General features: G+C 66.9%; 53 protein-coding genes and 1 other RNA gene (2 of these 54 only partly in view). 14 read left to right on the top strand and 40 right to left on the bottom strand.

Features of this window, described 5'->3' with window-relative positions; translation table 11 throughout:
- From KIT53_RS04790 to KIT53_RS04780, 3 genes are all read left to right on the top strand, one after another.
- Nucleotides 1–842: the 3' portion of a phosphatidate cytidylyltransferase gene (locus KIT53_RS04790; RefSeq protein WP_297748453.1), read on the top strand. Its footprint begins 148 nt before the window's first position; only the last 842 of its 990 coding nucleotides appear in the window; its start codon lies off the left edge, out of view; its stop codon occupies nt 840–842.
- Nucleotides 839–1387 carry a crossover junction endodeoxyribonuclease RuvC gene (gene ruvC / locus KIT53_RS04785; RefSeq protein ID WP_297748451.1) on the top strand — a complete coding sequence of 183 codons (549 nt, stop codon included), beginning with the start codon at nt 839–841 and terminating at the stop codon, nt 1385–1387. The genes KIT53_RS04790 and ruvC overlap by 4 nt, the downstream gene beginning before the upstream one ends.
- 73 nt (nt 1388–1460) lie before the next feature.
- Complete coding sequence (locus tag KIT53_RS04780) at nt 1461–2729, top strand: MFS transporter (RefSeq protein ID WP_297748448.1); 1269 nt, start codon at nt 1461–1463, stop codon at nt 2727–2729.
- 15 nt (nt 2730–2744) lie between these two features.
- Here the strand turns inward: KIT53_RS04780 and KIT53_RS04775 are convergent, their stop codons facing one another.
- From KIT53_RS04775 to KIT53_RS04760, 4 genes are read right to left on the bottom strand one after another with little or no spacing between them, the layout of a single operon-like run.
- The gene (locus tag KIT53_RS04775) at nt 2745–3065 is read right to left on the bottom strand and encodes an NIPSNAP family protein (RefSeq protein ID WP_297748446.1); all 321 of its coding nucleotides are present in this window, start codon (nt 3063–3065) and stop codon (nt 2745–2747) included.
- A 44-nt stretch (nt 3066–3109) separates the two neighbouring features.
- Nucleotides 3110–4867: an FAD-dependent oxidoreductase gene (locus KIT53_RS04770; RefSeq protein ID WP_297748444.1), complete on the bottom strand. Its 1758-nt coding sequence runs from the start codon at nt 4865–4867 to the stop codon at nt 3110–3112.
- 4 nt (nt 4868–4871) lie between these two features.
- Complete coding sequence (locus tag KIT53_RS04765; protein WP_297748441.1) at nt 4872–5270, bottom strand: cupin domain-containing protein; 399 nt, start codon at nt 5268–5270, stop codon at nt 4872–4874.
- Between the two features lie 25 nt (nt 5271–5295).
- Nucleotides 5296–6135, bottom strand: coding sequence for a hypothetical protein (locus KIT53_RS04760; RefSeq protein WP_297748438.1), 840 nt, complete (start codon nt 6133–6135; stop codon nt 5296–5298).
- A 146-nt stretch (nt 6136–6281) separates the two neighbouring features.
- Between KIT53_RS04760 and KIT53_RS04755 the strand changes: the two genes are divergently transcribed.
- Both KIT53_RS04755 and KIT53_RS04750 read left to right on the top strand, forming a co-directional pair.
- A complete protein-coding gene (locus KIT53_RS04755) occupies nt 6282–7100 on the top strand; it encodes an IclR family transcriptional regulator (RefSeq protein ID WP_297748435.1) in 819 nt (272 codons plus the stop codon).
- Nucleotides 7101–7146: 46 nt separating this feature from the next.
- Nucleotides 7147–7947, top strand: coding sequence for a helix-turn-helix domain-containing protein (locus KIT53_RS04750; RefSeq protein WP_297748433.1), 801 nt, complete (start codon nt 7147–7149; stop codon nt 7945–7947).
- On the opposite strand, the gene KIT53_RS04745 is transcribed toward KIT53_RS04750, so the two are convergent.
- From KIT53_RS04745 to dapF, 32 genes are all read right to left on the bottom strand, one after another.
- Complete coding sequence (locus KIT53_RS04745; protein WP_297748430.1) at nt 7948–9231, bottom strand: TRAP transporter large permease subunit; 1284 nt, start codon at nt 9229–9231, stop codon at nt 7948–7950. It abuts the gene before it with no gap.
- A 33-nt stretch (nt 9232–9264) separates the two neighbouring features.
- Complete coding sequence (locus tag KIT53_RS04740) at nt 9265–9774, bottom strand: TRAP transporter small permease (protein WP_297748427.1); 510 nt, start codon at nt 9772–9774, stop codon at nt 9265–9267.
- Between the two features lie 62 nt (nt 9775–9836).
- Entirely contained in the window at nt 9837–10853 is a 1017-nt protein-coding gene (locus KIT53_RS04735; RefSeq protein ID WP_297748424.1) for a TRAP transporter substrate-binding protein, read from the bottom strand.
- A gap of 239 nt (nt 10854–11092) precedes the next feature.
- Complete coding sequence (locus KIT53_RS04730) at nt 11093–11434, bottom strand: 2Fe-2S iron-sulfur cluster-binding protein (protein ID WP_297748421.1); 342 nt, start codon at nt 11432–11434, stop codon at nt 11093–11095.
- A complete protein-coding gene (locus KIT53_RS04725) occupies nt 11422–12660 on the bottom strand; it encodes an FAD-dependent oxidoreductase (RefSeq protein ID WP_297748418.1) in 1239 nt (412 codons plus the stop codon). Before KIT53_RS04725 ends, KIT53_RS04730 begins: the two co-directional genes overlap by 13 nt.
- An 8-nt stretch (nt 12661–12668) precedes the next feature.
- Nucleotides 12669–13910 (bottom strand): cytochrome P450, encoded by a 1242-nt coding sequence (locus KIT53_RS04720; RefSeq protein WP_297748415.1) that lies wholly within the window; start codon nt 13908–13910, stop codon nt 12669–12671.
- Between the two features lie 410 nt (nt 13911–14320).
- The gene (locus KIT53_RS04715) at nt 14321–14497 is read right to left on the bottom strand and encodes a hypothetical protein (RefSeq protein ID WP_297748412.1); all 177 of its coding nucleotides are present in this window, start codon (nt 14495–14497) and stop codon (nt 14321–14323) included.
- 20 nt (nt 14498–14517) lie between these two features.
- On the bottom strand, nt 14518–15441 hold the full coding sequence (gene lpxC, locus KIT53_RS04710; RefSeq protein WP_297748409.1) for a UDP-3-O-acyl-N-acetylglucosamine deacetylase: 924 nt from the start codon (nt 15439–15441) through the stop codon (nt 14518–14520).
- A gap of 51 nt (nt 15442–15492) precedes the next feature.
- Nucleotides 15493–16722: a cell division protein FtsZ gene (gene ftsZ, locus KIT53_RS04705; RefSeq protein WP_297748406.1), complete on the bottom strand. Its 1230-nt coding sequence runs from the start codon at nt 16720–16722 to the stop codon at nt 15493–15495.
- Nucleotides 16723–16948: 226 nt separating this feature from the next.
- Nucleotides 16949–18178: a cell division protein FtsA gene (gene ftsA, locus KIT53_RS04700; protein ID WP_297748402.1), complete on the bottom strand. Its 1230-nt coding sequence runs from the start codon at nt 18176–18178 to the stop codon at nt 16949–16951.
- A gap of 13 nt (nt 18179–18191) precedes the next feature.
- Complete coding sequence (locus KIT53_RS04695) at nt 18192–18992, bottom strand: cell division protein FtsQ/DivIB (protein WP_297748397.1); 801 nt, start codon at nt 18990–18992, stop codon at nt 18192–18194.
- 23 nt (nt 18993–19015) lie between these two features.
- Complete coding sequence (locus KIT53_RS04690; RefSeq protein ID WP_297748394.1) at nt 19016–19984, bottom strand: D-alanine--D-alanine ligase; 969 nt, start codon at nt 19982–19984, stop codon at nt 19016–19018.
- A complete protein-coding gene (gene murC / locus KIT53_RS04685; protein ID WP_297748391.1) occupies nt 19981–21393 on the bottom strand; it encodes a UDP-N-acetylmuramate--L-alanine ligase in 1413 nt (470 codons plus the stop codon). The genes KIT53_RS04690 and murC overlap by 4 nt, the downstream gene beginning before the upstream one ends.
- The gene (gene murG, locus KIT53_RS04680) at nt 21390–22442 is read right to left on the bottom strand and encodes an undecaprenyldiphospho-muramoylpentapeptide beta-N-acetylglucosaminyltransferase (RefSeq protein WP_297748964.1); all 1053 of its coding nucleotides are present in this window, start codon (nt 22440–22442) and stop codon (nt 21390–21392) included. Before murG ends, murC begins: the two co-directional genes overlap by 4 nt.
- Before the next feature lie 107 nt (nt 22443–22549).
- On the bottom strand, nt 22550–23863 hold the full coding sequence (gene ftsW, locus KIT53_RS04675) for a putative lipid II flippase FtsW (protein ID WP_297748389.1): 1314 nt from the start codon (nt 23861–23863) through the stop codon (nt 22550–22552).
- Nucleotides 23860–25632: a UDP-N-acetylmuramoyl-L-alanine--D-glutamate ligase gene (murD, locus tag KIT53_RS04670; protein ID WP_297748386.1), complete on the bottom strand. Its 1773-nt coding sequence runs from the start codon at nt 25630–25632 to the stop codon at nt 23860–23862. The genes ftsW and murD overlap by 4 nt, the downstream gene beginning before the upstream one ends.
- Nucleotides 25632–26810, bottom strand: coding sequence for a phospho-N-acetylmuramoyl-pentapeptide-transferase (gene mraY, locus KIT53_RS04665; protein ID WP_297748384.1), 1179 nt, complete (start codon nt 26808–26810; stop codon nt 25632–25634). The genes murD and mraY overlap by 1 nt, the downstream gene beginning before the upstream one ends.
- The gene (gene murF, locus KIT53_RS04660) at nt 26800–28242 is read right to left on the bottom strand and encodes a UDP-N-acetylmuramoyl-tripeptide--D-alanyl-D-alanine ligase (protein WP_297748382.1); all 1443 of its coding nucleotides are present in this window, start codon (nt 28240–28242) and stop codon (nt 26800–26802) included. The genes mraY and murF overlap by 11 nt, the downstream gene beginning before the upstream one ends.
- Nucleotides 28239–29798: a UDP-N-acetylmuramoyl-L-alanyl-D-glutamate--2,6-diaminopimelate ligase gene (locus KIT53_RS04655; protein WP_297748379.1), complete on the bottom strand. Its 1560-nt coding sequence runs from the start codon at nt 29796–29798 to the stop codon at nt 28239–28241. Before KIT53_RS04655 ends, murF begins: the two co-directional genes overlap by 4 nt.
- Nucleotides 29799–29874: 76 nt before the next feature.
- Complete coding sequence (locus KIT53_RS04650; protein WP_297748375.1) at nt 29875–31608, bottom strand: penicillin-binding protein 2; 1734 nt, start codon at nt 31606–31608, stop codon at nt 29875–29877.
- Nucleotides 31605–31922: a cell division protein FtsL gene (gene ftsL / locus KIT53_RS04645; protein WP_297748372.1), complete on the bottom strand. Its 318-nt coding sequence runs from the start codon at nt 31920–31922 to the stop codon at nt 31605–31607. The genes KIT53_RS04650 and ftsL overlap by 4 nt, the downstream gene beginning before the upstream one ends.
- Nucleotides 31919–32842, bottom strand: a complete 924-nt coding sequence (gene rsmH / locus KIT53_RS04640; RefSeq protein WP_297748962.1) for a 16S rRNA (cytosine(1402)-N(4))-methyltransferase RsmH — start codon at nt 32840–32842, stop codon at nt 31919–31921. The genes ftsL and rsmH overlap by 4 nt, the downstream gene beginning before the upstream one ends.
- Before the next feature lie 8 nt (nt 32843–32850).
- Complete coding sequence (mraZ, locus tag KIT53_RS04635; protein ID WP_297748959.1) at nt 32851–33276, bottom strand: division/cell wall cluster transcriptional repressor MraZ; 426 nt, start codon at nt 33274–33276, stop codon at nt 32851–32853.
- A 311-nt stretch (nt 33277–33587) separates the two neighbouring features.
- Nucleotides 33588–34925 (bottom strand): ATP-dependent protease ATPase subunit HslU, encoded by a 1338-nt coding sequence (hslU, locus tag KIT53_RS04630; RefSeq protein ID WP_297748369.1) that lies wholly within the window; start codon nt 34923–34925, stop codon nt 33588–33590.
- Nucleotides 34926–35001: 76 nt separating this feature from the next.
- Nucleotides 35002–35547 carry an ATP-dependent protease subunit HslV gene (gene hslV / locus KIT53_RS04625; protein WP_297748366.1) on the bottom strand — a complete coding sequence of 182 codons (546 nt, stop codon included), beginning with the start codon at nt 35545–35547 and terminating at the stop codon, nt 35002–35004.
- A 95-nt stretch (nt 35548–35642) separates the two neighbouring features.
- On the bottom strand, nt 35643–37532 hold the full coding sequence (locus tag KIT53_RS04620) for an STAS domain-containing protein (protein WP_297748363.1): 1890 nt from the start codon (nt 37530–37532) through the stop codon (nt 35643–35645).
- Nucleotides 37533–37571: 39 nt separating this feature from the next.
- Nucleotides 37572–38678, bottom strand: coding sequence for an RNA polymerase-binding protein DksA (gene dksA, locus KIT53_RS04615; RefSeq protein ID WP_366521893.1), 1107 nt, complete (start codon nt 38676–38678; stop codon nt 37572–37574).
- A 279-nt stretch (nt 38679–38957) separates the two neighbouring features.
- Complete coding sequence (locus tag KIT53_RS04610) at nt 38958–40022, bottom strand: GTP-binding protein (RefSeq protein WP_297748359.1); 1065 nt, start codon at nt 40020–40022, stop codon at nt 38958–38960.
- Between the two features lie 80 nt (nt 40023–40102).
- A complete protein-coding gene (locus KIT53_RS04605; protein ID WP_297748356.1) occupies nt 40103–40543 on the bottom strand; it encodes a DsrE family protein in 441 nt (146 codons plus the stop codon).
- Between the two features lie 92 nt (nt 40544–40635).
- A complete protein-coding gene (locus tag KIT53_RS04600) occupies nt 40636–41634 on the bottom strand; it encodes a tyrosine recombinase XerC (RefSeq protein WP_297748353.1) in 999 nt (332 codons plus the stop codon).
- Nucleotides 41634–42314, bottom strand: coding sequence for a DUF484 family protein (locus KIT53_RS04595; protein WP_297748350.1), 681 nt, complete (start codon nt 42312–42314; stop codon nt 41634–41636). The genes KIT53_RS04600 and KIT53_RS04595 overlap by 1 nt, the downstream gene beginning before the upstream one ends.
- 17 nt (nt 42315–42331) lie before the next feature.
- Nucleotides 42332–43225 carry a diaminopimelate epimerase gene (gene dapF / locus KIT53_RS04590; protein WP_297748347.1) on the bottom strand — a complete coding sequence of 298 codons (894 nt, stop codon included), beginning with the start codon at nt 43223–43225 and terminating at the stop codon, nt 42332–42334.
- A 195-nt stretch (nt 43226–43420) separates the two neighbouring features.
- Between dapF and KIT53_RS04585 the strand changes: the two genes are divergently transcribed.
- The 7 genes from KIT53_RS04585 to KIT53_RS04555 all read left to right on the top strand — a co-directional run bounded on the left by KIT53_RS04585 (nt 43421) and on the right by KIT53_RS04555 (nt 50913).
- Entirely contained in the window at nt 43421–44434 is a 1014-nt protein-coding gene (locus KIT53_RS04585; RefSeq protein WP_297748344.1) for an ABC transporter ATP-binding protein, read from the top strand.
- A gap of 71 nt (nt 44435–44505) precedes the next feature.
- Nucleotides 44506–45789 carry an extracellular solute-binding protein gene (locus KIT53_RS04580; protein ID WP_297748341.1) on the top strand — a complete coding sequence of 428 codons (1284 nt, stop codon included), beginning with the start codon at nt 44506–44508 and terminating at the stop codon, nt 45787–45789.
- Nucleotides 45790–45835: 46 nt separating this feature from the next.
- On the top strand, nt 45836–46735 hold the full coding sequence (locus KIT53_RS04575) for an ABC transporter permease (RefSeq protein WP_297748952.1): 900 nt from the start codon (nt 45836–45838) through the stop codon (nt 46733–46735).
- Between the two features lie 2 nt (nt 46736–46737).
- Nucleotides 46738–47631 (top strand): ABC transporter permease, encoded by an 894-nt coding sequence (locus tag KIT53_RS04570; RefSeq protein WP_297748338.1) that lies wholly within the window; start codon nt 46738–46740, stop codon nt 47629–47631.
- A 52-nt stretch (nt 47632–47683) separates the two neighbouring features.
- Nucleotides 47684–48397, top strand: a complete 714-nt coding sequence (locus tag KIT53_RS04565) for a GntR family transcriptional regulator (RefSeq protein ID WP_297748335.1) — start codon at nt 47684–47686, stop codon at nt 48395–48397.
- Between the two features lie 10 nt (nt 48398–48407).
- A complete protein-coding gene (locus KIT53_RS04560; RefSeq protein WP_297748332.1) occupies nt 48408–49148 on the top strand; it encodes an aspartate/glutamate racemase family protein in 741 nt (246 codons plus the stop codon).
- 43 nt (nt 49149–49191) lie between these two features.
- Nucleotides 49192–50913 (top strand): MBL fold metallo-hydrolase, encoded by a 1722-nt coding sequence (locus tag KIT53_RS04555; protein WP_297748329.1) that lies wholly within the window; start codon nt 49192–49194, stop codon nt 50911–50913.
- Nucleotides 50914–51056: 143 nt separating this feature from the next.
- On the opposite strand, the gene rnpB is transcribed toward KIT53_RS04555, so the two are convergent.
- The 3 genes from rnpB to KIT53_RS04540 all read right to left on the bottom strand — a co-directional run bounded on the left by rnpB (nt 51057) and on the right by KIT53_RS04540 (nt 53385).
- An RNA gene (gene rnpB, locus KIT53_RS04550) (RNase P RNA component class A) lies at nt 51057–51405 on the bottom strand.
- A gap of 19 nt (nt 51406–51424) precedes the next feature.
- Nucleotides 51425–52780 (bottom strand): MATE family efflux transporter, encoded by a 1356-nt coding sequence (locus tag KIT53_RS04545; RefSeq protein WP_297748326.1) that lies wholly within the window; start codon nt 52778–52780, stop codon nt 51425–51427.
- 17 nt (nt 52781–52797) lie between these two features.
- The gene (locus KIT53_RS04540; RefSeq protein ID WP_297748323.1) at nt 52798–53385 is read right to left on the bottom strand and encodes a DUF2239 family protein; all 588 of its coding nucleotides are present in this window, start codon (nt 53383–53385) and stop codon (nt 52798–52800) included.
- Between the two features lie 125 nt (nt 53386–53510).
- Here KIT53_RS04540 and KIT53_RS04535 point away from each other — a divergent pair, with 125 nt between their 5' ends.
- Both KIT53_RS04535 and KIT53_RS04530 read left to right on the top strand, forming a co-directional pair.
- Nucleotides 53511–55385, top strand: a complete 1875-nt coding sequence (locus KIT53_RS04535) for an FAD-dependent protein (RefSeq protein WP_297748320.1) — start codon at nt 53511–53513, stop codon at nt 55383–55385.
- 61 nt (nt 55386–55446) lie between these two features.
- Nucleotides 55447–56199: a hypothetical protein gene (locus tag KIT53_RS04530; protein ID WP_297748317.1), complete on the top strand. Its 753-nt coding sequence runs from the start codon at nt 55447–55449 to the stop codon at nt 56197–56199.
- A gap of 96 nt (nt 56200–56295) precedes the next feature.
- Here KIT53_RS04530 and htpX read toward each other — a convergent pair whose 3' ends face one another.
- On the bottom strand, nt 56296–57158 hold the 3' portion of the coding sequence (htpX, locus tag KIT53_RS04525) for a protease HtpX (RefSeq protein ID WP_297748314.1). Its footprint extends 7 nt past the window's final position; the window shows 863 of its 870 coding nt (coding positions 8–870); the start codon falls outside the window, past its right edge; it ends in the stop codon at nt 56296–56298.

The raw sequence follows: 57158 nt of genomic DNA, 5'->3' as shown, positions 1-57158 counted from the left end.
GCGCCCTGCGGTTGCGCGACAACCAGGCCTTGCTGCGCAGTTCGTGGGTGATGATGCTGGTGTTCTGGGTTGGCTGGGCGGCGGGCGAAGGCGTCGCCATCGTGCTGTTCGGCCTGGTCTCGTTTTTCATCCTGCGCGAGTTCATCAGCCTGTCGCCGACCCGTCGCGGCGACCACCGCAGCCTGGTGCTCGCCTTCTTCGCGGTGCTGCCGCTGCAGTACGCACTGGTCTGGACCGAGCGCTTCAACCTCTTCACGGTCTTCATCCCGGTCTACGTTTTTCTGGCCATTCCCGTGGTGAGCGCGCTGCGCAACGACCCGCAGCGCTTCCTGGAACGCAATGCCAAGCTGCAGTGGGGCATCATGGTCTGCGTCTATGGCATGAGCCATGTGCCGGCGCTGCTGTTGCTGAGCTTTCCGGGCTTTGCCGGCAGGACCGCCTTCCTGGTGTTCTTCCTGGTGCTGGTGGTGCAGACCTGCATGCTGGTGCAGCACATCGCCGCGCGTGGCCTGCGCAGACCGGTGGCACCGGCCATCAGCGCGAGCTTTCACTGGCGCAGCTGGCTCATGGGTCTGGCGGCGGGCGGCCTGCTGGGCGCCGTGCTGGCGGGCTTCACGCCCTTCAAGCCCTTGCCCGCGCTGGCCATGGCGCTGGTGGCCTGCGTGGCCGGCAGCCTGGGCCACCTCGTCATGAAAGCCATCAAGCGCGACCGCGGAGTGACGCACTGGGGCATGGACGGCCGTTCGGTCACCGGTGCCAGCGGCCTGCTTGACCGGGTGGACGCGCTGTGCTTTGCCGCGCCGGTCTTCTTCCACTCGGTGCGCTGGACCTTCGATCTATGAGGATTCTCGGCATCGATCCCGGCTTGCAATGCACGGGCTTCGGCGTGATCGACGCCGAGGGCAGCCGCATGGCCTATGTGGCCAGCGGCACCATCCAGACCAGCCCGCGGGACGGCGCGCTGCTGCCCGAACGCCTGAAGGTGTTGTTCGAGGGCATCTCGGAAATCGTGCAACGCTACCAGCCCGAGGTGTCCGCCTGCGAGATCGTGTTCGTCAACGTCAACCCGCAGGCCACGCTGCTGCTGGGGCAGGCGCGCGGTGCCTGCCTGACCGCATTGGTGGCCAGCGGACTGCCCGTGGCCGAGTACACGGCGCTGCAACTCAAGAAGGCGGTGGTCGGCTATGGCCGTGCCTCCAAGCCGCAGATGCAGGAAATGGTGCGCCGGCTGTTGCAGTTGCCTGGGCTTCCCGGCAAGGACGCCGCCGATGCGCTGGGCCTGGCCATCACCCACGCGCAGGTCAGCCGCACCGCGCAGGCGATCAACAAGGTCTCGTCGCTGCAGGCCCGCACGCACGCTGCCTACAAGGGCGGCCGGCATTACTGAGCCGAGCGGGCACCATCGATTGGTATGACCATTTTGTCGGCCTGAGGTATATTGCCATCAGGAGACAACACGCTTGGACACAAAAACAAAGCCCGGCTGGTACTTCGGCTGGAACATCGTGGCCGCCGCCACCGCGCTGACCCTGCTCACCGTGGGCATGCGCATGAGCATCGGCCCCTTCTTCATTCCCATGGTGCTGGACCTGGGGTTCAGCCGCAGTCTGCTCTCGGGCATCGTGGCCGCTGGCATGATGTTCTATGGCATCGGGATGCCTCTGGCGGGCTACCTGGTGGCGGTGCGAGGCACCCGCTTCGTGCTGCTGCTGGGCACGGCGATCACCGTGGTCTCCACCATCGGCACCGTGCTGGCCCGCGACCCGGTGAGCTTCTTCCTGGCCTTCGGCGTCGGCTCTTCCATCGGCCTGGCCTTTACCAGCCCGGTGGCGCTCACGCCGGTGATCAGCCGCTGGTTCGTGCGGCGTCGCGGCACCGCCTTGTTCTTCCTATCCACGGGCTCGATGGCCGGCATCGCCATCCTGACGCCAGTGTTCTCCTGGGCCATAGGCGCCTTTGGCTGGCAAGCCACGCTGCTGGGCTTTGCCGCGGTGTTCGTGGCCCTGGCGGTGCCCACGGTCTTGTTCGTGATGAAGGACGACGCGCCGGCACAGGCCGACCTGCCCGCTGCCGCGGCATCTTCGGCGGCACCCACGCCCGCACAGGCAGCGGCAGGCGGCATGCGCTTGCGCGATGCCATCCGCACCAAGCCCTTCTGGCTGATCTGCTTCGGCCTTTTCACCTGTGGCTACAGCATGAACCTCATGGGCACCCACGGCGTGCCCATGCTGATGGACCACGGCTTTGACGCGACCACCAGTTCACTGGGCATCGGCACCATTGGCCTGGTGGCCATTTTCAGCACGCTGTTCCTGGGACGCCTGTCGGACGTGATGCCCCGGCGCATGATCCTGGCGGCCATCTACCTGGTGCGCGGCCTGGGCTTCCTGGCGATGACAGCGGTCACGCTGCAGTGGGAACTGTTCACCACCGCCGCCATCGGCGGTCTCGCCTGGGCTGGCAGCATCGCGCTGTCATCGGCCATCCTGGCCGACGTCTACGGTGTGCGTCTGGTCGGCGTGCTCTATGGCTGGGCCTACCTCGGCCATCAGGTGGGTGCCACCATCAGTTCCCTGCTGGGGGGCTGGGCGTACGACCTGTGCGGCACGCATTGGGTGTCCTTCGGCTCGGCTGGCGCACTGCTGATCGCGGCGGCCTATGTGTCCACGCGCCTGCCCGGGCGTGCCGACCCGCCCATGGCGGCCATGCCCCTGCCAAGACGCGCCTGAGGCACGGTCGGTTGGTCAGCGTATGGGAGAGAACACGGTGGGCTGCAGCAACCGGTTCTCCATGGACTGCAGCATGGGCCGGATGCGGTCCAGGTAGGTGTGCCAGGCCGGCTCCTGCGCCAGCAGGGCGCGGCGACGGGCCCGCTCCTCGAAACTGTCGTACCCCCAGAGGTGCACCAGTGCGTTCAGCGTGCCGATCTCGGTGGTGAAGTAGCCGAGCATGCGCCCCAGCACGCGCTGCTGCAGTTCCAGCGCGCCGGTGGACGCATAGATCTCGAGGTACTGTGCCGGCGTGTACTCCGGGCGGATCACATAGGTGCGTTCTTCGACGAGCATGTCGGTCCTCTGAAGGTCTGTGTTGTCAGGTTGGAAGTGGCCCGTCAGGCAGCGGCCAGCGGCGCGGCACGCGGCCCGGACGCGGGCCGCGCCTTCGTGGCCTGTGGTTGCGCCAGGTGGCGGGCGGCGATGTAGCCAAAGGTCATGGCCGGCCCCAGGGTAATGCCACCTCCGGGGTAGTTGCCGCCCATCACGCTCAACGCATCGTTGCCCACCGCATAGAGTCCCGCAATGGGCCCGCCGCTGGCGCCCAGCACGCGTGCGCTGGCGTCGGTGCGAACGCCGGCGAAAGTTCCCAGGTCGCCCATGACCAGCTTGACCGCGTAGTACGGGCCTTTGTCCAGCGGTGCCACGCAAGGGTTGGGCTGGTGGGACGCATCGCCGAGGTAGCGGTTGTACGCGGTGTCGCCTTTGCCAAAGGCCGGATCTCGGCCGTGCACCGCGTCCGCGTTGAAGTTGGCCACCGTGCGCTCGAACACCTGTGCATCGATGCCCGCGCGCTGCGCCAGCTCGGCTGGGGTGCGCCCACGCAGCAGGTAGCCCGACCAGAGGTGCGGCAGCAGGGGCACGGGGAACGGCTTGGCGAAACCCAGGCCATAGCGGCGCATGGCCCGGTGGTCGGCGATGAGCCAGGCGCAGGTGTCTTCGCCTTGCGCGCACTTGGCGCGCAGCGCCTGACCGAAGTCGTGGTACGAGTGAGCCTCGTTGACAAAGCGTTGGCCATCGCGCGTGACGGCAATGATGCCGGGCTTGTAGCGGTCGATCAGGTGTGGAAACACGCCGAAACGGTCGCCACCCCGCGGCACGCGCGAGACCGGGATCCAGGCGGCCGCGTTCGGCAGCGCCGAGCTGGTGAGCCCGCCGACCGACTCGGCCAGGCGCCAGCCGTCACCGGTATTGCCAGGCGGCGCGGGCGACCAGTGCTCAGACCCTGTGGGTGCGTGGGAGAACAGGCGCGCGCGCAGCACCGGATCCTGCGGGAACCCGCCGCTGGCCAACACCACGCCACGCCGCGCACGCACGGTGCGCAGTTCGCCGCCGATGCGGGCACGCACGCCGGTCACCCGGCCCTCCTCGAACACCAGCGATTGCACGGGCGCCTCGGTGCGCACCGTCACACCCAGGTCGAAGGCGCTGCGCGCCAGCCGTGCGACCAGGGCATTCCCATTGGTCAGGCGTTGTGCCCGGCCGTGGCGCAGCATCTCGAGCGCGTGCTGGAAAAGGCGCTTGGTGACGTATGCGGCCGAGCGCAGCGAGCGCGTGCAATTGAAGAAGTGCGCCACCTCCTGGCTGGCGTTGAACATCATGCCGACGAAGGTGATCTCCCGCAGCGGAGGCCGCAGACGCCTGACCTCGTCCCCCAGGGCGCCCGCGTCATAGGGCGCCGCGACCAGCGAGCGACCGCCCGACCGCGCGCCAGGAGCGCCTGGGTGGTAGTCCGAGAACTCCGGCACCGGCAAAAAGGCAACCGAGGTCTCGCTCTCGAAAAACCGCACCATGGCGGGACCGTTCTCCAGGAAGGCCCGCACCCGGTCCTCGTCAAACTGGGCTCCCGCCTCGTGGCGCATATAGGTCAGCGCGTCGTCGAAGCTGTCCGCGGGCGCGCTGGCGGGGTTCTTGCCGTGGCCCGGCACCCACAGAACACCGCCCGAACGGGCCGTGGTACCCCCGTAGAGCGACTCCTTCTCGAGCACCAGCACATCCAGGCCGGCATGGCGGGCCACCACCGCGGCCGAGAGACCGCCGGCGCCCGAGCCGACCACGATCACATCGACATGGTCCGGCACCGCATTCGCGGCCACCGCTTTACTTGAGTTCCTGTCCATCCAGACGACCACCGATGAATTTATTGGGCTTGAGGAAGAAGGACAGCACCAGCGCACCGTTCGGCGAACGGGCAATGTGCCGGTTGCCCCTGGGACGCCAGACATAGTCGCCCGCCTTGACCTCGCCCTCGTCGTCCACCAGGCTGCCTTCGAGCACATAGGTCTGCTCGATCTCCACATGTTCGTGCAGATCCAGCGCGGTCCCCGGCTGCCAGCGGAACAGCGCGGTCAACAGACCGGTGGCCTTGTCCTCCAGCAGGATCTTCATGTCGATGCCCGGCGTTGGCGTCGGCTTCCAGGGCAGGTTCCCGACGCTGACGTAGCGCGAGTCGAGTTCGGCGAGCCGGTTCTCACCTTCCAGGTAGGGCGTGTGGGCCATGGTCGTGTCCTTATGTGTCTGTCTGTCAGTTGAGCAGGTGCAGCGCGGCTTCGCGCGCCGTCTGGCCGATGCGCACACCCTTGGCGGCGGCGGTCTGGTTGACGGCGCTGATCACGCCATCGAAATAGGTGCTGCGGCCGTCGCCCATGCGCGCGGTGAGGGCATCCACCGAGCAACCGGCGATGCCATCGCGATCAACCTCCGCCAGGGCAGAGATGCCGCTGTCGTTCTTGCCGATGCCACCGTCGGAGCAGATGAAGCCCCAGGGACGGAAACCGCGGAAATACTCGATCACGCTGCGCCCCGTGTGGCCTGCCGTGCACAGCACGTTGGTGTCACGGTCTTCGGGCAGCGCGAAGGCGATCGAGTCCGTGCACACGATGCTGCGCCCCTGCGCGCCGGTATGCACCACAAGCCTTCGCGCAGGGTCGAAATGTGCCGGTTTGCGCGACCCTGTGAGCACCGCGTCCACCGCCTCCTGCACACCCATGCCTGGCATCAGGCCCAGCCGTTCGGCTGCATCGTTGACCCGGCTGATGACACCGTGCTGGAACATGTCCTTGCCATTGCCCATCTCGGCGGTGCGGGTGTCCACCGCGGCAGCGGGCACGCCCAGGGCCTCGTAGTACCAGAGGCCCGCGATGCCGGCTCCATCCTTGCCAATCGCGCAATCCAGGCCGATGGCGGCACGCGGCGCGGCCGACATCACCATGCGCGCGCACAGCACCCCTGCGTACGAGGCGGCCACCACGACATCCCCCTGGCACGGCGCCTGGGCAACATAGCCCTCGACGTGCGTGGCCGAGTCGAAGACCAGCACGCGGCCGTGCGGCGAAGAAACGATTTCAGGTGCATGAATGCTCATGTAAAGTCTCCTTTTGTGAGATTTTATCTGATGTCTTTTAATAAGTGGATGCATATGATATTTCATATCAAAAGACATTTGCAAGCATCACCGGAAACGCGTTCTGGTCTGACCTTGCTGGCAGAATCACGCCACCTCCCCAAGCCATGAAGCCGGACACGCCCGCCCCCTCATCCAGCAGCCTGGACCGGCTGCTGCGCGTCATCGACCTGTTCACACCGGACCGCCCGCAGTGGACCGCGGACGAGATCGGCCAGGTGATGGGCGTCTCCCGGGCCACGCAATACCGCTACATCAAGGCGCTGACCTCGTCCGGCCTGCTGGCCTCGGCCGGGGCTGGAGATGGCGGCTACCGCCTCGGCCCGCGTTTCGTCGTACTGGACCGGCAGATCCGCTTGTCCGACCCCCTGCTGCAGCTTGGCCCCCCAGTGATGGCCCGCGCCAGCCGCAAGCTGGGTGCCGCGCAGTTGCTGTGCACCTACTTTGGCGACCAGGTGCTGTGCATCCACCAGGAGTCGGTGGACCCCGCCATCCACTCCAGCATGGAGCGTGGCCGGCCTTTCCCACTGTTCCGCGGCTCACCCTCGCGCGCCATACTGGCCTGGCTGCCAGACAGCCAGTTGCGCAGCCTCATGCTGGCGCACGCACAAGAAATCCACGCCGCCGGGCTGGGCGCGAACTGGAACGAGTTCAAGCAGAAGGTGCGCGCGATACGGGCAGATGGCCACTACATCGGACGCGGCGAAATCGACGAGGACCTGATGGGCGTGGGCGTACCCATCCTGCGGGACGACGGCGATGTGGTGGGCAGCCTGACCACCATCATGCCGCTGCGCGAACGGCGAACGACCGAACTGGAGCGCGTCATCCAGGCGACCCGGGCCGCCGCCGAGGAAATCGCCTCCGGCCTGACGCCCTCCACACCTGTTCCGCAACTCCGCAGCCGCGGAGCCCGCAGCCGCTGACCCGGCTTATCGCTCCCCCTCACCCGCCACCCCAGGAAACGGCAAGATGGCCACCTCCCGCAAGACATCCTCCGCGCGACCGCGCACCGACAGCAGCACCGACCGCGTGCTGTCGCTCCTCGAGCTGTTCACGGAGGATGCGCCGGTCTGGACGGTGGAAGAGCTCATGGCGCTGCGCTCCATGGCCCGCGCCACCCTGTACCGCTACCTGCGCGCGCTGGTCGAAACGGGTTTCCTCTCGCCATCGGGCGACGGCAGCTACTCGCTGGGGCCGCGCGTGATCGAGATGGACCGCCAGATCCGTCTGAGCGATCCGCTGCTGCAGGTCGCCAAACCCATCATGGCGGCCCAACGGGATGCATTCGGCGGCGCGCAACTGCTGTGTCGCTACTATGGCGAGCGTGTCGTCAGCATCCACGACGACCATACCGACGAGCGGATCAAGACCAGCTTCGACCGTGGGCGCCCTTTCGGCCTGTTTCTCGGCGCACCTTCTCGCGTGATCCTCGCGCACCTCGGCCCGCAGCAGCTGCAACGCATCTATCTGCACCACGCGCAGGACATCCTCGCTGCGGGTCTGGGCGGCAACTGGATCGAGTTCCGCGACCACATGCGAGAGGTCCGGCAGCAGGGCTACGTCGTGGCCAGCGACATCGACAAGAAGCTGGTGGGCATAGCAGCTCCCATCTTCGTGACGCCATCGACCGTGATTGGCAGCATCTGTCTGGTTCGGATCAAGAAGGAAACCGATGCCGCCCAGGTCGAACACCTGGGCAACCTGGCCACCGAAATGGGCAGGAAGATCAGCGCCAGCCTGCAACGGGCGCGCCCGCCGGCGCGCACCTGATCAGGACCCGCTCAGCCAGCGGGCTGGCACGGTCACCAGCGCGGGGAAAAACACCAGCAGGAGCATCACCGTGACCTGGGCGGCCATGAACGGAAGCACGCCGCGCGCCACGGCGTCGAGTTTCATGCGACCGGCGCCGGCCACCACGTTGAGCACGGTGCCCACGGGTGGCGTGAGCAGGCCGATGACATTGCACATCACGAACAACACCCCGAAGTAGACCGGGTCTATCCCGGCCTCCCGCACCACCGGCATCAACACGGGCGTCATGATCAGCACGGTGGGCGTCATGTCCATGGCGGTGCCGATGACCACGATCAGCAGCATGATGGACAGCATCAGCAGGGTCTGGTTCCCCATCACCGGTTCTAGCAGGCGGATCATGTCGCTGGGAATGTCGGCCACCGTGATGAGCCAGGCGGAGACCATGGCGGCAGCGACCAGGAACATGATGACCGAAGTGGTCTTGGCCGCGCTGGTCAGCACCTCGCGGACCTCCCGCCAGCCCAGGCTGCGGTAAACGAATACCGACACGGCCAGCGCATAGACGGCTGCCACGACGCCGGCTTCGGTGGGCGTGAAGATGCCGAACTTCAGACCCACCAGGATGATTACCGGCAGGAACAGTGCCCAAACCGACTCCTTCAGCGCGACCATGACCTCGGCCCGGGTGGCCTTGGGCGGTGGCTCCACGTTTTCGCGCTGCGCCACCCAGGCCCAGGTGAACGCCAGCGCCACCGCCATCATCAGGCCTGGCACGATGCCCGCCATGAACAGCTTGCTGATCGAAACGTTCGCCGCCACGCCGAAGATCACGAAGGCAATCGAGGGCGGAATGATGGGCGCGATGATGCCGGCCGACGCGATCAGGCCCGCCGCACGTGCCTTGTCGTGCCCGGCCTTGACCATCATGGGAAGCAGCAGGACGGCCAGCGCCGCCGTGTCCGCCACCGCGGACCCCGAGAGCGCGGCCATCAACACGGCCGCCAGGATGGTCACGTAGCCCAGCCCGCCCCGCTTGTGGCCCACCAGCCGCATGGCGAGTTGCACGATGCGCTGCGAGAGGCCTCCCACGTTCATGATCTCGCCGGCCAACATGAAGAACGGTATCGCCAGCAGGGGAAAGCTGTCGGTACCGTTGACGACGTTCTGCGCCAGGATCTGGGCATCGAACATGTCCATGTGGAGCATCAACGCGACACCGGAAATCAGCAGGGCAAAGGCAATCGGGATGCCCAGCGCCATGGCGGCGAGCAGCGATCCAACGAAGATAAAAAGTGTCATGGTTTCAATCCAGGGAACCTGGCGTGTGGTGCGCTACAGATCTTCGGATTCGCGCACTTCATGGAGTTGTCCGTCGGAGAGTTGTCCTGTCAGCAGCAGGGCCAGTTGCCTCAACAGGATCAGAGCGGCGAAAACCGAAAAGAAGACACCACTGGCATAGAAATACGCCACCGGCAGACCGGAAGCGGGCGCCGTCACGTCCAGGTTGACCACGGCCTGTGCCCAGCTCCCCAGGAGCATCAGCCAGCACACATACAGCATCAGCACGTGGCCAATGGCGAAGCAGACCTGGCGCGCGAAGCGGGGCAGCCTCGACGTCACCAGGTCGGTGCCCAGGTGCTTGCCCTCGCCGAGCGCGACGCCGGCACCCATGAACACCATCCAGACGAATACCCACCTGGACAACTCCTCGGACAGGGTAAAGCCCGAGTTGAAGCCGTAGCGCAGCAGCACATTGCCAAACACCAGCAGCACGATGGCGGCCAGCATGCAGGCGGCCAGGCCGTCCATCAGACGGCACATCTTGTCGAAAAGAGAATTCAAGGCAGTCTCCTGAGCGGGCAGGCACTTTTCGGGGCACCTGTCCGCGTCCTGTCTTCAGCCGATCACTTGCGGATGCGGTCGAGTTCGGACATGTAGAGCTTGAGCGTCTCGGGCTCGTAGGACGCCCCGAACTTCTCGGTCACGGGCTTGACCGCCGCCTGCAGGCGGGCCATTTCGGCCGGAGCGAGGTCGTTGACCTGCATGCCCTTGGCCTTGAGTTCACCCAACGCCTTCGCAGAATACTCACGGCTGGCTGCCCGCTGGAAGTCACGCGACTCGTTCGCTGCCTCGCGCAGGATCTTCTGCTCCGTGGGCGTGAGCTGATCCCAGAACTTCTTGCTCACCAGCACCACGATGGGGCTGTAGACATGGTTGGTGTTGCTGACGTACTTCTGCACCTCGTAGAACTTGGCGCTCAGCAGCACCGGATACGGGTTCTCCTGGGCATCAACAGCACGCGACTCGAGTGCGCCATACAGTTCACCGAAAGCCATTGGCACGGGGTTGACGCCGAGTGCCTTGAAGCTCTCCAGAAACACAGGGTTGGCGATCACGCGCATCTTCAGGCCAGAGAGATCTTCCAGCTTCTGGATGGGACGGCGGCTGTTGGTCACATTGCGAAAGCCGTTTTCCCAGTAGGTCAGGCCCACCAGGTTGCGGGCGGGCAGCTTGTCCAGCAGGTGCTGTCCGAGTGGTCCGTCCATCAAGGCATAGGCCTGTTCGGCGGTCGAGACACCGAAGGGCAGGTCGAACAGGCCAAGCTCCTTGACGATGCCCACCACCGAGGTCGTCGCCGGCGCGAACATCTCCTGCGTACCGCCCTGCAGCGCGGACTGCTGCTGCTGTTCGCTGCCGAGCACCGACGAGCCGAATTCACGCACCTTGATCTTGCCGCCGCTCTTCTGGGCCACCAGTTCCCCGAACCTGCGCACGCCCACAGCAATGGGGTGTTCGGTGGCCACGAGGTGGCCAAATTTGATGGTCCGCTCGCGGATTTCCTGTGCAGCAGCAGAGGACAGCGTTGCGGCGTTGAGGGCGATGGCGGCACAGGCCGCCGTGACGAGGAGCCGAAGTTTCATGACGTTTTGTCTCCAGGAAGCATCTGAAAAGGTTTGTGGCGGTCAGGCCTCAGGCAAGACCGGCATCGGATGCTAGTCTCATATTTTGAGCCTGTCAATTAACTATCATTTTGAGAAACTGCAATCGTATCTCTCATAGTGATTCATAAATCGACAGGCACACGCGCGCACTCAAGCGCACGGTCCAGGGCCATCGGACCGTGCAACGAAGCGGGCGAAGAAAAGACGCTGGCGCGCGCTCAGTCGTCCGCGGCCAAGGTCACGCGCAAACCGGCCAGCGAGGCATCAAACGGAATCTGGCAAGACAGCCGCGAACGGACAGGGTCGAAGGCACCTGTCTCCGACAGCAGGTCCAACTCGTCCTGGCCGCGCGGCGGCAGCCGGTCGAGCCATTCGGGATCGACATGGACGTGGCAGGTCGCGCAGGAACAGCAGCCCCCACAGGACGCCAGAAGCGGCAGGCCGTTGTCGCGCAACACCTCCATGAGGGACTGGTCAGGCTCCCAGCTCAGCGCGTGGGAAACGCCTTCGCGATCGGTGGCATCGATGCGGGGCAGTTCGTCGTTATTCAGTTGGGACATGGTGTGTCTTCGGTCAAGGCAAGAGAGGACAGGGGAATCGACGCATCGGCCAGCGAGTCGCGCCGCAAGCTTGCGCCGGAGCGAATGAGCTTGCGGGCCGCGATGAAATCGCCGCCCATGCCCATCGTCTCGATGGCAGCGAGGCGCGGGCCTCGCAGGTGCAGCACGGAGAAGCGGCCTTGCGCGGGCGCGCCGCGCACGACGGTGTCGCTGCCGTCCTGCCAGAAACCGACAGACTGCAGGCGAGCGTCGTACTGCACGCTCCAGAACCAGGGTATGTCGTAGGGCGTACGCTCGCGCCCCAGCAGCGCTTCGGCCACACGATCGGCCTGTGCCATCGCGTTGGCGATGCACTCCAGCCGGACCTGCGCGCCCAGCAGCGGGTGATGGAAACGCGCCACGTCGCCAATGGCGTGCACGGAAGGATCAGAGGTGCGGCAGTCTTCGTCGACGAGGATGCCGTTGTCGCAGGCCAGGCCCGCCGCGCGGGCCAGTTCGTCGGCGGCGACCACACCGATCCCCGCAACGACCAGGTCTGCATCGATCGCCCGGCCCTGCGTCGTCAGGACACGACGGACCCGCCCATCGCCTTCGATCGCGGTGACACCGCACTCCATCAGGAAGCGCACACCATGCGATTCGTGCAGCGACCGGACCCTGGACGACACCTCGGGCGAAGCGACACGCGCCAACACCCGAGGCTCGCGTTCGAGCACTGTCACCTCGGCGCCTCGGCTCACCGCGGCAGCGGCCACCTCCAGACCCACGTAACCCGCACCGATCACCACCAGGCGCGCGCCCGCCCGCAGTCCGTCGCGGATGCGCAGGGCATCGCGTTCGGTGCGCAGAGTGACCACACCCTCCAGTCCGGCACCGGGCACGGGCAGCGCGCGCGGCAACGAGCCGGTGGCGAGCACCAGCCGTTCGTAGCCTATCGAGCGGCCATCGGCCATGCGCACGACGCTGGCGGCACGGTCGATGGACTCGGTAGCCACCCCTCGCAGCAATTCGATGCCGCGCTCGGCATAAAAAGCCTCCTTGCGCAGCAGCGGAGACGGCACATCCTTCACCAGCACATCTTTCGACAGCGGTGGACGCTCGTAGGGCAGCGCCGCCTGCTGGTCAATCAGCACAAGGCGTGCCGTGTGGCCTTTGGCGCGCAGTGCCGCCGCGGTCTGGACACCGGCATGTCCGGCGCCCAGGATCAGAGTCTGAGGTCCGCTCATGGTGCGCGTCAGACCGGCCGCACCTTGACATGCAGGGCGCTGGGGCCGCTGTTGGCCATGTTGCCGCCCACCACGTACACCGGCGGTTTGGCCGCGTCCAGTTCGAGGTGGCCGATGCGCGCAGCGATCACCTCGGTGGCGATGCGCCCTTCCAGGCGGGCCAGATGCGCGCCCAGGCAACTGTGGATGCCGTGCCCGAAGCCTACGTGGCCAGCGGTGTCACGGTCCATGTCGAAGCGGTCTGCATGCGGAAAGCGGTCTTCATCCCGGTTGGCGGAACCCGGCAGCAGCTTGACGAAGGACTGCGCGGGAATGGTGACGCCCGCCACCTCCACCGCCTCGCGGGTGATGCGGCTCAGGCGCTGCACCGTGCCTTTGTAGCGTGCGATCTCTTCCACGAATCGCGGCGCGTCCGCCGGCTGCGCGCGCAGCCGCGCCAGCAGGTCAGGCTGCTCAGCCATCTGCACGAAGGCATTGGCGATCAGCACCGTGGTGGTCTCGTGGCCCGCCACGAAGAGGAAGGCGCAGAAATGCGTGGCTTCGCGTTCGGTGAGAACGCCCTGTTTCCACAAGCGTCCGATGTGGGCGGACACCGTCTCTTCGCTGGTGCCGGCCGAACGCTCCAGCGTGGCCTTGATGTACGCGAAGAAATCCTGTGCACCCTGCTCGTCCGTCGCGCTGCCAGGCGCGTTGCGCGCCACCCGTCCGAAGTAGCTCGACATGTCGTCCGACCATGCCTTCATCTGCTCGAAGTCCGAGGCCGGTACACCCAGCAGGCCGCTGATGGTCGCCATCGTGAGCCGCAGCGCCACCGCGTCGACGGCATCGCCACCGCCCGCGTCCACCAGGGCGTCGACATACTGGTTGGCGAAATGGCGGATCTGATCTTCCAGGCGTGCCACCGCCTTGGGCGTGAAGGTGGCCGCCACCACCTGGCGCAGGCGCGTCTGGTCGGGCGGGTCCAGCAAGGTCAGGAACACCAGCGGCGGCGGGTCCACCACGACAGAGGAGAAGACTTTGTGCGCGCGCAGCGCGGCCTGCACATCGGCAAAACGTGAGATGAACCAGACGTCCGCTCCCGGGGTCTTCGTGCGCAATACCGGCGCGTGTTTGCGCATCCAAGCGTAGTGCGCGAACGGGTCTTTCTGCACCTCGAAGTCTTGCGCTTCAAAAGGCCCGAGCGATTCGGGCCAGGCCAGTTCATGGGAATAGGGGACGTCGCTGGTGGTGCGGGATGCGAGGGTTTCCATGGTCTTCGCCTGTCTCTCTGAGTAGGGTCACCGTGCCTGTTCTGGCCCGGCGGTTCTGAACAAGGCTTGCATTTTGTACCAAATTTATGGATTGTCAATGAAATATCAAATAATGAGATTTGCAAGATCGACGGCAAGGCCACAGAACAAGGCAGCCGGCCTAAGGCCTGTTCACCTTATTTTTTCAAGTGCGAATCGGGTGGAAGCGGCGCCAATCGAGGCGCGCGACGACGGTCAGGCGGATGTGTGACCTGGGAGTGCAACGACGAGTGGCGCTGTTTTCACCCGATGCCCGTCGGGTTGCGGCCAAGAAGGCCATGCGCCGCGTGGCGAAGCCTCGCCGGGCCGCCGGCCTGGCGTGCCCTGGTCATCAAACGGTAGAGGGAGATCGAAGGCCTTGGCGGCCTTCTTCAGAACACGCGTTCCAGCACCAGCACCCCGAAAAATCCGAGGGCCGCGATGAGGGTCCACTTGAGGACCAGCAGACCCCAGGTTCGGTAGCGCGCCTGGCCCGTGCCGATGTAGAAGGCAAAGCACACCGCCGCCGCAATGAGCAGCAGCATGACCGTCCAGCGAAACAGCAACATGCTGGAGAAACGCGCCCGCGCTACCAGGCGGGCGCCAGCTGAGCAAAGCCGCGCGGGGCCTCGCGTTCCTGCTCGAAGCTCACGATCTCCCAGGCATCGGTGCGTGCCAGCAGGGCACGCAGCAGCTGGTTGTTCATGGCGTGGCCGCTGCGGAATGCGCTGTACGCGGCCAGCAGCGGCTTGCCCACGATGTAGAGATCGCCCATGGCATCAAGGATCTTGTGCTTGACGAACTCGTCCTGGTAGCGCAGGCCGTCGGCGTTGAGCACCTTGACGTCGTCCATCACGATGGCGTTGTCCAGCCCCCCGCCCAGCGCCAGGCCATGCGAGCGCATGGCCTCCACATCGCGGGTGAAGCCGAACGTGCGAGCCCGCGCGATCTCGCGCGCGTACTGACCGCTGCCAAAGTCGAACTCCACGCGTTGGCCGGTGGAGTTCACTGCGGGGTGATCGAACTCGATCTCAAAGGCCAGCTTGTAGCCGTGGAAGGGCTCCAGCCGCGCCCATTTGACGTTGCGCCCCTCGCCCTCACGCACCTCGACCGGCCGGGTCACCCGGATGAAGCGCTTGGGCGCGTTCTGCATCACGATGCCCGCACTCTGCAGGAGATAGACGAAGGAAGCGGATGAACCGTCCAGAATGGGCACTTCCTCCGCTGTGATGTCCACATAGAGGTTGTCCAGCCCCAGACCCGCACAGGCGCTCATGAGGTGCTCGATGGTGTGCACCTTGACATTGCCGTTGGAGATGGTCGACGCCAGGCGTGTGTCGCTCACCGCGGTCGCGTTGACGGGAATCTCCACCGGCTCGGGCAGGTCCACCCGCCGGAACACGATACCGGTGTCCGGCGCCGCGGGCCGCAGCGTCAGTTCCACACGCTGGCCACTGTGCAGGCCAACGCCCACCGCCTTGGTCAGGGATTTGAGCGTACGTTGCGCAAGCATGGAAACATTTTATGCCCCCCTGCACGGCCGCGCCGCGCAGGGGAGATGGCCTCAATCCGCCTGCTTGCGCAGGAAGGCCGGGATCTCGAAGTCGTCCATGCCTCCGGAGGCCAGCGCATCGACCTTGGCCGCCGCCTGGGTGCGGTTGGTGCGCCAGACGCTGGGCACGGCCATGGAGTTGTAGTCGGGCTGAGCGACGCCCGCCGCGCCGGTGACGCCAGGGCCGCCCACGGCGGCGTTGACCGTGGGCACGTTGAACGGCACGTTGTCCGTACCGGTGCGCAGCACCTGCAGGGGAGGCGCAGTGCGGCGTGCGCCCTGCTGACGCGACAGGCCCGTGGCCACCACGGTGACGCGCATTTCGTCGCCCAGGGAGTCGTCGTAGGCGGCACCGTAGATGACATGCGCTTCGGCCGATGCGTAGGCGCGGATGGTGTTCATTGCCAGCTTGGACTCGGCCAGCTTGAGCGAGCCCTTGGCAGCGGTGACCAGCACCAGAACGCCCTTGGCGCCCGAGAGATCGATGCCTTCCAGCAGCGGGCAGGCCACGGCCTGTTCGGCGGCAATGCGAGCGCGATCAGGGCCGGCGGCCACGGCGGTACCCATCATGGCCTTGCCGGGTTCGCCCATCACGGTTCGCACGTCTTCGAAGTCGACGTTCACGTTGCCGTATTCGTTGATGATCTCGGCGATGCCTCCGACGGCATTCTTGAGCACGTCGTTGGCATGGGCGAAAGCCTCGTCCTGCGTCACTTCATCGCCCAGCACCTCGAGCAGCTTCTCGTTGAGCACCACGATGAGCGAGTCGACGTTGGCCTCCAGCTCGGCCAGGCCGTTGTCGGCGTTGGTCATGCGGCGGCCGCCTTCCCAGTCAAAGGGCTTGGTGACCACGCCGACGGTGAGGATGCCCATCTCCTTGGCCACGCGCGCGATCACCGGCGCGGCGCCGGTGCCGGTGCCGCCACCCATGCCCGCGGTGATGAAGAGCATGTGCGCGCCGGCAATGGCCTCACGGATGTCGTCCACGGCCACCTCGGCGGCATCGCGGCCCTTCTCGGGCTTGCTGCCCGCGCCCAGGCCACTGGTGCCCAGCTGGATGGTCTTGTGCGCTGCGCTGCGCGTGAGGGCTTGCGCATCGGTGTTGGCGCAGATGAACTCCACGCCCTGCACACTGCGAGAAATCATGTGCTCGACCGCGTTGCCGCCGCCACCGCCCACGCCGATCACCTTGATCTGGGTGCCTTGGTTGAATTCTTCGACTTCGATCATTTCGATGCTCATGTGGTGCTCCTTGTACTGACTGTTGCCTTGATGCAGGCGATTGCTGAAAGTTCGCTGGGGTATCGGTTCGGGTCATTCGGGGGACCGGTGTGTTCGACACACCGACCCCTTCGTCTGCGTCTTCGAACGCCTGGGTCCAACCCAGAGGTGCCGAGGAACCGGCTCTGCCGGGCCTCAGGCACCGCCCCCTTGGAGGGGTCACGCGCAGCGTGGCGGGAGTGCTTCATCAGAACGTCCCCACAAACCAGTTCTTGATGCGCTCGAAGGCGCCCTGCATGGAGCCCGCCTTCTGAGCCACCTTGTGCCCACGCACGCGCGCCAGGCGTGCCTCTTCGAGCAGGCCCATGACCGTGGCAGCACGCGTCTGGGCCACCATGTCCGACAGCGCGCTGGTGTAGTTCGGTATGCCACGGCGCACCGGCTTGAGAAAAATGTCCTCGCCCAGCTCCACCATGCCCGGCATGACGGCGCTGCCGCCTGTGAGGACGATGCCGGACGACAGCATTTCCTCGTGGCCAGAATCGCGCAGCACCTGTTGCACCAGGGAGAAGATTTCTTCCACACGCGGTTCGATCACGCCGGCCAGGGCCTGGCGGCTGAGCATCCGAGGACCACGATCGCCCAGGCCGGGGACTTCCACCTGGGTCTCGGGGTCCGCCAGCAGTTGCTTGGCGCAGCCGCTCTCCACCTTGATGTCCTCGGCGTCCTTGGTGGGCGTGCGCAACGCCATGGCGATGTCGCTGGTGATCAGGTCACCGGCGATCGGGATCACCGCGGTGTGGCGGATGGCGCCACCGGAAAAGATGGCCACGTCGGTGGTACCCGCGCCGATGTCGACCAGCGCCACGCCCAGGTCCTTTTCGTCTTCGGTCAACACGGCCTGGCTGGACGCCAGCGGGTTGAGCATGAGCTGGTCCACTTCCAGGCCACAGCGGCGCACGCACTTGATGATGTTCTCCGCCGCGCTCTGAGCGCCGGTGACGATGTGCACCTTGGCCTCCAACCGGATGCCGCTCATGCCGATCGGCTCCTTGACCTCCTGGCCGTCGATCACGAACTCCTGCGGCTCCACCAGCAGCAGGCGCTGGTCGGTGGAAATGTTGATGGCCTTGGCCGTTTCGATGACACGGGCCACATCGGTTGCGGAAACCTCGCGGTCCTTGATGGCGACCATGCCGCTGGAGTTGATGCCCCGGATGTGGCTGCCGGTGATGCCGGTGTAGACGCGCGCGATGCGGCAGTCCGCCATCAGCTCGGCCTCCTTGAGTGCCTGCTGGATGCTCTGCACGGTGGCGTCGATGTTGACCACCACGCCGCGCTTGAGGCCATGGCTCTCGGACACGCCAAGCCCCGCGAGCTTGAGCTCGCCACTGGGTTGGACCTCGGCGACCACCACCATGATCTTGGCGGTGCCAATGTCGAGTCCGACCACCAAATCCTTGTATTCCTTGGCCATGATTGCTTCTTGATTACCTTCTGGTCTGAGTCCCGGGGTGCGGTTCGGTAAGGGTCGTCACGCCGCGCATGCGCAGCGCGTAGCCGTTGGGGTAGCGCAGATCGACCGACTGCAGGGCGGTGGGATAGCGCTCGGTGAGCTGGCCCAGGGTGGCGGTGAACCGCTGCGTGCGAGCGAGCAGGTCCTCGGGCGTGCCACGGCCGAGTTCGATGAGGGCGCCGTTGTCCAGCCGTGCACGCCAACTGCCGCGTTCGCTGAGTTCCAGGCGTTCCAGCACCAGCTCCATGCGTTCGAACTCCGTCTTGAGCGTCTGGAACAGCGTCCACACCCGTTCGGACTGCCCGCGCGGACCATCGAGCTCGGGCAGGTTATCGATGTCGTCGGGGCTGGCGTCAAACACCTCTCCCTGCCGGTTGACCAGTTGGCCGGAACCCGTCTCGCCCCACCAGGCCACGGCCTGGTGTTCTTCGAGCGTGACACGCAAGCGGTTGGGGAATTCGCGCTGCACCACCGCCTGGCGCACCCACGGCACCGACTCGAAGAGTTCGCGCACCTGGTTCAGGTCCACGGTCAGGAAACTGCCGGTGAGCCGCGTCTTCATCTGCGTGGCCAGTTGCGCACGAAAACTCACCGCGTTCTGGTGCGACACGTCGCCTTCCACCGAAATGGCGCGCAGCGACCACACCGGGTGCTGCACCAGCCAGGTACCCAGCAGCGCGGTGCACGCGACGGCAAACACCACCAGCAACAGGCGCGTGACCAGCGACATGAGCCGGACGTCCAGTGGCAGCGGTTGAGGCAGGGTGGTGGCCATGGTGAATGGACGGAGGTGAAGCCTCAGGCGGGGTTGTCCAGGGCGGCGCTGGCCAGCAGGCGCACGCAGAGGTCTTCATAGGACAGGCCGGCTGCCTTGGCCGACATCGGCACCAGGGAGTGGCCGGTCATGCCGGGCGAGGTGTTGAGCTCCAGCAGGTAGGGCTTGCGCGTGCGGGCATCGATCATCACGTCCGCGCGCGACCAACCCCGGCCATCAAGCGTCTGGTAGGCCTTGAGCACCAGAGCCTGGATGTGCGCCTCCTCGCCATCGGGCAGGCCGCAGGGCACGATGTACTGGGTGTCGTCGGTGAAGTACTTGTTCTGGTAGTCGTAGTTGCCGTCGGGCGCGACGATGCGGATGACCGGCAGCGCACGCGCCTGGTCTCCGGTGCCCAGCACCGGACAGGTCACTTCGTCACCCGCGATGAACTGTTCGCACATCACCATGGGGTCGAGACGGGCCGCGAGTGCGTAGGCGGCCTCGCACTGGGAGGCGTCGGTCACCTTGGTCAGGCCGATGGTGGAACCTTCGCGCACCGGCTTGACGATCATGGGCGAGCCCAGGGCCTTGAAGGCCTCCAGCGTCTGGGCGGCGCTGCGCACCTGGCGCCATGCCGGCGTGGGCAGCCCCTCGGCGACCCAGATGCGCTTGGTCATGAGCTTGTCCATGGCGACCGAGGACGCCATGACGCCCGGACCGGTGTAGGGGATGCCCAGAAGTTCAAGAGCGCCCTGCACTGTGCCGTCCTCGCCGAAACGGCCATGCAGCGCGATGAAGCAGCGCTGGAAGCCTTCGCGCCGGAGTTCGGTGAGGTCGCGCTCGGCCGGGTCAAAGGCATGGGCGTCCACGCCTTTGGAACGCAGCGCGGCCAGCACACCGTGGCCTGACATGAGCGACACCTCGCGCTCGGCGGAGCGTCCGCCCATGAGCACCGCGACCTTACCCAGTGCCTGTGTATCCACCGCCCGATCCTCCATGGTCGTGTTCATGCGTGTGCTCCCTGCTGCGCCAGTTCCATCACCTGCGCCGCCACCGAGCCGATGGTGCCGGCACCCATGCAGAGCACCACGTCGCCGTCCTGCGCGTTGTCGATCACGGCCTGCGCCATGGCGCCGATGTCGTCCACGAAGACCGGCTCCAGCTTGCCGGCCACGCGCAGCGCGCGCGCCAGGGAACGGCCATCGGCTGCGACGATGGGTGCCTCACCCGCGGCATAGACCTCGGCCAGCAGCACCGCGTCGGCCTGGCCGATCACCTTGACGAAGTCCTCGAAGCAGTCGCGTGTGCGGGTGTAGCGGTGCGGCTGGAAAGCCAGCACCAGCCGGCGCCCGGGGAAGGCACCGCGCGCGGCGGACAGGGTAGCAGCCATCTCGACCGGATGGTGGCCGTAGTCGTCGACCACGGTGCAATGACCACCACCGGGCAGGGTCGCCTCGCCATACCGCTGGAAGCGGCGGCCCACACCCTTGAATTCGGCCAGTGCGCGCAGCACCGCCTCGTCGTCGACGCCAAGCTCCACCGCGATACCGATGGCAGCCAGCGCATTGAGCACGTTGTGCTGGCCGGGCAGGTTGAGCACCACGTCCAGGTCCGGCAGCTCCACGCCATTGCGGCGCTGCACGGTGAAATGCATCTGCGTACCCACGGCCCGCACGTCCAGGGCGCGCACTTGCGCGTCTTCCGACAGGCCGTAACTGGTGATGGGGCGGGCGATCTGGGGCAGGATCTCGCGGATGGCGGGATCGTCCACGCAGACCACGGCCGCGCCATAGAACGGCATGCGGTGCAGAAAGTCGACGAAGGCCGACTTGAGCTTGCCGAAATCATGGCCATAGGTGTCCATGTGGTCGGCGTCGATGTTGGTAACGACCGAGATCACCGGCAGCAGGTTGAGGAAAGACGCATCGGACTCGTCGGCCTCGACCACGATGTACTCACCCGAACCCAGCTGGGCGTTCGCATTGGCGCTGTTCAGGCGCCCGCCAATCACGAAGGTCGGGTCCAGCCGGCCGGCGGCCAGCACGCTGGTCACGAGGCTGGTGGTGGTGGTCTTGCCGTGCGTACCCGCAATCGCCACGCCCTTCTTCATGCGCATCAGTTCGGCCAGCATCACCGCACGCGGCACCACGGGCACCAGCCTGGCGTGCGCGGCAACCACTTCGGGGTTGTCGGCCTTCACGGCGGTGGACGTGACGATGGCGTCCGCCCCCTGGATGTGCGCGGCATCGTGGCCCACGAACACTTCCGCGCCCAACGACACCAGGCGGCGCGTGACGGTGCTCTCACCCAGGTCGCTGCCGGAGATGCGGTAGCCCTGGTTGAGCAGCACCTCCGCGATGCCGCTCATGCCGGCGCCGCCGATGCCCACGAAATGGATGTGCCGGATGGCGTGCTTCATGCTGTCTGTACCTTGGCGAGTTGCTCGCAGGCGGCGACCACGGCCGCCACGGCGTCTGTTTTTTCCATCTGCTTGGCCTTGCCGGCCATGGCCGCAAGCTGTTCCCGGCGCACGCTCTGCAGCGTCTGCGCCAGTGCCTGCGGCGTGAACTGTGGCTGCGGCACCAGCCAGGCAGCACCCGCGTCCACCAGGAAACGGGCATTGGTGGTCTGGTGGTCGTCCACGGCGGCCGGGAACGGCACGAACAAGGCCGCCGCCCCAACCGCGGCGAGTTCCGTCACCGTGCTCGCGCCAGCGCGGCAGACCACGAGATCGGCATCGGCAAAGGCCTGCGCGGTGTCGTCGATGAAAGGGGTCAGCTCGGCCCGCACCCCGGCAGCCGCGTAACCCGCGCGCAATTCGTCGATCTGCTTCTCGCCACTCTGGTGGATCACCAGCGGCCTCTCGGCCTCGGGCAACAAGGCAAGGGCCTTGGGGACGGTGTCGTTGAGCGCACGCGCGCCCAGGCTGCCACCCACCACGAGCAGGCGCAGCGGCCCGCTGCGTCCGGCAAACCGGGCCGCAGGTGTGGGTTGCCGCAGGAAAGCCGCGCGCAGCGGGTTGCCCACCCACTGTGCCTTGCCCAACACGTCGGGAAAGGCGGTGAACACCCGGTCGGCCACGCCTGCCAGCACCTTGTTGGCCATGCCGGCAACAGAGTTCTGCTCGTGCAGCACCAGAGGTTTGCCGGCGAGCACCCCCATCATGCCGCCCGGAAAGCTGATGTAGCCGCCCAGGCCCAGCACCACGTCGGGGCGCACGCGCCGCACCACTTGCAGCGCCTGCCAGAAGGCGCGCAGCAGGCGCAAAGGCAACAGCGCCAGCGTCACCAGCCCTTTGCCACGGACGCCGCCGAAGTCGATCGTCTCCAGGGCAAATCCACGCGGAGGCACGAGGCGGCTCTCCATGCTGTCCGGCGCACCCAGCCAGTGCACATGCCAGCCACGCTCGCGCAGCGCTTCGGCCACGGCCAGGCCGGGAAAAATGTGGCCACCCGTACCGCCGGCCATGATGAGCGCGCAGGGCGCAGGCGCGGCTCCCGCGCTGCGCCGCTCCTGCGCAAGGCTCCCGCTCAGAGGGGTACCCGTTGCCTGGGAATGGCCTGACACTGCGCCCATCATGACCGCCCGCCTTTCATCATCTGCCGGTTCTCGTAGTCGACCCGCAGCACGATGGCAATGGCCACCAGGTTCATGAGGACGGCGGAGCCGCCATAGCTCATGAGCGGCAGTGTGAGCCCTTTGGTGGGCAAGGCACCCAGGTTCACACCGATGTTGATGAACGCCTGGAAGCCGACCCACAGCCCCACCCCTTGCGCCACCAGGCCAGAGAAGACCTGGTCCAGCGCAATGGCCTGACGGCCGATGTGCATGATGCGGCGGGTGATCCAGAGAAACAGGGCGATCAGCGTCACCACGCCCACGAGGCCGAACTCCTCGCCGATGACGGCCAGCAGAAAGTCCGTGTGCGCCTCCGGCAGCCAGCTCAGCTTTTCCACGCTGCCGCCCAGGCCGACACCAAAGATCTCGCCGCGGCCGAAGGCGATGAGCGAGTGTGAAAGCTGGTAGCCCTTGCCCAGCGCATGTTCTTCGCTCCACGGGTCCAGGTAGGCAAAGATGCGTTCGCGCCGCCACTCGCTGCCCATGATCATCAGCGCGAAGGCGCCCACCACCACGGTAGCGATGAGGAAGAACATGCGCGCGTTCACGCCGCCCAGGAACAGGATGCCCATGGCGATGACCACGATCACCATGAAGGCGCCCATGTCTGGCTGCGCCAGCAGCAGCATGCCCACCACGCCCAGCGCCACCGCCATGGGCCAGACCGCCTGCCAGAAGTTCTGCTTGATCTCCATCTTGCGCACCATGTAGCTGGCCGCGTAGAGCAGGATGGTGAGCTTGCCCAGTTCCGAAGGCTGGAAGTTCAGGAAACCGAGGGATATCCAGCGCCGTGCACCGTTGACGCCTTTGCCGATGCCGGGAATGAGCACCAGCACCATGAGCAGCAGGGCGAACGCGAACAGCCAGGGCGCCATGCGCTCCCAGCTCTTGAGCGGCACCTGGAATGCGAACAGTGCCGCACCCACGCCGATACCGATGAACATGGCGTGGCGCAGCACGAAGTGCGTGTGCGCATAGTTCGAGAAGCGCGGGTTGTCAGGCAGTGCGACCGAGGCCGAATAGACCATCACCAGTCCCCACAGCAGCAGCGCCACCGCAACCCAGAGCAGGGGCTGGTCGAACCCGAGTTCGCGCACCGCCACGTTGCGCGTGCCGGCGTAGGTGCGGCTGGACAGGCGAACCGGCAACGGATCGCCTTTGCCAGCGCCGGCCGCGGCGCCGGCCAGATCGCGCCCACCCAGGCGCGGCAGCCAGGCCAGCAGCCTTTGGGGCCAGGACGGCGCCATGGCGCCCTGCGCCTTTTTCTTCATTGACCCGCCTCCAGGCTCACGCCGCGCTCGAGCGCCAGCGCCTGCACCGAGGCCACGAACACACGGGCGCGGTGCACATAGTTGTCGAACATGTCCAGGCTGGCGCAGGCGGGTGACATCAGCACCGCATCACCCGGCTTGGCCTGTTCCGCTGCCAGGGTCACGGCCTGTGGCAGTGTGGCGGCATCGAGCTGCGGCACCTGCGTCTGGTCCAGTGCGGCGCCCACGGCAGCACGCAACAAGCCCGCATCGCGGCCGATGTAGACCACGGCCCGCGCATGGCGCGCCAGCGGCGCGGCCAGCGGCGTGAAGTCCTGGCCTTTGCCGTCACCGCCCAGGATCACCACCAACCGGCGCTCGGCACCCAGCCCCCGCACGGCAGCGAGCGTCGCACCCACGTTGGTGCCCTTGCTGTCGTCGAAGTACTCGACCTCGTCGACGATGGCCACTGGCTCCACGCGGTGCGGCTCGCCCCGGTATTCGCGCAGGCCATGCAGCATGGGCCCGAGGGCGGCGCCCGTGGACGAGGCCAGTGCCAGCGCGGCCAGCGCGTTGGCGGCGTTGTGGCGGCCCCGTATGCGCAACGCATCCACCGGCATCAGGCGCTGGAAGTAGAGCTCCTCTTCCTCTTCGGCGCCCCGTCCGCGCTTGCGGGTTTCGTCGAGCGCCAGCGCGCGCACCAGCCAGTCCATGCCGTTGACCGACTCGATGCCCCAGTCGCCGGCACGCACCGGCGCATCGAAGCCGAAGCTCGCCCAGGGCCGTGCACTTTGCTGGCGGTTGCGGTTGCCCACCTTGACCGTGACCAGCCCCGGCTGCAGGGCCATGACCTGCGGGTCATCCCGGTTGAGCAGCATGAGTGCCTGCCGCCCGAACACCGCCGCCTTGGCGGCGGTATAGGCCTGCATGCTGCCATGCCAGTCGAGGTGATCCTCGGTGATGTTGAGCACGGTCGCGGCGGTGGGCACGCCGTCCCAGGCGCCACCCGGCGTGCCATCGAGCTGGAAGCTGGAGAGCTCCAGCACCCAGACCGCTGGCAGGTGGGCAGGTTGAGGCGGTTCGACCGGAGGCGGCACGATGGGCGCAGGACCGCCCTCGTCTTCTTCGTTCGCCACCACGGCCACCAGGTCGCTGTCAGGTGCCGCCCCTTCCTGCACCTCGGCACCCTCCGGGACCTCGTCCGGCGGCGCCGGTTGCTGCGTCCGCGCTTCGCTCGCCTCGGCTTCGGCACGCTCGTCGTCGGCCTTCTGTGCCACCGCCTCATGGTCCAACGCGGCGCCGAGCACGTCCAGCAGCGCTGGACCAATATTGCCCGCAACGGCGACGTTCAAGCCTGCCCGCTGCAGCAAAAGGCCGGTGAGCGAGGTCACGGTCGTCTTGCCGTTCGTGCCTGTGATGGCCAGCACCTTGGGCCGGTACGGCAGACGCTCGCGCGCCGCCAGTTCACGCAGCGCACGGGCGAAGAGCTCCAGCTCGCCCACCACGGCCACCTCGCGCTCACGCGCCCAGTCCGTCACCGCCTGCAACGCGGCCGGTGCCAGCCCCGGGCTGCGGGCGATCAGCCGCCAGTCGGCACGCGCCAGCAGCGCGTCGTCGAATGCCCCCGCCACAAAATGGGCCTGCGGGCATTCGGCCCGAAGCGCGGCAAGCTGGGGCGGAGCCTCGCGCGTATCGGCCACGGTCACCTGCGCGCCCTGGCGCACGCACCAGCGTGCCATGGCCAGACCGGAGGCGCCGAGACCGAGGATGAGAACGGCTTGGTCTTTCATCACCGCAGCTTCAACGTGGACAGCCCCACGAGGCACAGGAGCATGGTGACGATCCAGAAACGCACGACCACCTGCGTCTCCTTCCAGCCCTTCTTCTCGAAGTGGTGGTGCAGCGGAGCCATCTGGAACAGGCGACGGCCGGTACCGAAGCGGCGCTTGGTGTATTTGAACCAGGTCACCTGCAGCATCACCGAGAGGGCTTCGACGACGAAGATGCCACCCATGATGGCGAGCACGATCTCCTGGCGCACGATGACGGCGACGGTGCCCAGCGCCCCCCCCAGTGCCAGCGCCCCCACGTCACCCATGAAGACTTGCGCGGGGTGCGTGTTGTACCAGAGGAAGGCCAGGCCTGCGCCAGCCATGGCGGCACAGAAGATCATCAGCTCACCGGCACCGGGAATGTGCGGCAGCAGCAGGTACCGGGCAAACACGGAGTTGCCCGTCACGTAGGCAAAGACACCCAGTGCCGACCCCACCATCACCACCGGCATGATGGCCAGACCATCCAGGCCGTCGGTGAGGTTGACCGCGTTGCTGGAACCGACAATGACCAGGTAGGTCAGGATGACGAAGCCCGCCACGCCCAGGGGATAGCTGACCTCCTTGAAGAAGGGCACCAGGAAACCCGACTGCGGTGGCAGATCCAGCGTGAAACCGGAGCGGACCCATTCGACGAACAGCTCGAACACACGCAGGTTGCTGGTCTCGGACACCGCGAACACCAGGTAGAAAGCGGCCACCAGGCCGATCACCGATTGCCAGAAGTACTTTTCACGCGAGCGCATGCCTTCAGGATCCTTGCGCACCACCTTGCGCCAATCGTCCACCCAGCCAATCGCGCCGAAACCCAGCGTCACCAGCAGCACGATCCACACGAAACGGTTGGACCAGTTGAACCAGAGCAATGTCGACAGCGCAATGGCAAACAGGATCAGAACGCCACCCATGGTGGGCGTACCGCCTTTGCTCAGGTGTGTCTGCATGGCGTACTCACGGATCGGCTGGCCGATCTTGAGCGCGGCGAGGCGGCGGATGAAATAGGGACCGGCCACCAGCCCCACGAGCAGCGCCGTCATGGCGGCCATCACCGCGCGGAACGTCAGGTACTGGAACACCCGCAGGAATCCGAACTCGGGAGAAAGGCCTTGCAGCCAGAGGGCCAGGCTAGGCAGCATGGGCGTTGTCCTTGTGTGAGTCGTTGGCGTCCGGGCGCTCCAGCCCCTGCAGGGCCTGCACCACACGCTCCATGCGCATGAACCGGGAACCTTTCACCAGCACGCTGCGGAACACCGGGCGGTCGTCGGTGACGGCAGCGCACACCGCCCCCGCCATGGCCGGCACCTCGACCCAGTGCACCGGCTCCGGCGCTCCGGCCTCGCGCAGAGCGGCGCAGGCGCGCGCCATCCAGTCGCCGGTGACGTGCACGGCTTCGATGCCGCGGGCTTGCGCGTGGCGAAGCACTTCTTCATGGAAGGCCAGCCCTTGTTCGCCAACCTCGCCCATGTCGCCCAGCGCCAGCAGGCGTGGCCCGGGCAACTCGGCCAGCACGTCGATGGCTGCGCGCACCGAATCGGGGTTGGCGTTGTAGGTGTCGTCGACCAGCGTGAGCGCGCGCCCCTCCAACTGCAGCGAGAGCGCACGCGAGCGTCCACCTACCGGCTGGAAAGCGTCCAGGCCCCGAACAACGGCGTCCAGCGGCACGCCGGCGGCCAGCGCGCAGGCAGTGGCCGCGAGGGCGTTGCGCACGTTGTGGCGGCCCGCTATGTGCAGGCGAACCGTGGCCCGGCCCGCGGGCGCACGCAGGTCCAGCGACCAGGCGCCGTCCTGCCAATCGGCGCGGGTGGCGGTCACGTCCGCGCCGGCATCGGTGTCGCTGAAAGTCATCACGCGGCGCCCTGCGGCGAGTTCGCGCCACAGGGGAGTGAAGGCGTCGTCCGACGGGAACACGGCCACGCCCTCTCCCGCCAGCGCCTGGATGACCTGTCCGTTTTCACGCGCCACGGCCTCCACCGTGGCCATGAACTCCTGATGCTCGCGCTGCGCGTTGTTGACCAGCGCCACCGTCGGCCTGGCCATGGCCGCCAGTTCGGCGATCTCGCCGGGGTGGTTCATGCCCAGTTCCACCACCGACAGGCGGTGTCCGGCGTGCAACTTCAACAGGGTAAGCGGCACGCCGATGTCGTTGTTGAAATTGCCCGCCGTGGCGTGCGCGGCATCGCCCACGGCTGCGCGCAGGATGCTCGCGATCATCTGTGTCACCGTGGTCTTGCCATTGCTCCCCGTCACGGCGATCAACGGCAGCGTGAACTGGCTTCGCCACAACGTGGCCAGCTGACCCAGTGCGCGGCGTGTATCGGGCACCAGCACGCCCGGCAGGCCGGCCTCGGCCAGGCCCTGCTCCGCCACGGCGGCCAAGGCACCGTGGGCACGGGCCTGCGGCAGGAACGCATGCGCGTCGAAGCGCTCGCCCTTGAGCGCCACGAACACATCGCCGGCCCGCAGGCTGCGCGTGTCGGTGTGCACGCGCGTCAGCGCCAGCGCGGCCGGATCGCCGACCACCCGGGCTGCGTCGAGTTGCGGGAGCAGTTCGCCCAGCGTCTTGGTCATGCGGCGGCTCCTTGCGGTGCGCGGCGCTCCAGCGCGGCGCGCGCCTGCAGCAGGTCCGAGAAGGGGCGCTTGACCCCCTGCACGTCCTGGTAGTCCTCGTGCCCCTTGCCTGCGATCAGCACCACGTCGTGTGCCTGGGCCTGCGATACGGTCCAGGCGATGGCCTGCGCCCGGTCGGGCTCGACCCGCGCGGCATCGCGGCGAGACAGCCCTGCCAGCATCTGGTCGAGAATCGCACCGGGATCTTCGCTGCGTGGGTTGTCGCTGGTGAGCACGGGGTGCGTGGCGCCGCGCTCGGCCGCCGCCGCCATCAGGGGGCGCTTGCTGGCGTCGCGGTCTCCGCCGCAACCCACCACGACCCAGAGTGCTCCACCCCGCTGTTGCACCAAGGGCTGCAAGGCCTGCAAGGCCTTCTCCAGCGCGTCGGGCGTGTGGGCATAGTCGATCAGCACCAGGGGCTGCCCCGGTGTGGAAGAAGCCTGCTCCATACGTCCCGGCACGGGTGTGAGCGCGGCGCAGGCCTGCACGGCGTCCTGCAGGGGCACGCCCAGCGCCCGTGCACTGGCCAGCACGCACAACAGGTTCGAGACGTTGTAGCGGCCCACCAGCGGCAGCGCCAGATCATGGCGTGCGATCTCGCGCTGCTGCGCATCACGTTCGCCCACCTGCATGGCCATGCCGTGATCGGTGAAGCGCAATCCACGCGCAAACAGACGGGCCTTGGTCACGCTCTGCGTCGCATCGGCGTGCTCTGTCTCGATGGCCACGGGCCACAGGTCCAGGCCACGGCCAGCCAGGGCACCCGCCAGCGCCACGCCACGTGCATCGTCCAGGTTCACCACCGCGCTGGCCAGCCCCGGCCAGTCGAACAGGGAGGCCTTGGCAGCCCAGTAGGCCTCCATGCCGCCGTGGTAGTCCAGATGGTCCTGGGTGAAGTTGGTGAACACGGCCACGCGCAAGCGGGTGGCGTTGAGGCGCCCCTCTTCAAGACCGATGGACGAGGCCTCGATGGCACAGGCCTTCAGTCCTTCGTCCACGAAGTGCCGCAACTGGGACTGCAGCATGAACGGATCGGGCGTGGTCAGTCCGGTGGGCACCAGCACGGGAGCCACGCCCCCGGCCTCCGGCGGACGCCCCATGCCCAGCGTGCCGACCACGGCGCATGGCCTGCGGCAGGCCGACAGCAGTTGCGCGGTCCACCAGGCCGTGGATGTCTTGCCATTGGTTCCTGTGATGGCCACCATGTCCAGCGAGGCACTGGGCACACCGTGGTACGCGCTCGCAATGGCTCCCGCCGAGGCCTTGAGCCCCGGCACGGCGGCCACGCGCTCCTCGTCCTCGAAACCATAGGCCTCGGCACCATCGAGCTCCACCAGTGCGGCGCGTGCACCCGCATGCAGCGCCGCTCCCACGAAACGGCGACCATCGGTGGCAGCCCCCGGCCAGGCGACAAACCCGTCCCCTTCACGCAGGCGTCGGCTGTCGCAATGCAGATCGCCACTCACCCGCTCGCGCAACCATTCGGCCACGGCATGGGGATGCAACAAGGTTCTCATGCAGCCCACCTCTCGCAGGACATGCCCACCGGGGCGCCTCCCGGACAAAGCGGACGAGCGACAAAGGAGCGCCACATCAGAACGACTCCTCCACCACATCGCTCACGATCTGTGGCTTGACATTCATGTCCGGCTGCACACCCAGGATGCGCAGCGTCTGCTGCACCGTCTCGCTGAACACGGGTGCGGCGACCACGCCGCCATAGAACACCCCATTGCTGGGCTCGTCCACCATCACCGCCACCACGATGCGCGGCTGTTCCACCGGCGCCAGGCCCACGAACCAGCTCCTGTACTTGCGATCGGCGTAGCCCTTGCCTTCCTGCTTGCGCGCGGTACCGCTCTTGCCGCCCACCGAATAGCCCATGGTCTGCGCCCGCGAGCCAGTGCCACCCGGCCCGGCGGCCAGGCCCAGCATCTGGCGCACGGCGACCGCATTCTTTGCGCTGAACACCCGAACGCCCGCCACTGGATCGGGAGAGCGCTCCAGCGTCAGCGGAATCAGCTCGCCATCGCGCGCAAAGACGGTATAGGCATGCGCGAGCTGGAACAGCGAAGTCGAGAGCCCGTAGCCATAGCTCATGGTGGCCTGTTCGATCGGCCGCCAGTTCTTGTAAGGGCGCAAGCGGCCCGCGACCGCGCCAGGGAATGGCACCAGCGGCTTCTGGCCAAAGCCCGCCTGGGCATAGGTTTCCCACATCTCGCGCGGGCTCATCTGCATGGCCATCTTGACCGTGCCCACGTTGCTCGACTTCTGGATCACCTGCGACACCGTCAGCACGTCGTTGGGGTGCGTGTCGCTGATGGTCGAGCCGCCGATGGTGATGCGCCCTGGTGCGGTGTTGATCGGCGTGTTCGGCGTGACCAACCCCTTGTCGAGCGCCAGACCGACGACGAAGGGCTTCATGGTCGACCCCGGCTCGAAGCTGTCGGTCAACACACGGTTGCGCAGTTGCTCACCACTGAGGTTCTGGCGCCTGTTCGGGTTGTAGCTGGGGTAGTTGGCCAGCGCCAGGACCTCGCCGGTCAGCGTGTCGATCACGATCACGCTGCCGGCCTTGGCCTTGTGGGCCAGCACCGCGTCACGCAGCTTCTGGTAGGCGAAGTACTGCACCTTGCTGTCAATGGACAACTGCAGGTCAGGCCCATCCACCGGCGGCACCACGTCGCGCACGTCCTCCACCACACGACCCAGGCGGTCCTTGATCACCCGGCGCGAACCGCTCTTGCCCGCGAGCTGCCGGTTGAACGCCAGTTCCACGCCTTCCTGGCCAATGTCTTCCACGTTGGTGAAGCCGACCACGTGGGCGGCCGCTTCGCCTTCTGGGTACTCACGCTTGTACTCACGCCGCTGGTAGATCCCTTTGATGTTCAAGGCGGCGATGTCCTTGGCCACCGGCTCATCCACCTGGCGCTTGATCCAGACGAAGGTCTTGTCCTCGTTGGCCAGCCGCTTGCGCAGATCGGCGACGGGCATGTCCAGCAGCTTGGCGAGCTGCCGCAGCTTGGGCTCGTTGCGGTCCACGTCTTCAGGGATGGCCCAGATGCTCTGTGCCACCACGCTGGAGGCCAGAATCAGGCCATTGCGATCGAGCACGCGGCCCCGGTTGGCGGGCAACTCCAGCGTGCGGGCAAACCGCACCTCTCCCTGGCGCTGGAAGAAGTCATTGCCGAACACCTGCACATAGGCAGCCCGCCCAGCCAGGCCCGCGAACGCCACCGCCAGCGCAGCGACGATGAACTTGCTGCGCCACACCGGCGTGCGGCTGGCCAGCAGGGGGCTCGCGGAATAGTTGATGCTGCGGCTCATGGCGTGCGACGCTGCGGCGGGTTGGACGGCGTTGCGGGCTGAGGCTGCGCCTCGAACACCGTGACGTACTGCGTGATGCCTGGCGTGACCGGGCGCATCTGCAACTGGCGCGACGCCAGCATCTGCACCCGTGCCGGCGTGGCCTGCGCGCGCTTCTGCACCTGCAGTTGCTCGTGCTCGGCGTCCAGCTTGCGCGACTGCGCCTGGGCGCGGTCCAGCGCGGTGTACAGGCGGCGAGACTCGTACTGCGTGTGCACCAGATAGAACGCGCTCGCGATCACCGCCGCCAGCAACACCAGATTCAGCCGGATCATGCGCGGACCTCCGTGCGCTCGGCCACCCGCATCACCGCGCTGCGCGCGCGCGGATTGGCGGCCACCTCGGCCTCCGAAGGCATCACCCTCGACGGCGCGCGCAGGGCCATCGGCGACGGCTCCGCAAAAGGCACCCGGCGATCCACCACGGCGCGGGAGTGCGCCGCCATGAACCGCTTGACGATGCGGTCTTCGAGCGAATGGAAGCTGATGACCACCAGTTTTCCTCCTGGGCGCAATACCTGCAGACTCGCCTCTAGCGCCTGTTGCAGCTCTTCAAGCTCGGCGTTGATGAAAATCCGAAAAGCCTGAAATGTGCGCGTTGCAGGGTCCTTGCCCGGCTCGCGGGTTTTGACCGCGCCAGCCACGACTTCGGCCAGCTCGCCGGTGGTTCGAAAAGCGCCCCGTTCCTGTCGGCGACGATCAATCGCCTTTGCAATCGATTGAGCAAACCGTTCTTCGCCATAGTCACGGATGACCTCCGACAGGGTTGGTACGTCGGCTGTCTCCAGCCATTGCGCCACGCTCTGGCCACGCGTGGTGTCCATGCGCATGTCCAGCGGACCGTCGTGGCGAAAGGAAAATCCCCGCGAGGGGTCGTCGATCTGCGGCGAGCTCACGCCAAGATCCATCAACACGCCGTCCACGCTGGCCACACCCAGCGCAGCCAGGTTCGCGAAGCCCTCGTGGCGAATGGAAAAGCGGCCATCGCTGGCCGCCAGTTCCTGCGCCACCGCCACCGCCTGTGGATCCTTGTCGAAGGCGGTCAGATGGCCTTGCGGCGACAGGTGCTCCAACACCAGACGCGAGTGCCCGCCGCGACCGAAAGTGGCGTCGACGTAGTGTCCGTCCGGGTTGATCGCCAATGCCTGCACGGCTTCGTTCAACAGGACGGTGTGGTGAATCCATGTCGCTTGCACCATCGTCCTCAGAAAGAGAAGTCATTGAAGACATCCGGCATGTCCGCCTTCATGGCTTCGGCTTCCCGCGCCTCGTAGGTGGGCGCATCCCAGAGCTCCAGGTAGGCACCCATCCCCAGCAACACCGCGTCCTTGGTGATGCCTGCGGCGGCGCGCAACTCGGGCGAAATCAGCAGACGGCCGGAGGCATCCATGTCCACATCCATGGCATTGCCCAGGAAAATACGCTTCCACCATTGAGCAGACATCGGCAACGCCGCGATGCGGTCACGGAACGCCTCCCACGCCTCACGCGGGAAGACCATGAGGCAGCCATGCGGGTGTTTGGTGATGGTGACCTGGTTCTCGCGAGCGCCCAGGGCGTCACGGTGCCGGGTCGGCACGGACAGCCGACCCTTGGCATCGAGACTGAGAGATGAGGCGCCCTGGAACACCGTGATCAAACCCTGAAAAACACTTTTCACCACTTAATTGCACTTTTCCCCACTTTAGCAGGAAAAGCCTTGCGTGCAAGCCGCGGCTACAGTTTTTTTCAATGAAATCAACCACTTAGAACGCATTCAGAGAATCTATGCACTGTAAAAGTGCAGTAAAAGCAAGCACTTACAAAGGCCTCTGAATGTGTTGGTTGAGAACCCTGATGTGTCGCGCGAGCGCAGGCATGCCGCCACCCGCCATGGGTGCGGCACGGAAAGCGTGAAAAATCGCACAGATCAGCCAGACCTGACGGCCTGGCCGCGCGGCTTCAGAGAATGAAGCGCGAAAGGTCCTCGTCGCGGCTGAGTTCACCCAGCCGGCCATCGACGTAGGCGGCATCGATGGTCAAGGTTTGTCCGTGCAGATGGGCGGCGTTGAAGCTCACCTCATCGAGCAGGTGCTCCATCACGGTGGCAAGGCGGCGCGCACCGATGTTCTCGGTACGCTCATTCACTTCGCAGGCGATCTGCGCCAGGCGGCGGATGCCATCGGCCGCGAACTCGACCGTCACGCCCTCCGTCGCGAGCAGGGCCTGGTACTGGCGCACCAGGGAAGCGTGCGTCTGGGTCAGTATGGCCTCGAAGTCATCGACCGACAGCGATTGCAACTCCACCCGGATGGGAAAGCGTCCCTGCAGCTCGGGAATGAGGTCGCTGGGCTTGGCCAGGTGGAAGGCACCACTGGCGATGAAGAGGATGTGGTCGGTCTTGATCACACCGTACTTGGTGGACACGGCGGTGCCCTCCACCAGGGGCAGCAGGTCCCGCTGCACGCCCTGGCGAGAGACCTCTGCGCTGCCGGATTCGGCACGCGAGGTGACCTTGTCGATCTCGTCGATGAACACGATGCCGTTCTGTTCGGCGTTGTGCAGCGCCCTGGATCGGATCTCTTCCTCATTGACCAGCTTGGCCGCTTCCTCATCGATCAGGAGCTTCATCGCTTCGGCGATGCGCAGCCGACGGGTCTGCTTCTTGCCGGCATTGAGCTGACTGAACATGCCGCGCAACTGCTCGGCCATTTCCTCCATGCCGGCCGGCCCCATGATCTCCATGGACGGACGGGCCTCGGTCAGATCGATCTCGATCTCGCGGTCGTCCAGCGCACCCTCGCGCAGGCGTTTGCGAAAGTTCTGCCGCGCGGCACCTTCTGCACTGGACACGACACTGGCCGGTTCCGCAGCCATGCTGCGCGGCGGTGGAATGAGGATGTCGAGGATGCGGTCTTCCGCGGCATCCTCGGCCCGAGTGCGGTGCTTGCGCATCTCGATTTCACGTGTTTGCTTGATGGCGACTTCGGCCAGGTCGCGGATGATGCTGTCCACGTCCTTGCCCACATAGCCCACCTCGGTGAACTTGGTGGCCTCGACCTTGATGAAAGGCGCATCGGCCAGGCGCGCCAGACGGCGCGCGATCTCCGTCTTGCCAACGCCGGTGGGGCCGATCATGAGGATGTTCTTGGGCGTGATCTCGGGCCGCAGCTTTTCCTCGACGTGCTGGCGCCGCCAGCGGTTGCGCAGGGCAATGGCCACGGCACGTTTGGCGCCTTTCTGGCCAATGATGAAGCGGTCGAGTTCGGAGACGATCTCCTGGGGCGTCATGGAAGACATGGTCGTTGGGCGTTGGGTGATGAGCCTTGGGCGCGTCTTCACGCTGAACGTTGAACGCCCAACGTGCAACCTCGCCTCACAGCACTTCGATGGTGTGGTTCATGTTGGTGTAGATGCACAGCTCGCCAGCAATGGCCAGCGAACGACGCACCACGTCTTCGGCACTCAGATCGGTATGGTCGATCAGGGCCTTGGCCGCGGCCTGGGCATACGCGCCGCCGGAGCCGATGGCGACGATGCCATGCTCAGGCTCCAGCACATCGCCATTGCCGGTGATGATGAGCGAAGCGCTGTGATCGGCCACGGCGAGCATGGCCTCCAGGCGGCGCAGCACGCGGTCGGTGCGCCAGTCGCGGGTGAGTTCGATCGCCGCGCGCGCGAGATGTCCTTGGTGCTTCTCCAGCTTGGCCTCAAAGCGTTCGAACAGTGTGAAGGCATCGGCGGTGGCACCGGCAAACCCGGCCAGCACCTGGTCGCGGTACAGCTTGCGCACCTTGCGGGCCGTGCCTTTGACGACGATGTGGCCCAGCGTCACCTGCCCGTCGCCGCCGATCGCCACCTGCACGCCTTGCGGGGTCTGACGGCGCACGCAGACAATGGTGGTTCCGTGAAAAGATTCCATGGCTTCTGAACTGGGGGCTGAAGAAAGGATTGCAAGCGCCTCGCGGCGCCGCCTTGCAAGGATTCGTATCGGCAGCGGCAGCCGCCCGCCACCGTTCAGTCGACGCGCACGACGACCTTGGCGTACTCGGTGATGCCGATGACGTGGAAGAACGCCGACACCAGCCGGTGGGCGTCCACGAACTGCACCATGCGGCCTTCGGCATGGTGGCCGGAGACCCAGTTGAGCAAGGTGCCCGCGGCGGAGAAATCCACCCGGATCAGGTGGCGGCAGGAAATGATGAACACGTCCGCCCCCTTGAGCTTGCGCTCCAGGGCTTCCAGCGTGGCCTGCGGATCACCCCGGATCTCGCCCGAAAGCTCGACCAAGCCGATCTGGTTGGACTCCGTGCCTTGGCTGTCGAGCACGGACTCGGCACCGGGATAGCCCGAAGCGACCTGCTCCAGCACCGATTCACCCAGCACCGACTGGCCCGCCTCACCGGGCTTGTCGATGGCGACGGACAGGTAGTGGCAACGCGGCTTCTCCCAGCCGGGCGGCGAAACCTCATAGGTCACGCAGAAATCCAGGGCGGTGAGCTCGAATTCATCGGGGCGGTTCATGACGCGCAGAACCGCCATGCGCAGCTCCCACCAGAGCTGTTCCACATCGCGGCGTCCCGACTGCGTCTGCGCCTTGAGCAGATCGCGGAAGGCACTGGCCCCCTGAAAGCGCAGCTCGACGTCCTGGTCGCCCCAGAGCGTGAAGATGCCCAGCAACGCCCGCGCAGCCTTGAGATCCATGGCCTCCAGCGGGGTCCAGTCCAGCACCCAGGGTTGCTGCGCACGCAGCAGGACGTTCTGCAAAGTCCCTACGGCATGCGCGTCGAGTTCGGGCTCGCTGACCCAGATCGCCCGGTTCTGACCGGTCGAAGGCGTGTACACGCGACCGGTGAGGCGGGACACGGCGTCGGGCATGTCGTACCACTGCGGCGCGGAGCGGTCGAACCGGTTGACGAAATCCACCGCGCGGCTTTCGAACGGTGCCAGTTGGCCGGTGGCGCGGTACAGATCGAACAGCGCGAGCCAGTCTTCCTGTTGGTCGGCCTTGGTGCCGCCATCGGCCAGCACCTCGAGCAGGCCTTGTTCGGCGCCGGCGTCGTCGCCGTTGGCGAACCGGATGGCGGCCTCCTCCACTTCGGGATCCTGGGCAATCTCCTGCACGTCCAACGCATAGTAGTGCGACGCCGAGAAGCGCGAGACGGGACTGCCAGACTGCCGCAGCGAGGTGGGTGCCATGAGACCCGTGCGCACCAGAGGCGCCGGCAAGGAGGCCGGTGCCATTGGCAGGTCCGCAGCCAGTTCGCGCTCGCGCGACGGCGACCAGGCTTTGCGCAGAGGCATGGGCGCACTGGCGGGCACGGTGTCCTGCATCGAGCGGTCCAAGGCCTGTATTTCAGAGGGCGTAGAACCCGGCGGCCCGGGCAAGGGGCCGGGTTCGGTCTCGTCGTACTGCGCCTTGCGCTGCCGGACCAGAGGATCCGGCGTGGCAGGCACGGCACTGTCGTCCTTCTTGCTGGGCGGGCCGCTGCTCGGGCCATGTGGCGCAGTATTGAGGCCGGAGCCGGTGCTCACCAGGGAGTCGGGGCCCTTGGTCTTCCACCACTGCATCGACATCTGGGCTTCGATCTCGTCGATCTTCTTGAGCGTCTCGGCCCGGTCGTCCGGCTTGGAGGGCAGGCTGCTCTGGAAGAACGAAGGCCGCACACCCTGTCCTTCGCCGGGGGTGCCTTCGCGGCTGCGGATCTTGCGCAGCATGTCGAACTCGCGCTTGCGCACGAAATCGTTGCGGCGCTTGCGCTCGATCATTTCCTTGAGCGCAGCCTTGCTGTACTCGCTCTCGCGGTCGGCCGAGCGGGTATCCAGATCGGCCCAGCTCGTGGTCGGGTGGCGAACGAACTTCACCACCTTCGACAGGAAGCCGCCGTTGGAATCGTCCTTGGCCATGAGAGATCGGTGCGGGGTGGGGTCGTTGAAAAAGCGGGCTCAGTCGCCGAACATCTTCTGCTTGAGCTCGCGACGCTGCTGCGCCTCCAGGGACAGACTGGCGGTAGGCCGGGCCATGAGGCGCCCCACGCCAATCGGTTCTCCGGTCTCTTCGCAGTAGCCGTAGTCGCCGGAGTCGATGCGGGCAATCGCCTGTTCGATCTTCTTGAGCAGCTTGCGTTCACGGTCGCGCGTGCGCAGCTCCAGCGCGTGCTCTTCCTCGATCGTGGCGCGGTCGGCGGGGTCGGGGACGACCACCGTGTCCTCCCGCAGATGCTCGGTGGTCTCGCCAGCGTTGGCCAGCATGTCGGACTTGAGCTGCTGGAGCTTGCGACGGAAAAAGGCGAGCTGAAGGTCGTTCATGTACTCGCTGTCGGGCATGGCCAGCACGTCCTGGTCAGTCCACTGCTCGACCGGCAGGGTCTTCCAGTTGTTGGCGCGCTTGGGATCCTTCTGGATCGTGGAGGGAACGGGTGGGGTCATGACGGCACGTTCGTTCATTTGGGAAAAAGTGGCCTTGGCGGCATCGGGGGCATGGGTGGGCACCACGGCCGCCTGGGTCATCTGCTCGAGCATGACCTTCTTGGCGGCGCGCTTGCCCAGGGGGCGCGTGGCTTCCACCACCACCGGGGCGGCAGGTGCCACGGGCACGGGAGGCGTCGGTCTGGCAACGGCCGACTTGGCTACCGGCCGGGGCACGGGAGCCACAGCGGCCTTCCCCACCGGCTTGGGCGGCGTGGCCTTGACGGTTTTCACCGCCTTGGCCTTTGCCGGCGCTTTGGGTACGGGAACCACCTTGCGCGTCGGCGGCGCGGCCTTCTTGCCAACCGCTGCCTTGGTGGTGGGCTTGGCAACGGCCTTGGTCACTTTCGCCGCAGGTTTGGCCACAGGCTTCTTTTCGGGCGCCTTCTTCGGGGCGGGTTTCAGCGGCGTCGCCTTCACCGGAACCTTCTTGGCAGGGGTCTTCTTCGCAGGAGGCTGCTTGGCGGCGGCCTTGGCCGGCACCTTGGCTGTCGTCGCGGTCTTGCGGGCCACCGTCGCGCGTGCCTTGGCGCCCGATGCGGCGGGCTTGCCTGATTTCGCTGTCCTGGTTGCCGGGGCTTTCACAACGGATCTCCTCTGTGTACCTGACGATGCGGGATCTGGGGACGGGGCGACGCTACCCCGAGAGGCATCACGGCGGGCCGGCCTGACCGACGGATTCGTTGTTATACCCCCATCGCCAGGCTTTCCTGGACGTGGAGCGGTGTCGAGCGGGGCAGACCGCCGGCCTGCCGACTTGGGCCGGGATTGTAACGAGACTGCCCCTGGCGCCCCGGATTCCTGTCCGCCGGGGAAGCCCAGACGTTGGAGAAGCGAGACAAACAACACGGAGAGGCGGCCGGTTCAGGCCAGGCTCTGGTCCAGCCCCTGGACCAGGATGTCCCGAGGAAGGTCGATGCCGATGAACACCATCTTGCTCACCCGCGGTTCGCCTTCGGCCCACACCGGCCCCAGATCGCTGCCCATGAGCTGGTGCACGCCCTGGAAGATCACCTTGCGCTCGGTGCCCTCCATGTGCAGCACCCCTTTGTAACGCAGCATGCGTGGGCCGTAGACCTGCACGATGGCGCCCAGGAAGTCCTCCAGCTTGGCCGGGCTGAAGGGCCGCGTGGCACGGTAGACGAAGCTCTTGACGTCGTCGTCGTGGTGATGGTGGTGCCCATGCCCATGGTGCTGGTGCGAGGGGTGGTCGCAGTGCTCGCCGTGCTGATGGTCATGATCGTGCCCATGGTGCGCGTGATCATGGTCATCGGCGCTGAGGAAATCCGGATCGATGTCCAGCTTGGCATTCAGGTTGAAGCCACGCAGATCGAACACCTCCTTGAGGGCGACTTCGCCGAAGTGCACAGGGCGCATGGGCGCGCGCGGGTTCATGTGCTTGAGGCGGTGCACCAGCGCATCCAGCTCATCCTGGCTGACCAGGTCGGCCTTGCTGATGAAGATCTGGTCGGCAAACCCGACCTGGCGGCGGGCTTCCTGGCGGTCGTTCAATTGGTCGACCGCATGCTTTGCGTCCACCAGGGTGAGGATGGAGTCCAGCAGGTACTGCTCGGCCACTTCGTCGTCCATGAAGAAGGTCTGGGCCACCGGCCCAGGGTCGGCCAGCCCGGTGGTCTCGATCACCACGCGCTCGAAATCGAGCTCTCCCTTGCGCTTCTTCTGCGCCAGGTCCTGCAGCGTGGCACGCAAATCGTCGCGGATGGTGCAACAGATGCAGCCGTTGCTCATCTGGATGATGTTCTCGGTGGTGTCGGCCACCAGGATCTCGTTGTCGATGTTTTCCTCGCCGAACTCGTTCTCCACCACGGCGATCTTCTGACCGTGAGCCTCGGTAAGCACACGTTTAAGCAAGGTGGTCTTTCCCGAACCGAGGAAGCCTGTGAGGATGGTGGCGGGAATCAAGGACATGGCGGATGCAGGGGAAAGACAGATGAACTGGCGACCGGGGCGACGGGCAAGTGTATGCGAGCCCTGTGACGCCCCTGGGCTCAGGGGCGCAGGTAGACGTAGCCTTCGCGCGCCTGCAGCCGGGCGACTTCGGCCACACCGGAGGGCACGATCTTGGCCTCCATCGCCACCTTGGCGGGGTCTATGTTGCGCGAGACCAGGGTGTTGTTGCAGACGAAGAAACCCACGCCTTTGGCCGAGAGGTCGCCGATGGCGCCGGCAAAGGATTGCCCGTTGGCGTTGGTGGCACCGTCCAGCAGGAAATCGATGCCAGCGCCGTGGGTGACCACGACGATCTTGGCCGTCGGGTCGGCCGCCAGGTGGTTGCGGATGTTATTCACCGCGCGCGAGGCCTGCGCAATGCCCTCGCTCATGTGGTAGACCACCTTGATGGGTGCCTGGGCCTGGGCGTGCGCCTGAAGGGACACGGCCATCACGGCGCCCAGCAACAGGGTCTTGAGGGCTGCGAGGATCTTGGTCATCAGGGTCTCCAGGGTGTTCGGGGGGCGGCTTGGGCGAAAAACGAGCCCGCATCCTACAGGCAATGTCCCCTTCGGACGGCCCCAGGGGCCTCTCAACCCTTGGACCGCCTGGTACCAACCGCTGGAGCCGGGGCGCCCGGCACAGCGGCGCCATCACGGGCATGGGCACGGGGGTGGGCGGCGTCGTAGGCCTTGGCCAGGTGCTGGAAGTCCAGCCGGGTGTAGACCTGCGTGGTGCTGATGTTGGCGTGGCCCAGCAGTTCCTGCACGGCGCGCAGATCGCCGCTGGACTGCAGCACATGGCTGGCAAAGGAGTGCCGGAGCATGTGCGGGTGCACCGGCGTGGCCAGCCCCGCGAGCCGCGAGCGGCGGCGCAGCCGCAGCCGGATGTGCTGCGGCGTGAGGCGTTGCCCGCGCGAGCCAATGAACAGCGCCGGGTCGTCGCGCGCCCAATCGCCGCGCAGTTCCAGCCAGCGGGCCAGGGCCTGCAGGGCCTGGCGCCCCACGGGCACGCTGCGCCGCTTGGCCCCCTTGCCCAGCACATGGGCCTCGCCCTCCTGCCGGTCGATCCAGCCGCGCGCAGTGGCGCTGGCCGCCAGATCCAGCCCCACCAGTTCGCCGATGCGCAGGCCACAGCCATACAGCAGCTCGGTGATGCAGGCGTCGCGCGCCTCCAGCGCCGGGTGATCGGCGGTCTCGTGGTGCGAGGCCAGCTGTACGGCCTCGTCCACACCCAAGGCCTTGGGCAGGGGCTTGCCGGCTTTGGGCGCACGCACGTCCTGCACCGGGTTGTGGCCAACGATGCCCTGGCGTCCCAGCCAGATGTAGAAGCCGCGCCAACCCGAGAGAATGAGCGCGATGCCGCGTGCACTGCGTCCGGCGGCATGCATGCCCGCCACCCAGCGGCGGATATGCGGGGGCTGCACCGCGGTCAGCCCGATGCGGGCCTCGCGCGCCAGGGTCGACAGCTTGTCCAGGTCCAGTGTGTAGAGCGCCACGGTGCGCTCGGCCAGCCGTTTCTCCACCCGGACATGCTCCAGGTAGGCCCGCACCAGCGTGGCGTCATCGGCGCGGGTGCCGGCTGTCTCCATCAGGGCCGCAGGCGCGAAAGCGCGGCACTGGCCAGTTCGCCAATGCGCTCCAGGAAATCGGTGCCCATGTCGGCGGCGAAGCGCTGCGCGTCGGCAGACGCGAGCACCAGCAGCCCAAAGGCCTGCGGCGCCATGCCCACCCGCAGCGGAATCAGCGCCAGCGACGCAGCCGACGCCGGGTCGTCCAGCCACTGGGCCGCTTCCAGCCCGGGGTTGCTGCCGCAATAGGGCCGCGTGAGCGAGGACGCGAACGCCAAGATGTCCTCGCTGGCGCCCTGGGCGAAGCCCTCGGCGGCATAAGCGGAGGCAACGTCCCAGACCTTGATGGCGACCTGGGGCACCATGAACTGCTCGGCGATCTCGCCCGTCACCACCGCGGGCAGGTCGCGGGCATCGCGCGTGAGCAGCAGGGCACGGGTCCAGCGCTGCAGCTTGTCGGCGATGGTGGTGTTTTCATGGCCATGACGAATCATCTCCGCCGCCCTGAGCTCCAGCACACGGATCTTCTCGCGCAGCATCTCCGCCTGGCGCTCCTGCAGGCTCACGGCGCGCTGTCCATGCGGGCTGGTGAGCTGCACGGACGCCAGCAAGCCGGCCTGCCGCTCGAAGAAGTCGGGGGTGTTGACCAGGTAATTGGCAATGTCGTCTTCGGTGATGGGGGGAATCTGGTTCGGGTTCATGGTCGAGCACTTTACCTTCAGGACGCGGCCGGATCCGCCAGGTGGTCGGGCACCTCGATCTCGCCCTCGAAGACGGAGGTCGCCGGCCCGGTCATGGAGACCGGCTGGTCGTGCTGCGGGCTGTCGTGCCACTCGATGGTGAGCACGCCACCACGGGTGTGCACATCGACCTTCGCGTCCAGCAGGCCCAGGCGAATGCCCGACACCACCGCGGCGCAGGCGCCGGTGCCGCAAGCCAGCGTTTCGCCCGCGCCGCGCTCGTAGACGCGCAGGCGCACTTCGCTGCGGCTGACCACCTGCAGAAAACCGGCATTGACCCGCTGGGGAAAGCGCTCGTGCGCTTCCATCCACGGCCCCCAGGCCTGGACAGAGGCGGTGTCGACATCGTCCACCAGCAACACCGCGTGCGGATTGCCCATGGACAGGACAGCCACCAGCACGTCGCCCGCGTAGGGCAGCGCCAAAGGCCAGCGCTCGAAGCCGCCCATCGGCTCGGGGCGCAGGCCGTCGTTCTTGAAGGGCACGCGGTCCAGCGCGAAAACGGGCGGGCCCATGTCCACGGTGACGCGCCCATCGGGGTGCATGCGCAGTTCCAGTTCGCCATTGACCACCTTCACCCGCAGCGGGTTGCGCTGGCTCAGGCCTTTGTCGTGCACGAAGCGCACAAAGCAGCGCGCCCCGTTGCCGCAATGCTCCACCTCGCCGCCATCGGCGTTGTGGATGGCGTATTCGAAGTCCAGCCCGGGGCCTGGAGAGGGACGCACGCTCAGGATCTGGTCGGCACCCACACCGAAATGGCGGTCGGCCAGGAAGCGGTACTGGGCCGCGCTCAGGCCCAGCCGACCGCGGGTCTCGTCGAGCACCACGAAATCGTTGCCCGCGCCCTGCATCTTGGTGAATCGGATGTGCATGGTGCGGATTATCCGCCCAGCACGGTGCGCACCGCGCTGGCGCGAGCACCGAGGTCGCCCGGCGCAGGCGCACCACCTTGGCCATCCAACCCGGCCTGAGGTGCCCATGCGCACAGGCAAGGTGCCTTTTTGTACGCAATCTGCTCCAGATTGCGTACAAAAGCCCTGGCACAGCTTATGCAATCAGCGAGCGGCATGAACACTTCCGCCGCCTCCCAGGCCGCTGGCATCGAACTCGTTGCGCTGACCAAGCAGTACGCCGCCGGCAGCGTGGCGGTGGACGGCATACACCTGCGCATCGCCAGCGGCAGCTACTGCTGCCTGCTCGGGCCCTCGGGCTGCGGCAAGAGCACCACGCTGCGCATGATCGCAGGGCACGAGAGCACCACCAGCGGCGACATCCTGATGGAGAACCGCAACATCACGGACCTGCCGGCGGCCGAACGCGGCACAGCGATGATGTTCCAGAGCTTCGCGCTTTTCCCGCACCTCTCGGCACTGGACAACGTGGCCTTCAGCCTGAAGATGAAGGGCATGGCGCGCGAGGCCCGCCACCGCCAGGCGCAGGACCTGCTGGAGCGTGTGGCCATGGGACATCTGGCGCAGCGCAAGCCGGGCGAACTCTCCGGCGGCCAGCAGCAGAGGGTGGCCCTGGCCCGTGCGCTCATCACGCAACCCCGCGTGCTGCTGCTGGACGAGCCGCTGTCCGCCCTCGACCCCTTCCTGCGCATCCAGATGCGCGCCGAATTGCGGCGCTGGCAGAAGGAACTCGGCCTGACCTTCATCCACGTCACGCATTCCCAGGAAGAGGCCATGGCACTGGCCGACACCATGGTGGTGATGAACCAGGGGCGTATCGAGCAGATCGGCTCGCCGCACGAGGTCTACAACCGGCCGGCCACCGAATTCGTGGCGCGCTTCATGGGCGGCCACAACGTGCTGCAGACCACGCAGGGCAAGGTGGCTGTGCGCAACGACCACATCCATGTCGCTCCGCTGGACAGCGGGGCGAACGGCTGGCCCGCGACGGTGAACGACGTCGAGTACCAGGGCACGTATGTGCTGCTGGGCCTGCACCTCAGCGAGGGCGGCGGTGAGAGCATCTCCGTGATGCTGCCCGAATCCCGGTTCACCGAGCGGCCCTATGCCCCCGGCGATCGTGTGAGCCTGAGCTGGGCGGCCTGGCAGGCACACAGCTTCGCGGGCTGAATCACCACCACCCGCGTTTTCCTTCCTTCTTTTTTCATTCCTCCCACCACCCGAACCGCTGGAGATTCGCCATGTCGAAAACCGAACTCGAACCCACTTTTTCCACCCAGACGGGCCTGAGCCGACGCAGCCTGCTGCAAGGCACGGCCGGCATCCTGGCCAGCGGCGTTGCCCCCTTCGTGCACGCCCAGGAGAAGATCGTGCTGCGCTACCTGGGCACCGCGGTGAACCAGGACAAGGCCATTGCAGAGAAATTCAAGGCCGACACCGGCATCGAGATCCAGTACGTCGCCGTGACCACGGACGACGTGACCAAGCGCGCCGTGACCGCGCCCAACAGCTTCGACCTGATCGACACCGAGTACTTCTCGCTCAAGAAGATCGTGCCCACCGGCAACCTCAAGGGCATCGACACCAGAAAGATCAAGAACGCCGACAAGATCACCCCGCTCTTCACCAAGGGTGAGATCGCCGGCAAGGCCGTGGGCGACCAGGGCACGGCGCCCAAGAAGGTGATGTTCCTGGAGAGCGAGAAGAGCAAGAAATTCTCCGCGACGCCCACGCAGTACATGACGCTCATCCCCACCGTGTACAACGCCGACACGCTGGGCATCCGCCCCGACCTGATCAAGCGCCCGATCAGTTCCTGGGCCGAGCTGCTGAACCCGCAGTTCAAGGGCAAGGCCGCCATCCTGAACATTCCTTCGATCGGCATCATGGACGCGGCCATGGTGGTGGAAGCCATGGGCATCCACAAGTACAAGGACAAGGGCAACATGAGCAAGGCCGAGATCGACCTGACGATCAAGACCCTGATCGAAGCCAAGAAGGCCGGCCAGTTCCGCGCGCTGTGGAAGGACTTCAACGAGTCGGTCAACCTCATGGCCTCGGGCGAGGTGGTGATCCAGTCCATGTGGAGCCCGGCCGTGACCGCCGTGCGCACCAAGGGCATCGACTGCGTGTTCCAGCCGCTCAAGGAAGGCTACCGCGCCTGGGCCGCCGGCTTCGGCGTGCCCGCCACGCTCAACGGCAAGAAGCTGGATGGCGCCTACGAGTTCATCAACTGGTTCCTCGACGGCTGGGCCGGCGCCTACCTCAACCGCCAGGGCTACTACAGCGCCGTGCTGGACACGGCCAAGGCCAAGATGGACGCCTACGAGTGGGCCTACTGGATGGAGGGCAAGCCCGCCTCGCAGGACATCAAGAGCCCCAACGGCGACGTGCTGGCCAAGGCAGGCGCGGTGCGCGACGGCGGCAGCTACGAGCAGCGCATGGGCGGCATCGCCTGCTGGAACGCGGTGATGGACGAGAACGAGTACATGGTGCGGAAGTGGAACGAGTTTGTGGCGGCCTGACGGCCTGACCCGCGCCGCGCCCATGAGCAGCACGTCCAACCCACGCATGGCGCCGGCCACGCAGGGCCCCGCGCGCACGGTGCCGGCCTGGTGGCAGGCCGCGCCGTTCACGCTGGTGTTCGTGCTGTTCTTCCTGATCCCGCTGGCGCTGATCGTGATGGTCAGCTTCTGGGACTTCAACGAGTACGAACTGATCCCGGCGTTCACACTGCGCAACTATGTCTCGGTCTTCGAGGGCTGTTCGGCGCTGACCGACCATGGCGACTTCTGCGTCACCCTCTCGACCTACCTGTCCACGCTGAAGTTCAGCTTCCTGGTCTGGCTGATCACGCTGGTGCTGGGCTTCGCGGTGGCGTATTTCCTGGCCTTTCACGTGCGTTCGCCCGGCATGCAGACGCTGCTGTTCGTGCTGTGCACGGTGCCGTTCTGGACGTCCAACGTGATCCGAATGATCTCCTGGGTGCCGCTGCTGGGCCGCCATGGCCTGGTCAACCAGGGCCTCATGGGTCTGGGCGTGGTCGACGAGCCGGTGGAGTGGCTGCTGTTCTCCGACTTCTCCGTGGTGCTGGCCTTCGTGCACCTCTACACCATGTTCATGATCGTGCCGATCTTCAACAGCATGATGCGCATAGACCGCAGCCTGCTCGAAGCCGCCAGCGACAGCGGCGCCTCCGGCTGGCAGACGCTGTGGAACGTGATCGTTCCTCTGTGCAAGACCGGCATCATCATCGGCTCCATCTTCGTGATCACCATCGTCATGGGCGACTTCGTCACCATCGGCGTGATGGGCGGCCAGCAGATCGCCTCGGTGGGCAAGATCATCCAGGTGCAGACCTCCTACCTGCAGTTTCCGCTGGCCGCGGCCAACGCGGTGATCCTGCTGGCCGTGGTGCTGATGATCATCTGGGGGCTCACGCGCCTGGTCGACATCAGAAAGGAGCTCTGAACATGACCCGGATCTCCGAGCCCCGCACGCCCGGCTTCTGGCCGCTGGCCATCGTCTTTGGCCTGTTCGTGCTGTTCATGTACGGCCCGATGTTCGTCATCTTCATCCTGAGCTTCCAGGGACCCGAGGGCGGCCTCACCTTTCCGCTGCGCGGCTTCTCGCTGCACTGGTTCGCCCGCCTGGCCGAAGGCCTGGGTACGGTGGACATTGGCGCGGCCTTCCTGCGTTCGCTGATGCTGGGCGGCGCAGTGATGCTGCTCACCGTGGTGCTCTCGGTGCTGGCGGGGCTGGCGTTCCGCAAGCGGCTGCGCGGCGGCGACACACTCTTCTACGTCACGGTGGCCAGCCTGATCATGCCCTCCATCATCGTCTCGCTGGGCATCGGCCTGCAGTTCCGCTTGCTCGACGGCGGCCTGAAGTGGCTGCTGGAGGCCGTCGGTGCCACTGGCGCGCTGGAGAACTACGGCACGGCGCTCGGCCTGCTGACCTCGGCGCTGGGTGCCCACCTCACCTGGACCCTGCCGTTTGGCCTGCTGATCATGTTCGCGGTGTTCAACCGCTTCAACCCGGCGTACGAGGAAGCCGCGCGCGACCTGGGCGCCACGCCGTGGCAGAGCTTCCGGCATGTGGTGCTGCCGCTGATCGGCCCCTCGGTCGTGGGCATAGGCATGTTCGGCTTCACGCTGAGCTGGGACGAGATCGCCCGCACCTCGCAGGCCATCGGCGACGTCAACACCCTGCCGCTGGAGTTGCAGGGCCTGACCTCCACCGTCACCACACCCGCCATCTATGCCCTGGGCACGGTCACCACCGTGGTCTCGCTGCTGGTGATGGGCGTGGCCGTCTCGCTCGCCCTGTGGCTGGGGCGTCGCCAGAAACGGGGCCGTGGCGCATGACCCCCGTCCGTCTGCCCTCGCGTCCGCAGCCAGCCGAGCGGAGGGCTTTTCCGTGAGCCTCAAGTCGCCCGCCACCGACCAGTTGATCTACGACCGGGTGGTGTCGGCCATCCTGGACCACCGCCTGCCCCCTGGCACCAAACTGGTGGAAGACCGGCTGGCCAGCGCGTTCGGCGTCTCGCGCACCCGCATCCGCCCGGTGCTGGTGCGCCTGGCCAACGAACAGGTGGTCAAGCTCACGCCCAACCGGGGGGCCACCATCGCCCGCCCCAGCGAGCAGGAGGCCCGCGAAGTGTTCGAGGTCCGTCGCCTGATCGAGTCGCAGTTGGTCGAACGCTTCGTCGACCGCGCGACCCCCGAAGACCTGCAGACGCTGGCCCAGTGCATCCGCGAAGAAGAAGCCGCGCGCGATGCTGGCGAGATGCGCCGAGCCATACGCCTGTCCGGCGACTTCCACCTGCTGATCGCGCGGCGTGCGGCCCAGCAGACCATGGAGCGCATCCTGCGCGAGATGGTCTCGCGCACCTCGCTCGTGCTCATGGCCTACAGCGCCGACCACAGCCGGGCGCGGCGAGAGGCCACCGCCTGCGGCTGCGTGGAGCACCGGGCCCTGCTCGCGGCGATCCGCCTGCGCGATGCGCGCGAAGCCGCGCGCCTGATGCGCACGCACCTGGACCGGCTGGAGTCCCAGCTCGACTTCTCGCCGCCCGCTGGCAGGGCGCCGGACCTGGAAAGCCTCTTCGCTCCTGCGGTTGGCGCGGTCTGAGTGTGAAGCCATGCGCCAGCTCCTGGTCGTCAACCCCAACACCTCGGCCAGCGTCAGCACCCTGCTGCAAACCCACGTGCAGCAGGCCGCCGGCCTGCACGTCCGGGTGCGCACGGTCACCGCGCGCTTTGGCTCGCCCTACATCGCCGACGAAGCCAGCTACGCCGTGGCCGCCCATGCCGCGCTCGACGCCTGGGCCGCCGCGCTGGCCGGCCCGGACGCATCGGCGCCCGACGCGGTGCTCATCGGCTGCTTCGGCGACCCCGGTCTCATGGCCTTGCGCGAGAGCAGCCCGGTGCCCGTGACCGGCCTGGCCGAAGCCGCCTTCATCGAAGCGGCGCGCCATGGCCGCTACGCCGTCGTCACCGGCGGAGCGCGCTGGGGGCCCATGCTGCAGCGCCTGGCGCAGGCGCTGGGCCAAGCCCAGCAACTGGCCGGCATCCACACGGTGGTGCCCACCGGCGCCCAACTCGCCGCCGACCCGGCGGCCGCGCGCACGCTGCTGGCCCAGGCCTGCCGCGACGCCTCTCGCCAGATGGGCGTGGAAGCGGTGATCCTGGGCGGTGCAGGCCTGGCCGGCATGGCCGCAGCCGTGCAGCCCGAGGTCCCTATCCCGGTGATCGACAGCGTGCTCGCGGGCGCGCGTTGGGCACTGCGCAGCGCGCCCCTGCCGCCTGCGCGCGAACGCGCCGGTTTCGACATCGCCTGGCAAGGCCTCTCGCCCGAAATGGCCGCGCTCGGCGCCAGCTGAGCCCTGCCCCGCCGGCACCGACCGTTTGCCGCACAATGCGGAAATGGTCCGACCCACCCAACTCCTGCACCCCACCCGCCCCCTCGCCGCTGTCCGGCCCGCCGCCACCGTGCTGCTGCTGCGCGACAGCACCGACCCAGACCGCCCGGGCATCGAGGTGCTGATGACACGCCGCTCCATGACCGCGAGCTTCGCGCCCGGTGCTTACGTGTTTCCCGGCGGCGGCATCGACGCCGCGGATGCGCAGTCGCACGGCGTCGCCACGCGCCGGCCCACACAGAGTGACCTGCACCTGACGCAGGCCATCGCAGCCATCCGCGAGAGCTTCGAAGAACTGGGCGTGCTGCTGGCCCGCCGGGCCGATGGCGCGCTGGTCGATGACAGCGACATCGCCCTCCTGGACCGCAAGGCGCCGTTCGCCGCGCAATGCCAGGCGCGCGGCCTCACCCTGGACGCGGCCGGCGTGTTCGTGCTCGCGCACTGGATCACCGACCGCGACCTGCCGCGCCGGTTCGACGTGCCCTTCCTGGTGGCGCGCATGCCGGCCGGACAAGCCCCTGTGGCCGACGAGGCCGAGCAGTTCGAACCGGTCTGGGTGCGACCGCAGGACGCGCTGGAGCGCCACAAGGCAGGCAGCTTCTTCATCATCTTTCCGACCATACGCACGCTCGAACGCCTGCAGGCCTACGCGAACGTGCAGGCGGTGCTGGATGCGTGCGCGGCCAACGAGCAGCCGCTGTGGACGAGCTGCCCGCGCGCCGGCCTCACGCACGGCGCCGAGTCGCGCCACATGGAGCACGAGGCGCCGTTCGGCGAACTCGCCCTGGTCAGCCCCGACGGCCAGATCGTGCACAGCCTGGACTGGCAGCACGAACAACCCGTGGCCCTGCTGAAGAACGTGCAGCGCCTGACCGCACCCAACCCAGGCTACATGACCGGCCCCGGCACCAACAGCTACGTGGTGGGCGACCCGGCCAGCGGCCACGTGGTGATCGACCCCGGGCCGGACGAACCCGCGCACATCGAGCGGCTGTGGCGCGCGGCGGGCGGCCGCATCCAGGCCATCGTGTGCACCCATTCGCACCCGGACCACTCGCCCGGCGCGCCGCGCCTGCAAGCCCTGTGCGTCGCCGCCGGCCTGGAAAAACCCGCCATCCTGGGCCTGCCCAGCGCCGAGACCGCGCGCGAGAACAGCCGCTTCAACCCGGAGCGCCTGCTGGCTGACGGCGAACAGATCGTGCTGCTTGGGCAGTCCGCCAGCGGCATGGTCTCCCACACGCTGGAGGTGATCCACACACCCGGCCATGCCGCCAACCACCTGTGCCTGGCGCTGGTGGAAGACGGCCTGCTTTTCACGGGCGACCACATCCTCAACGGCAGCACCACGGTGATCGATCCACCCGACGGCAACATGAGCGCCTACCTGGACTCGCTGGACCGGCTCGACGCCCTGTGCGAACGGCACGGCATCGAATTCATCCTGCCCGCCCACGGCCACGTGCTGGGCGACCTGCGCCAGAGTGCGGACAACCCCAGCGCGCCGGTCGAGGGCGGTGCGCGCGCCGCGATCGCCCAGCTCAAGGCACACCGGCTCAAGCGCGAAGCCAAGGTCGCCAGCGCCTTGCGCGCCGTGCCCGAAGGCTCACCCGACGACTGGGTGAAGCTGGCCTACGACGACGTGCCCGAACGCCTGTGGCCCGTGGCCAAACGCTCACTTATGGCACACGTGGAACGCATCCAGAGCCTGGGCGGCTTCAATCTGTAGACGGCGGATCAGCCCCCTCGGACGACAGCGACCCGCGCAGCGCCGGAGCGTGGGGGAAACCGATCCGCCGCCGGGCCGCCCCAAGGCGGATCAGCCCCCTCGGGGGGCAGCGACCCGCGAAGCGGCGGAGCGTGGGGGTAAAAGTGTGAAGCGCGCCGATAAGCCGGATTCTGTGCATCCGGGTCGCCCCGGATGTGACCGCCATTCATCTGGGCCGGGGGTCACCCCCCGGCTCGGTGCTACCTACCCGCCAGCTCCGCGGAACCACGTCAACGCTGGCCTATTTGGTATTGCTGCGCGTAGAGATTGCCCGTTTCACCCGAACTGAATCGGCTCGTCTCTGTTGCTCTGATCCTCACCTTGGGGCCCTTCAAGCAAGCTCTCTGGGCCTTTCGGTGGAGAGGTGTTACCTCCTACGCTGTCCTGTGCAGTCCGGACGTTCCTCCAGCACACCCTTTCGGGTCTCGTGCCAGCGGCGGTCTGGCGCGCTCCACGGGCCGATTATCCCTTGTCAGACCAGGCGCTCGATGCGGCGGTGGCGCCAGACCCCGCGGTAGTACGCCGTCTGCAGCACCAGCATGGCCAGGTAGGCCACCGGAAAGGCGATCCAGATGCCCTGCAGGCCGAACTGCCGGTCCAGCAGCCAGGCGGCCGGCAGTTCGACGCCGATGATGCAGAAGATGGAGATCGCCATCGGCACCAGCACGACACCGCTGGCGCGCATGATGCCGCCCACCACCGCCTGGAAACCGAACAGCAGCATGCTCCAGAGCATGATGTGCAGCAGGTGCTCGGCCTGGAGGCGTACCTCGGGCTGCGTGAGGAACAGTCCCAGCAGATGGTGCGACAGCAGGTACCCCAGCAGCACCAGCGAACCGGTGAGCGCCAAGTTGAGCCACAGACCGGTACGCAGGATCGCCCCCAGCCGTTCGACACGGCCGGCGCCGATCGACTGGGCCGCCAGGATGGACGCGGTGATGGCGATGGACAGCGCCGGGAACTGCACGTAGTTCACCACCTGCGTCACCGCGCCATAGGAGGCCGTGGCTTGCGAACCGTGGCTGTTCACCAGCGCCAGGATCACGAGTTCCGACAGCGAGATCACCACCATCTGCAGTCCGGTGGGCAGGCCGATGCGCATCACCTTGGCCAGGATGGCGCGATCCAGGCGCAGAGCGGCCAGAAGTTCGCGGTCGAAGGCCAGCACATGGCGCTGTCGCCCCAATCGCCAGACCAGGAAACCCAGCGCCGCCGCGTAGGACACCAGACCCGCGTAGGCAGCGCTCTGTATGCCCAGCGCAGGCAGGCCGAGCCAGCCCTTGATGAGCGCGGGTGTGAGTGCCAGCCCCAGCAGCGTGGAGAGCAGCAACGCCAGCAACGGCGAGACGGTATCGCTCACGCCGCGCAGAAGCTGCGTGAACAGGATGAACACCAGCAGCAACGGCATGATGAGCAGCATCACGCGGGCGTACGACACGGCGGCCTCCAACACGTCCGGCGGCGTCCCGAGCGCCTGCATGGCTGGCCGGGCGAACACCGCTCCGAGCGCCGCCGCCACGAGGCCGATCAGAGCCCCCAGCGTGAGCGAAGCGCCCGCGATGGCCTTGACCTTGTGCGGTTCGCGCGCACCCCAGGCCTGCCCGATCAGCACCGAAGCGCCCGCCCCCAGGCCGATCACCAGCGAGATGAAGAAGAACACGATGGGAAACATGCCCGATACCGCGGCCAGCGCGTGCGTGCCCAGCATCTGGCCGATGAAGATGCCATTGAGCGTGCCCGACAGCCCTTGCAGGACGTTGGACAGGACCATCGGCACGAGGAAAACGAGATAAACCCGCCAGAGCGGACCTTGAGAGGGAGGGTGCATGGTGAGGTCAACCGGAGTCAGTCGGTGGAGGGAGCGGCGTCGAACGCATCGCGCGCGAGCCAGACCAGATGCGCCTGCACGTCGGGTGGCCAGGCTGCAATGTGACGCGCCAAGGCCTGGGCATCGTGGGCAAACAGGGCGCGCGAGGCTTCTTCAAAGCCGGCGAATCCCCCGCCGATCGCGCTCATGAAGCGGTAGGCCCGCTCGGTCGCCTGGCGCTGCCCGTCGCGTTCCGCATGGGTGCGACGGGCTTCGTCGACCAGGCGCCGCAGCGCCGCCGATGCGCCGCCGGGTTGTTGCGCCAGCCACGTCCAATGGCGCGGCAGCAGCGTCACTTCACGCGCCACCACACCCAGGCGCGGCCGGCCCACGCTGGGGGCGGCGGCCGCCGCCGGCGCGGGAACCGCGTCCTCCGCAGGTGCCGGGTAGCCCGCAGGCCAGGGGTGATCGACCTGGGCACCGGTCGCGTCGTCAAACACCAGCAGACCGCCGGCCGACAGGTCCAGCGCCGACAGCGCGCGCGCGACTTCGTCGTAGGTACCGAAAGCCACGCGCCGGGCTCCCAGGAAAGCCGTGCAGTGGGCTGGAGAAGGCGTTGCATCCATGATGTCGGCCATTGTACCCGGATTAAATAATTTAACCCGGGTCATTTTCACATTGCAGCGATGGTGTTGCTTTGACGACAATACCGGGTTCGCCGCCTGCTTGATCACCACAAGCCCCACGCCCCATGATCCGCCTCTCTGAACTCAAGCTGCCATTGGCCGCCGTGCCGGCCGAACACCGCCGCGCCGCCGACGCGCCCAGCGAAACCGACGCTGACCGCCTGCCCCCGCCCCACCCTGTCGAGGCGCTCACCCGCCTGGCCGCCGAGGCCCTGGGCACGGAACCCGCCCGGATCGCCCGGTTGCAGGTGTACAAGCGCAGCTTCGACGCCCGCAAGGCCGAGCTGCTGGCGGTGTACATCGTGGACGTGGCTCTCGCCGATCCCGCGCAGGAGGCCGCTCTGCTGGAACAGCTCGCCGGCAAACCCCATGTGCAGCCCACGCCGGACATGCGCTGGCAACCTCCCGGGCTGGCCCCGGCCGGGGGCCCCGCCGACGAGAACGACCGCCCCGTCGTGGTCGGCCTGGGTCCCTGCGGCCTGCTGGCCGCGCTGGCGCTGGCGCAGATGGGCTGGCGGCCCATCGTGCTCGAACGCGGCAAGCCGGTGCGCGAGCGCACCCGAGACACCTGGGGCCTGTGGCGCCGCCACGAGCTGAACCCCCAGAGCAATGTGCAGTACGGCGAGGGCGGCGCTGGCCTGTTCTCGGACGGCAAGCTCTACAGCCAGATCAAGGACCCGCGCTTTCTCGGGCGCAAGGTGATGCAGGAGTTCGTCGACGCCGGCGCTCCGCCGGAAATCCTGTTCACCGCGCACCCGCACATCGGCACGTTCAAGCTGGTGCGCGTGGTCGAGGCCATGCGCGAGAAGATCGTTGCCCTGGGCGGCGAGATCCGTTTCCAGCATCAGGTGGAAGGCCTGGTGCTGGCGGCCAGTGGGAGCGACAGCGGCTCGCGACACGTCCAAGCCCTGAAGGTACGGCGCCTGGACGGGGGCGAACTGCAGACCCTGCCAGCGCGGCGCGTGGTGCTGGCGCTGGGCCACAGCGCACGAGACACCTTTGCCATGCTCTGGGACGCAGGGGTGTTCATGGAAGCCAAGCCCTTCTCGATCGGCTTTCGCATCGAGCATCCCCAGGGGGTGATCGACCGCGCGCGCTGGGGCCGCCACGCCGGCCACCCCCTGCTCGGAGCGGCCGACTACAAACTGGTCCACCATGCGAAGAACGGGCGCGCCGTCTACAGCTTCTGCATGTGTCCGGGCGGCACCGTGGTGGCCGCGACCTCCGAGCCCGGCCGCGTCGTCACCAATGGCATGAGCCAGTACTCACGCAACGAGCGCAACGCCAATGCCGGCCTGGTGGTCGGCATAGAACCGGCCGACTTCCCGCAGCATTTCCCTCAGGATGCCCCGCTCTGGACCGCGGCCTTTGGCGAGGCCGACGGTCCCCGCTACGCGGCACAGGCCGAAGCCCTGGTGGCGCAGGGGCGCACGCACCCCCTGGCCGGTGTGGTGCTGCAGCGCCAGCTGGAATCGCGCGCCTACGAACTGGGCGGCGCCAACTACGATGCCCCGGGCCAGCTCGTGGGCGACTTTCTGCAGCAACGTCCCTCCACCACGCTCGGCGAAGTACTCCCCTCCTACCGGCCAGGCGTGAAGCTGGGCGACCTCGCGCCGGCCCTGCCCGCCTACGCCATTGACGCCATGCGCGAAGCGCTGCCGATCTTCGGACGCAAGATCCGTGGCTACGACATGCCCGACGCGGTCCTCACCGGCGTGGAGACGCGCACCTCCTCGCCCTTGCGCATCACGCGCGGCAATGACGGCCAGAGCCTCAACACCCAGGGCTTGTATCCGGCCGGGGAAGGCGCTGGCTACGCCGGCGGCATCCTGTCGGCCGGCGTCGACGGCCTCAAGGTGGCCGAGGCCGTGGCACGCGATCTGCTGGGTCTGCCGCCAGCGGGGACAACAAATCTTTACACCGCCAGCACGCTGGCTTGACACGGCAAGGGCAAGCTCCACACTACCGTACTCCGCCTCAGGAGTCTTTCAGGAGCTCAACATGAAATCCCCCGTCCTGATCCCCGTGATGACCGGCCTGTTTGCCCTGGCCGGCAGCGGGCTGGCCCAGGCCCAGGAAGAACAGGGTCGCGTGATCAGCAGCACCCCCGTGATCCAGCAGGTCGCCGTGCCACGCGAGGTCTGCGGCGACCAGCAGGTGACCTACCCGGGCCAGAAGTCCGGTGCCGGCGCGCTGATCGGCGGCATTGCGGGCGGTGCCATGGGCAACGCCGTGGGCAACGGCAGCGGCCGCGCGGCGGCCACCGCCATCGGCATCATCGGCGGAGCCATCCTGGGCAACCGCATCGAAGGCCCCAGCCAGCCCTACACCGAGACCTACCGCCAGTGCGGCACGCAGACGTTCTACGAGAACCGCACCGTGGCCTACGACGTGGTCTATGAGTACGCCGGACGTCAGTACCGCGTGCAGATGCCCCAGGACCCGGGCCGCTTTGTGCGCCTGAACGTCACGCCGGTGGATGCCATGCCGCCTCCGCCGCCGGCCACGACCTACCCGTCTTACCAGCCCCAGGTGCAGTATGTGGAACCGACCACGCGCGTGGTGATCGGCACGCAGTTCTACCCGTCTTACCCGGTGTACCGCGCCGCCCCACCAGTGGTGATGCCCATCCACGGCTATCGCTGGGGCCCGGGCTACTACGACCCCCGCCGCGACGACGACCGCCGAGGTGGCCGCTACGAGCGACGCGACGACGATCGCCGTGGCGATGACCGCTGGGAACGCAACCGCTGAGCACCCGGCAACGCACTCACTACAAGGCCAGAAAGCAGAAAGCGACCCGAAGGGTCGCTTTCTTTCTTGGGAGTCCTGCACCGGGCAGGGGCCTCATCAGCCCTTCTGCAGGGCGGCGATGCGCTCCTCGATCGGCGGATGGGTCGAGAACAGCTTGCCCAGGCCACCGGTGATGCCCAGGGCCTGCATGGTCTTGGGCAGTTCGCCCGGCGTGAGGCCACCCAGGCGGGCCAGCGCGTTGATCATGGGCTGCTTGCGGCCCATGAGCTGGGTGGCTCCGGCATCGGCGCGGAACTCGCGCTGGCGGCTGAACCAGGCCACGATGATGGCGGCCAGGAAACCCAGCACGATGTCCATCACGATGGTCGTCACCATGTAGCCGATCCCCGGGCCGGAGTTGTTGTCGCTGCCCCGGCGCAGGAAGGCGTCCACCGCGTAGCCGATCACCCGGCTGAGGAACACCACAAAGGTGTTCATCACGCCCTGGATGAGCGTCATCGTCACCATGTCGCCATTGGCCACGTGCGCGACCTCGTGGCCGATCACGGCCTCGACCTCCTCGCGGGTCATGTTCTGCAGCAGGCCGGTGGACACGGCCACCAGCGCGGAGTTCTTGAAGGCACCCGTGGCAAAGGCGTTCGGCGCACCTTCGAAGATCGCCACCTCGGGCATGCCGATGCCGGCCTTGTCGGCGAAGCGGCGCACGGTCTCCACGATCCAGGCCTCATCGGCGGTCTGGGGCTGGTTGATCACGCGCGCACCGGTGCTGAACTTGGCCATGGGCTTGCTCATCAGCAGCGAGATGATGGCGCCGCCAAAACCGATCACGAGCGAGAAGCCCGCCAGGGCGGTCATGTTCAGGCCATTGGCCGTGAGGAAACGGTCCACGCCCAGGATGCGGGTGGTGACCAGCAGCACCGCCATGACGGCGAAGTTGGTCAGAACAAACAACAGGATGC

Source organism: Hydrogenophaga sp., from assembly GCF_026125785.1.
Taxonomy (GTDB): Bacteria; Pseudomonadota; Gammaproteobacteria; order Burkholderiales; family Burkholderiaceae_C; genus Hydrogenophaga.
Note: the sequence above shows the minus strand (reverse complement) of the source record. Positions and strands in the feature narration are given on the sequence as shown.

Coding starts and splice junctions, on each gene's coding strand:
- KIT53_RS04735 (WP_297748424.1), bottom strand. CDS start 10,853: ATGAAACTTCGGCTCCTCGTCACGGCGGCCTGTGCCGCCATCGCCCTC.
- ftsA (WP_297748402.1), bottom strand. CDS start 18,178: ATGGCCAAGGAATACAAGGATTTGGTGGTCGGACTCGACATTGGCACC.
- KIT53_RS04730 (WP_297748421.1), bottom strand. CDS start 11,434: ATGTCCCAACTGAATAACGACGAACTGCCCCGCATCGATGCCACCGAT.
- KIT53_RS04720 (WP_297748415.1), bottom strand. CDS start 13,910: ATGGAAACCCTCGCATCCCGCACCACCAGCGACGTCCCCTATTCCCAT.
- hslV (WP_297748366.1), bottom strand. CDS start 35,547: ATGGAATCTTTTCACGGAACCACCATTGTCTGCGTGCGCCGTCAGACC.
- KIT53_RS04725 (WP_297748418.1), bottom strand. CDS start 12,660: ATGAGCGGACCTCAGACTCTGATCCTGGGCGCCGGACATGCCGGTGTC.
- KIT53_RS04690 (WP_297748394.1), bottom strand. CDS start 19,984: ATGAACACGACCATGGAGGATCGGGCGGTGGATACACAGGCACTGGGT.
- KIT53_RS04605 (WP_297748356.1), bottom strand. CDS start 40,543: ATGACCAAGATCCTCGCAGCCCTCAAGACCCTGTTGCTGGGCGCCGTG.
- lpxC (WP_297748409.1), bottom strand. CDS start 15,441: ATGCTTGCGCAACGTACGCTCAAATCCCTGACCAAGGCGGTGGGCGTT.
- hslU (WP_297748369.1), bottom strand. CDS start 34,925: ATGTCTTCCATGACGCCCCAGGAGATCGTCTCCGAACTCGACCGCTTC.
- KIT53_RS04715 (WP_297748412.1), bottom strand. CDS start 14,497: ATGTTGCTGTTTCGCTGGACGGTCATGCTGCTGCTCATTGCGGCGGCG.
- KIT53_RS04760 (WP_297748438.1), bottom strand. CDS start 6,135: ATGAGCATTCATGCACCTGAAATCGTTTCTTCGCCGCACGGCCGCGTG.
- KIT53_RS04750 (WP_297748433.1), top strand. CDS start 7,147: ATGGCCACCTCCCGCAAGACATCCTCCGCGCGACCGCGCACCGACAGC.
- ftsL (WP_297748372.1), bottom strand. CDS start 31,922: ATGATCCGGCTGAATCTGGTGTTGCTGGCGGCGGTGATCGCGAGCGCG.
- KIT53_RS04575 (WP_297748952.1), top strand. CDS start 45,836: ATGGCGCCGGCCACGCAGGGCCCCGCGCGCACGGTGCCGGCCTGGTGG.
- KIT53_RS04560 (WP_297748332.1), top strand. CDS start 48,408: ATGCGCCAGCTCCTGGTCGTCAACCCCAACACCTCGGCCAGCGTCAGC.
- mraY (WP_297748384.1), bottom strand. CDS start 26,810: ATGCTGCCTAGCCTGGCCCTCTGGCTGCAAGGCCTTTCTCCCGAGTTC.
- KIT53_RS04570 (WP_297748338.1), top strand. CDS start 46,738: ATGACCCGGATCTCCGAGCCCCGCACGCCCGGCTTCTGGCCGCTGGCC.
- KIT53_RS04555 (WP_297748329.1), top strand. CDS start 49,192: ATGGTCCGACCCACCCAACTCCTGCACCCCACCCGCCCCCTCGCCGCT.
- KIT53_RS04580 (WP_297748341.1), top strand. CDS start 44,506: ATGTCGAAAACCGAACTCGAACCCACTTTTTCCACCCAGACGGGCCTG.
- KIT53_RS04620 (WP_297748363.1), bottom strand. CDS start 37,532: ATGGCCAAGGACGATTCCAACGGCGGCTTCCTGTCGAAGGTGGTGAAG.
- KIT53_RS04695 (WP_297748397.1), bottom strand. CDS start 18,992: ATGGCCACCACCCTGCCTCAACCGCTGCCACTGGACGTCCGGCTCATG.
- dapF (WP_297748347.1), bottom strand. CDS start 43,225: ATGCACATCCGATTCACCAAGATGCAGGGCGCGGGCAACGATTTCGTG.
- ruvC (WP_297748451.1), top strand. CDS start 839: ATGAGGATTCTCGGCATCGATCCCGGCTTGCAATGCACGGGCTTCGGC.
- KIT53_RS04535 (WP_297748320.1), top strand. CDS start 53,511: ATGATCCGCCTCTCTGAACTCAAGCTGCCATTGGCCGCCGTGCCGGCC.
- KIT53_RS04655 (WP_297748379.1), bottom strand. CDS start 29,798: ATGAGAACCTTGTTGCATCCCCATGCCGTGGCCGAATGGTTGCGCGAG.
- KIT53_RS04745 (WP_297748430.1), bottom strand. CDS start 9,231: ATGACACTTTTTATCTTCGTTGGATCGCTGCTCGCCGCCATGGCGCTG.
- KIT53_RS04755 (WP_297748435.1), top strand. CDS start 6,282: ATGAAGCCGGACACGCCCGCCCCCTCATCCAGCAGCCTGGACCGGCTG.
- ftsZ (WP_297748406.1), bottom strand. CDS start 16,722: ATGAGCATCGAAATGATCGAAGTCGAAGAATTCAACCAAGGCACCCAG.
- murD (WP_297748386.1), bottom strand. CDS start 25,632: ATGAAAGACCAAGCCGTTCTCATCCTCGGTCTCGGCGCCTCCGGTCTG.
- KIT53_RS04600 (WP_297748353.1), bottom strand. CDS start 41,634: ATGGAGACAGCCGGCACCCGCGCCGATGACGCCACGCTGGTGCGGGCC.
- KIT53_RS04610 (WP_297748359.1), bottom strand. CDS start 40,022: ATGTCCTTGATTCCCGCCACCATCCTCACAGGCTTCCTCGGTTCGGGA.
- KIT53_RS04530 (WP_297748317.1), top strand. CDS start 55,447: ATGAAATCCCCCGTCCTGATCCCCGTGATGACCGGCCTGTTTGCCCTG.
- KIT53_RS04585 (WP_297748344.1), top strand. CDS start 43,421: ATGAACACTTCCGCCGCCTCCCAGGCCGCTGGCATCGAACTCGTTGCG.
- KIT53_RS04540 (WP_297748323.1), bottom strand. CDS start 53,385: ATGGATGCAACGCCTTCTCCAGCCCACTGCACGGCTTTCCTGGGAGCC.
- KIT53_RS04650 (WP_297748375.1), bottom strand. CDS start 31,608: ATGAGCCGCAGCATCAACTATTCCGCGAGCCCCCTGCTGGCCAGCCGC.
- murC (WP_297748391.1), bottom strand. CDS start 21,393: ATGAAGCACGCCATCCGGCACATCCATTTCGTGGGCATCGGCGGCGCC.
- ftsW (WP_297748389.1), bottom strand. CDS start 23,863: ATGAAGAAAAAGGCGCAGGGCGCCATGGCGCCGTCCTGGCCCCAAAGG.
- KIT53_RS04545 (WP_297748326.1), bottom strand. CDS start 52,780: ATGCACCCTCCCTCTCAAGGTCCGCTCTGGCGGGTTTATCTCGTTTTC.
- KIT53_RS04765 (WP_297748441.1), bottom strand. CDS start 5,270: ATGGCCCACACGCCCTACCTGGAAGGTGAGAACCGGCTCGCCGAACTC.
- KIT53_RS04775 (WP_297748446.1), bottom strand. CDS start 3,065: ATGCTCGTCGAAGAACGCACCTATGTGATCCGCCCGGAGTACACGCCG.
- KIT53_RS04595 (WP_297748350.1), bottom strand. CDS start 42,314: ATGAACCCGAACCAGATTCCCCCCATCACCGAAGACGACATTGCCAAT.
- murF (WP_297748382.1), bottom strand. CDS start 28,242: ATGACCAAGACGCTGGGCGAACTGCTCCCGCAACTCGACGCAGCCCGG.
- murG (WP_297748964.1), bottom strand. CDS start 22,442: ATGGCCGGCGGTACGGGTGGCCACATTTTTCCCGGCCTGGCCGTGGCC.